Annotated in this window: 58 protein-coding genes, 1 tRNA gene, 1 pseudogene and 1 riboswitch (1 of these 61 only partly in view); of the genes and pseudogenes, 19 read left to right on the forward strand and 41 right to left on the reverse strand. The window is 57.3% G+C overall.

The features are described 5' to 3' along the window. A partial coding sequence (locus tag KGZ89_00545) for a cell wall-binding repeat-containing protein (GenBank protein MBS3973349.1) occupies positions 1–1,042 on the forward strand: 1,042 nt, incomplete at its 5' end. A 51-nt stretch (positions 1,043–1,093) separates the two neighbouring features. Here the strand turns inward: KGZ89_00545 and KGZ89_00550 are convergent. Beyond that, a complete protein-coding gene (locus KGZ89_00550; GenBank protein MBS3973350.1) occupies positions 1,094–1,963 on the reverse strand; it encodes a DMT family transporter in 870 nt (289 codons plus the stop codon). Between the two features lie 53 nt (positions 1,964–2,016). Then, positions 2,017–2,661, reverse strand: coding sequence for a sugar transferase (locus KGZ89_00555; protein MBS3973351.1), 645 nt, complete (start codon positions 2,659–2,661; stop codon positions 2,017–2,019). A 170-nt stretch (positions 2,662–2,831) separates the two neighbouring features. Between KGZ89_00555 and KGZ89_00560 the strand changes: the two genes are divergently transcribed. The 8 genes from KGZ89_00560 (at position 2,832) to KGZ89_00595 (ending at position 9,876) form a co-directional block, all read left to right on the forward strand. After that, the gene (locus KGZ89_00560) at positions 2,832–3,998 is read left to right on the forward strand and encodes a DegT/DnrJ/EryC1/StrS aminotransferase family protein (protein MBS3973352.1); all 1,167 of its coding nucleotides are present in this window, start codon (positions 2,832–2,834) and stop codon (positions 3,996–3,998) included. 29 nt (positions 3,999–4,027) lie between these two features. Further along, a riboswitch (TPP riboswitch) is annotated at positions 4,028–4,156 on the forward strand. Between the two features lie 74 nt (positions 4,157–4,230). After that, on the forward strand, positions 4,231–5,037 hold the full coding sequence (gene thiF / locus KGZ89_00565) for a sulfur carrier protein ThiS adenylyltransferase ThiF (protein ID MBS3973353.1): 807 nt from the start codon (positions 4,231–4,233) through the stop codon (positions 5,035–5,037). Positions 5,038–5,051: 14 nt separating this feature from the next. After that, positions 5,052–5,252 carry a sulfur carrier protein ThiS gene (gene thiS / locus KGZ89_00570; GenBank protein MBS3973354.1) on the forward strand — a complete coding sequence of 67 codons (201 nt, stop codon included), beginning with the start codon at positions 5,052–5,054 and terminating at the stop codon, positions 5,250–5,252. Between the two features lie 5 nt (positions 5,253–5,257). After that, complete coding sequence (locus KGZ89_00575; GenBank protein ID MBS3973355.1) at positions 5,258–6,049, forward strand: thiazole synthase; 792 nt, start codon at positions 5,258–5,260, stop codon at positions 6,047–6,049. Next, on the forward strand, positions 6,046–7,173 hold the full coding sequence (thiH, locus tag KGZ89_00580) for a 2-iminoacetate synthase ThiH (protein ID MBS3973356.1): 1,128 nt from the start codon (positions 6,046–6,048) through the stop codon (positions 7,171–7,173). Before KGZ89_00575 ends, thiH begins: the two co-directional genes overlap by 4 nt. Then, positions 7,170–7,808: a thiamine phosphate synthase gene (thiE, locus tag KGZ89_00585; protein MBS3973357.1), complete on the forward strand. Its 639-nt coding sequence runs from the start codon at positions 7,170–7,172 to the stop codon at positions 7,806–7,808. The genes thiH and thiE overlap by 4 nt, the downstream gene beginning before the upstream one ends. Further along, positions 7,808–9,091 carry a phosphomethylpyrimidine synthase ThiC gene (thiC, locus tag KGZ89_00590; protein MBS3973358.1) on the forward strand — a complete coding sequence of 428 codons (1,284 nt, stop codon included), beginning with the start codon at positions 7,808–7,810 and terminating at the stop codon, positions 9,089–9,091. Before thiE ends, thiC begins: the two co-directional genes overlap by 1 nt. Next, positions 9,088–9,876 (forward strand): hydroxymethylpyrimidine/phosphomethylpyrimidine kinase, encoded by a 789-nt coding sequence (locus tag KGZ89_00595; GenBank protein MBS3973359.1) that lies wholly within the window; start codon positions 9,088–9,090, stop codon positions 9,874–9,876. Before thiC ends, KGZ89_00595 begins: the two co-directional genes overlap by 4 nt. On the opposite strand, the gene KGZ89_00600 is transcribed toward KGZ89_00595, so the two are convergent. From KGZ89_00600 to KGZ89_00730, 27 genes and pseudogenes are all read right to left on the reverse strand, one after another. Then, entirely contained in the window at positions 9,820–12,159 is a 2,340-nt protein-coding gene (locus KGZ89_00600) for a fused MFS/spermidine synthase (protein ID MBS3973360.1), read from the reverse strand. The two genes, KGZ89_00595 and KGZ89_00600, sit on opposite strands and share 57 nt — an antisense overlap. Next, positions 12,156–13,310 carry an AmmeMemoRadiSam system radical SAM enzyme gene (amrS, locus tag KGZ89_00605; protein ID MBS3973361.1) on the reverse strand — a complete coding sequence of 385 codons (1,155 nt, stop codon included), beginning with the start codon at positions 13,308–13,310 and terminating at the stop codon, positions 12,156–12,158. The genes KGZ89_00600 and amrS overlap by 4 nt, the downstream gene beginning before the upstream one ends. Before the next feature lie 188 nt (positions 13,311–13,498). After that, the gene (cysK, locus tag KGZ89_00610) at positions 13,499–14,461 is read right to left on the reverse strand and encodes a cysteine synthase A (protein ID MBS3973362.1); all 963 of its coding nucleotides are present in this window, start codon (positions 14,459–14,461) and stop codon (positions 13,499–13,501) included. A 12-nt stretch (positions 14,462–14,473) separates the two neighbouring features. Next, positions 14,474–15,346: an ABC transporter ATP-binding protein gene (locus KGZ89_00615; GenBank protein MBS3973363.1), complete on the reverse strand. Its 873-nt coding sequence runs from the start codon at positions 15,344–15,346 to the stop codon at positions 14,474–14,476. Between the two features lie 4 nt (positions 15,347–15,350). After that, positions 15,351–16,193, reverse strand: a complete 843-nt coding sequence (locus KGZ89_00620; GenBank protein ID MBS3973364.1) for an ABC transporter permease — start codon at positions 16,191–16,193, stop codon at positions 15,351–15,353. Beyond that, complete coding sequence (locus tag KGZ89_00625; protein MBS3973365.1) at positions 16,190–17,065, reverse strand: hypothetical protein; 876 nt, start codon at positions 17,063–17,065, stop codon at positions 16,190–16,192. Before KGZ89_00625 ends, KGZ89_00620 begins: the two co-directional genes overlap by 4 nt. Continuing rightward, positions 17,053–18,030, reverse strand: a complete 978-nt coding sequence (locus KGZ89_00630; protein MBS3973366.1) for an ABC transporter substrate-binding protein — start codon at positions 18,028–18,030, stop codon at positions 17,053–17,055. The genes KGZ89_00625 and KGZ89_00630 overlap by 13 nt, the downstream gene beginning before the upstream one ends. 129 nt (positions 18,031–18,159) lie before the next feature. Next, positions 18,160–19,536 carry a hypothetical protein gene (locus tag KGZ89_00635; GenBank protein ID MBS3973367.1) on the reverse strand — a complete coding sequence of 459 codons (1,377 nt, stop codon included), beginning with the start codon at positions 19,534–19,536 and terminating at the stop codon, positions 18,160–18,162. Continuing rightward, on the reverse strand, positions 19,533–20,030 hold the full coding sequence (locus KGZ89_00640; GenBank protein ID MBS3973368.1) for a transcriptional repressor: 498 nt from the start codon (positions 20,028–20,030) through the stop codon (positions 19,533–19,535). The genes KGZ89_00635 and KGZ89_00640 overlap by 4 nt, the downstream gene beginning before the upstream one ends. A gap of 112 nt (positions 20,031–20,142) precedes the next feature. Then, complete coding sequence (locus KGZ89_00645; protein MBS3973369.1) at positions 20,143–20,451, reverse strand: hypothetical protein; 309 nt, start codon at positions 20,449–20,451, stop codon at positions 20,143–20,145. Further along, positions 20,426–20,770 (reverse strand): hypothetical protein, encoded by a 345-nt coding sequence (locus KGZ89_00650; protein MBS3973370.1) that lies wholly within the window; start codon positions 20,768–20,770, stop codon positions 20,426–20,428. The genes KGZ89_00645 and KGZ89_00650 overlap by 26 nt, the downstream gene beginning before the upstream one ends. Before the next feature lie 15 nt (positions 20,771–20,785). Next, positions 20,786–21,383 (reverse strand): annotated as a pseudogene (locus tag KGZ89_00655) (HupE/UreJ family protein). 226 nt (positions 21,384–21,609) lie between these two features. Continuing rightward, complete coding sequence (locus KGZ89_00660; GenBank protein MBS3973371.1) at positions 21,610–22,896, reverse strand: adenylosuccinate synthase; 1,287 nt, start codon at positions 22,894–22,896, stop codon at positions 21,610–21,612. 191 nt (positions 22,897–23,087) lie between these two features. Continuing rightward, positions 23,088–24,467, reverse strand: coding sequence for an FAD-binding protein (locus tag KGZ89_00665; protein ID MBS3973372.1), 1,380 nt, complete (start codon positions 24,465–24,467; stop codon positions 23,088–23,090). 27 nt (positions 24,468–24,494) lie between these two features. Further along, positions 24,495–25,883, reverse strand: a complete 1,389-nt coding sequence (dnaB, locus tag KGZ89_00670; protein ID MBS3973373.1) for a replicative DNA helicase — start codon at positions 25,881–25,883, stop codon at positions 24,495–24,497. A gap of 35 nt (positions 25,884–25,918) precedes the next feature. Continuing rightward, positions 25,919–26,443 (reverse strand): 50S ribosomal protein L9, encoded by a 525-nt coding sequence (rplI, locus tag KGZ89_00675; protein MBS3973374.1) that lies wholly within the window; start codon positions 26,441–26,443, stop codon positions 25,919–25,921. Positions 26,444–26,495: 52 nt separating this feature from the next. After that, positions 26,496–27,254, reverse strand: coding sequence for a DUF2232 domain-containing protein (locus KGZ89_00680; protein ID MBS3973375.1), 759 nt, complete (start codon positions 27,252–27,254; stop codon positions 26,496–26,498). 108 nt (positions 27,255–27,362) lie between these two features. Continuing rightward, on the reverse strand, positions 27,363–27,626 hold the full coding sequence (rpsR, locus tag KGZ89_00685; GenBank protein ID MBS3973376.1) for a 30S ribosomal protein S18: 264 nt from the start codon (positions 27,624–27,626) through the stop codon (positions 27,363–27,365). Positions 27,627–27,708: 82 nt separating this feature from the next. Continuing rightward, entirely contained in the window at positions 27,709–28,125 is a 417-nt protein-coding gene (gene ssb, locus KGZ89_00690; protein ID MBS3973377.1) for a single-stranded DNA-binding protein, read from the reverse strand. A 27-nt stretch (positions 28,126–28,152) separates the two neighbouring features. After that, on the reverse strand, positions 28,153–28,476 hold the full coding sequence (locus tag KGZ89_00695; GenBank protein MBS3973378.1) for a 30S ribosomal protein S6: 324 nt from the start codon (positions 28,474–28,476) through the stop codon (positions 28,153–28,155). A gap of 81 nt (positions 28,477–28,557) precedes the next feature. Then, positions 28,558–29,616, reverse strand: a complete 1,059-nt coding sequence (locus tag KGZ89_00700) for a M23 family metallopeptidase (GenBank protein ID MBS3973379.1) — start codon at positions 29,614–29,616, stop codon at positions 28,558–28,560. 168 nt (positions 29,617–29,784) lie between these two features. After that, a tRNA-Gly gene (locus tag KGZ89_00705) sits at positions 29,785–29,860 on the reverse strand. A 65-nt stretch (positions 29,861–29,925) separates the two neighbouring features. Then, the gene (locus tag KGZ89_00710) at positions 29,926–30,594 is read right to left on the reverse strand and encodes a TrkA family potassium uptake protein (protein MBS3973380.1); all 669 of its coding nucleotides are present in this window, start codon (positions 30,592–30,594) and stop codon (positions 29,926–29,928) included. Next, positions 30,594–31,238 (reverse strand): TrkA family potassium uptake protein, encoded by a 645-nt coding sequence (locus KGZ89_00715; GenBank protein ID MBS3973381.1) that lies wholly within the window; start codon positions 31,236–31,238, stop codon positions 30,594–30,596. The genes KGZ89_00710 and KGZ89_00715 overlap by 1 nt, the downstream gene beginning before the upstream one ends. A gap of 108 nt (positions 31,239–31,346) precedes the next feature. Continuing rightward, the gene (locus KGZ89_00720) at positions 31,347–31,496 is read right to left on the reverse strand and encodes a hypothetical protein (GenBank protein ID MBS3973382.1); all 150 of its coding nucleotides are present in this window, start codon (positions 31,494–31,496) and stop codon (positions 31,347–31,349) included. A gap of 111 nt (positions 31,497–31,607) precedes the next feature. Next, positions 31,608–32,294, reverse strand: coding sequence for a DUF1461 domain-containing protein (locus tag KGZ89_00725; GenBank protein MBS3973383.1), 687 nt, complete (start codon positions 32,292–32,294; stop codon positions 31,608–31,610). Further along, positions 32,291–33,508 carry a GGDEF domain-containing protein gene (locus KGZ89_00730; protein MBS3973384.1) on the reverse strand — a complete coding sequence of 406 codons (1,218 nt, stop codon included), beginning with the start codon at positions 33,506–33,508 and terminating at the stop codon, positions 32,291–32,293. Before KGZ89_00730 ends, KGZ89_00725 begins: the two co-directional genes overlap by 4 nt. Positions 33,509–33,672: 164 nt before the next feature. Between KGZ89_00730 and ccsA the strand changes: the two genes are divergently transcribed. Both ccsA and KGZ89_00740 read left to right on the forward strand, forming a co-directional pair. Next, a complete protein-coding gene (gene ccsA, locus KGZ89_00735; GenBank protein MBS3973385.1) occupies positions 33,673–34,674 on the forward strand; it encodes a cytochrome c biogenesis protein CcsA in 1,002 nt (333 codons plus the stop codon). Next, positions 34,671–35,306: a hypothetical protein gene (locus KGZ89_00740; protein ID MBS3973386.1), complete on the forward strand. Its 636-nt coding sequence runs from the start codon at positions 34,671–34,673 to the stop codon at positions 35,304–35,306. The genes ccsA and KGZ89_00740 overlap by 4 nt, the downstream gene beginning before the upstream one ends. A gap of 60 nt (positions 35,307–35,366) precedes the next feature. Here the strand turns inward: KGZ89_00740 and KGZ89_00745 are convergent, their stop codons facing one another. Further along, the gene (locus KGZ89_00745; protein ID MBS3973387.1) at positions 35,367–36,932 is read right to left on the reverse strand and encodes a M28 family peptidase; all 1,566 of its coding nucleotides are present in this window, start codon (positions 36,930–36,932) and stop codon (positions 35,367–35,369) included. 145 nt (positions 36,933–37,077) lie between these two features. Here KGZ89_00745 and KGZ89_00750 point away from each other — a divergent pair, with 145 nt between their 5' ends. Beyond that, positions 37,078–38,358, forward strand: a complete 1,281-nt coding sequence (locus KGZ89_00750) for an MFS transporter (GenBank protein ID MBS3973388.1) — start codon at positions 37,078–37,080, stop codon at positions 38,356–38,358. Here the strand turns inward: KGZ89_00750 and hcp are convergent. Next, entirely contained in the window at positions 38,355–39,962 is a 1,608-nt protein-coding gene (gene hcp, locus KGZ89_00755) for a hydroxylamine reductase (GenBank protein MBS3973389.1), read from the reverse strand. The genes KGZ89_00750 and hcp overlap by 4 nt on opposite strands. Positions 39,963–40,018: 56 nt before the next feature. After that, a complete protein-coding gene (locus KGZ89_00760; protein MBS3973390.1) occupies positions 40,019–40,405 on the reverse strand; it encodes a ferredoxin in 387 nt (128 codons plus the stop codon). Positions 40,406–40,538: 133 nt separating this feature from the next. Between KGZ89_00760 and KGZ89_00765 the strand changes: the two genes are divergently transcribed. Further along, positions 40,539–41,246 (forward strand): Crp/Fnr family transcriptional regulator, encoded by a 708-nt coding sequence (locus KGZ89_00765; GenBank protein ID MBS3973391.1) that lies wholly within the window; start codon positions 40,539–40,541, stop codon positions 41,244–41,246. A 5-nt stretch (positions 41,247–41,251) separates the two neighbouring features. On the opposite strand, the gene KGZ89_00770 is transcribed toward KGZ89_00765, so the two are convergent. Further along, positions 41,252–42,169 carry a hypothetical protein gene (locus KGZ89_00770; protein MBS3973392.1) on the reverse strand — a complete coding sequence of 306 codons (918 nt, stop codon included), beginning with the start codon at positions 42,167–42,169 and terminating at the stop codon, positions 41,252–41,254. 279 nt (positions 42,170–42,448) lie between these two features. Here KGZ89_00770 and KGZ89_00775 point away from each other — a divergent pair, with 279 nt between their 5' ends. After that, positions 42,449–43,429 (forward strand): WYL domain-containing protein, encoded by a 981-nt coding sequence (locus KGZ89_00775; GenBank protein ID MBS3973393.1) that lies wholly within the window; start codon positions 42,449–42,451, stop codon positions 43,427–43,429. Next, positions 43,429–44,391: a WYL domain-containing protein gene (locus KGZ89_00780; protein MBS3973394.1), complete on the forward strand. Its 963-nt coding sequence runs from the start codon at positions 43,429–43,431 to the stop codon at positions 44,389–44,391. The genes KGZ89_00775 and KGZ89_00780 overlap by 1 nt, the downstream gene beginning before the upstream one ends. Here the strand turns inward: KGZ89_00780 and KGZ89_00785 are convergent. From KGZ89_00785 to KGZ89_00795, 3 genes are all read right to left on the reverse strand, one after another. Continuing rightward, complete coding sequence (locus tag KGZ89_00785) at positions 44,308–47,253, reverse strand: DNA polymerase III subunit epsilon (GenBank protein ID MBS3973395.1); 2,946 nt, start codon at positions 47,251–47,253, stop codon at positions 44,308–44,310. The two genes, KGZ89_00780 and KGZ89_00785, sit on opposite strands and share 84 nt — an antisense overlap. Before the next feature lie 204 nt (positions 47,254–47,457). Continuing rightward, complete coding sequence (feoB, locus tag KGZ89_00790) at positions 47,458–49,329, reverse strand: ferrous iron transport protein B (GenBank protein ID MBS3973396.1); 1,872 nt, start codon at positions 49,327–49,329, stop codon at positions 47,458–47,460. Then, a complete protein-coding gene (locus KGZ89_00795) occupies positions 49,286–49,609 on the reverse strand; it encodes a ferrous iron transport protein A (protein ID MBS3973397.1) in 324 nt (107 codons plus the stop codon). Before KGZ89_00795 ends, feoB begins: the two co-directional genes overlap by 44 nt. A 205-nt stretch (positions 49,610–49,814) precedes the next feature. Between KGZ89_00795 and KGZ89_00800 the strand changes: the two genes are divergently transcribed. Continuing rightward, complete coding sequence (locus tag KGZ89_00800; GenBank protein MBS3973398.1) at positions 49,815–51,314, forward strand: PAS domain S-box protein; 1,500 nt, start codon at positions 49,815–49,817, stop codon at positions 51,312–51,314. Positions 51,315–51,337: 23 nt separating this feature from the next. On the opposite strand, the gene KGZ89_00805 is transcribed toward KGZ89_00800, so the two are convergent. After that, entirely contained in the window at positions 51,338–52,267 is a 930-nt protein-coding gene (locus KGZ89_00805; protein MBS3973399.1) for a D-alanine--D-alanine ligase, read from the reverse strand. Positions 52,268–52,321: 54 nt separating this feature from the next. Beyond that, positions 52,322–52,783, reverse strand: a complete 462-nt coding sequence (locus KGZ89_00810) for a hypothetical protein (GenBank protein MBS3973400.1) — start codon at positions 52,781–52,783, stop codon at positions 52,322–52,324. Positions 52,784–52,905: 122 nt separating this feature from the next. Between KGZ89_00810 and KGZ89_00815 the strand changes: the two genes are divergently transcribed. Genes KGZ89_00815 through rlmN form a run of 3 tightly spaced genes read left to right on the forward strand, consistent with a single transcriptional unit; the run spans position 52,906 to position 55,766 of the window. Then, the gene (locus KGZ89_00815; protein ID MBS3973401.1) at positions 52,906–54,126 is read left to right on the forward strand and encodes a trypsin-like peptidase domain-containing protein; all 1,221 of its coding nucleotides are present in this window, start codon (positions 52,906–52,908) and stop codon (positions 54,124–54,126) included. 59 nt (positions 54,127–54,185) lie between these two features. Next, entirely contained in the window at positions 54,186–54,695 is a 510-nt protein-coding gene (locus tag KGZ89_00820; protein ID MBS3973402.1) for a rubrerythrin, read from the forward strand. Beyond that, entirely contained in the window at positions 54,696–55,766 is a 1,071-nt protein-coding gene (rlmN, locus tag KGZ89_00825; protein MBS3973403.1) for a 23S rRNA (adenine(2503)-C(2))-methyltransferase RlmN, read from the forward strand. A gap of 34 nt (positions 55,767–55,800) precedes the next feature. Here the strand turns inward: rlmN and KGZ89_00830 are convergent, their stop codons facing one another. The 3 genes in view from KGZ89_00830 to KGZ89_00840 are tightly spaced (each overlapping or abutting the next) and all read right to left on the reverse strand, a layout consistent with a single transcriptional unit that may run on beyond the window. Continuing rightward, complete coding sequence (locus tag KGZ89_00830; GenBank protein ID MBS3973404.1) at positions 55,801–56,091, reverse strand: YtxH domain-containing protein; 291 nt, start codon at positions 56,089–56,091, stop codon at positions 55,801–55,803. Further along, on the reverse strand, positions 56,092–56,964 hold the full coding sequence (locus KGZ89_00835) for a ParB/RepB/Spo0J family partition protein (GenBank protein ID MBS3973405.1): 873 nt from the start codon (positions 56,962–56,964) through the stop codon (positions 56,092–56,094). Then, positions 56,954–57,054: the 3' end of a ParA family protein gene (locus KGZ89_00840; GenBank protein MBS3973406.1), read on the reverse strand. It continues 664 nt past the right edge of the window; the window shows 101 of its 765 coding nt (coding positions 665–765); the start codon falls outside the window, past its right edge; it ends in the stop codon at positions 56,954–56,956. The genes KGZ89_00835 and KGZ89_00840 overlap by 11 nt, the downstream gene beginning before the upstream one ends.

Raw genomic sequence — 57,054 nt, forward strand, 5'->3', positions numbered from 1 at the left:
CGGCCGTATCGCGACAGGCCAGCTGCGCCGAACTCCCGCCGCCGAGGACCGAGCCGGCATAATCGCGATATACGGGCCGGCGGCCGCTTCCACCCCTTCGGTCACTAGGATCTGGGGGGCGGACAGGTACCGGACCGCGACAAACATCTCGAAGGAAACTTTCGCCGCGGGCTCCGCCTCAACAGTCGTTCTTGCCACTGGACGCACGTTCCCTGACGCCCTGTCGGCATCCGGGCTGGCAGGTACGGTGCGAGGCCCGTTGCTGCTGACCGCTGGAACCGGGATCTCCGTCGAGCCGTTCGTGCTCGATGAGGTAAGGAGGGTCGGGGCTTCTCGCGTCATCATCGTCGGCGGATCGGGTGCTGTCAGCGAGGAGATCGAGCGCTCGCTAGGAAACAGCGGGCTGGAGGTGCGGCGAATCCAGGGACCCGACCGGTACGCCACCTCCGCTGCGGTAGCCAGAGAGATCTCGGCAAGCCTTGGGGCCAACTTCGGCCGGCAAGCGATCATCGCGCGTGGTGATGACTTCGCCGACGCGCTCGCAGCCGGGCCGATCGCCTATTCGCAAAGAATGCCCTTGCTGCTGACCCGCCCGGGTGAGCTGCCAACAGCCACGTCGCAGGCGATCATCGATCTGCGTGTTTCCTCGGCGATCGTCATCGGCGGAACCGGAGCCGTGAGCCCGAGCGTCACACAAAGCCTCGGCGCCGCGAATGTCGCATGGAACCGAATCAGCGGAGCCTGCCGATTCACGACTGCCGAGGAAGTCGCGCGTGAGTCCATCAGGCGCGGTTGGTCGACCGGCCAGATCGCCGGGATAGCGACGGGGCAGGACTTCCCGGACGCACTCGCCGGAGGAGCCGCAACAGGAGCGCGAGGCGGAATCATGCTGCTCACCAGAAGCACGCTGCTACCAGTCAATACGGCTTCTTTCCTGCATGAGAGCACAGACAGCCTGTCGGAAATCAAAGTCTACGGCGGCACCGGCGCGATATGCAACACAGTTCGCACCTCCGTACACAACCTCTGGGGTCTGCCGTAGGCCAGGTCCAACTTTGCCGCTGATTGCAGCTTTGCCGGCTTACCCGGATACTTAAGTAAGCCTTGTTTCCTTCCCGTTGACTCCCCGCATCGCAACCACGACAACGCCGACAAGGGAGATGGCACCGCCGAGAAGCGCCAATGCCGAGGGCACCTCGCCAAGCCAAAGCCACGCGATCCACACGGCGTTTATCGGCTGAAAGTACAGGAAGGTGGAGAGCAGGCTAGCCGGCATCACGGAAAGCGCCCTGTTCCACAGCACATACGCTATGGCTCCCGGGAAAATGCCAAGAAATATCCCAGACCACGTGGCCTGACCGCTCGCCAGCGGCAGCTGGCTGATTAGCCCCGGCGCGAAGACCAGAAGCGGCAGCGTACCGGCCCAGATCGCGTAAGTCGTGAACTCGAGCGCCGAGTACCGCTGTAGCGGACGCTTGGCCACGACAAAATACAGGGCCGTAGCAGCGGCTGCAACAAGTATGACAAGCGCGTTGGGATCGAGGGCGATGCCTCCCTCTCCGCCCAGCGCAATCATCGCGACACCGCCGGCCGAGACGCCAAGCCCCGTCCACCCCCAGATAGTGAAACGCTCCTTCAAAAGCAGCATTGAAAGCACAGCGGTAAATATCGGACTTGTGGAGATAAGCAGCGCGGCCGCTCCCGCAGTCACGGTCTGCTCGCCGATGTTCAGCGCAAGATGGTACGTCGTGATGCCGAGAAGTCCCGCCGCAAAGATGACAGGCAAATCCTGAACGGACGGCAACCGCATCCGGGCAACCAGCGCATACAAAAGCAACGCCACCGATGCGGTGCCGAAGCGCAGCAATGCGAGCTCTCCGGGTCCGTAGGATTGAAGCCCCGCGCGTATGCCCGCAAACGCCCATGCCCACAACAAGAGGGCCACGGCGATCGCGATCCACATCCCGCGGTCATGTCTCCACGCATCTGGCTTGCCGGCAAAAGCGTCGGGACGCGTCATGATTCTCCTCTGGAGTCACTTTCGATTGTGTCGTCTACGGTCGAGCTGTTTCCGCCGGCGCCAAACCGCTCAACGGTGGCACGGTCTTGCGGGGTGATCCCTTCTCGGCGGAGCACTTTTCCGATGGTCATCAGGATAATCTTGAAATCGAGTAGCGTTGATTGGTTGTCCACATACCATACGTCGAGATCGAACTTTTCCTCCCATGAAAGGGCGTTGCGACCGTTTACCTGCGCCCATCCGGTTATTCCCGGCCTGACCTCATGGCGCCTCGCCTGCCGAGGAGTGTACAGCGGCAGATACTCCGGCAACAGCGGACGTGGACCCACCAGGCTCATATCGCCCTTGAGAACATTGAACAGCCCGGGAAGCTCATCTAAGCTCCAGCGCCGGAGGGACGCTCCTAGCTTTGTGATTCGCGATTCCTCCGACACCGCCTCGGCTAAGTCGGATGGGGCTTGGCTCATAGTTCGGAACTTGTAGATGCGAAATATCTTGCCGCCAAGCCCCGGGCGGGGCTGACAAAAGATGACGCCCGGACCCATTGTGACTCTGATCGCGATCGCAATGCCTACAAGCAGTGGCGACAAGAAGATAAGGCCCAGAGCCGCAAGGGCGAAGTCAATAGAGCGCTTTGTCACGTAAAATGTCCTGCCTTCGATGGCTTTGGTATAGTGGCTGACGATAGGTATTGCGTTTTTGCGCACGCTTTTCTGGCCGTAACCACACTATTTTACCTGGAGAGCAAGTGGAATCCGAGAACTTTTCTCCTCTGGCGATCAACGGAGGAGCTCCCGTTCGCGCCAAACCAATGCCCCCGTGGCCATATTTCGATGACGATGAAATCCAGGCCGTTTCAGAGGTACTGCGCTCCGGTCGCGTTAACTACTGGACCGGCGATGAGGGGGTAGCTTTCGAGACGGAGTTCGCCGCGGCTAGTGGAGCGCCTCACGCGATCGCTCTTGCCAATGGCACGCTCTCCTTGGAAGCCGCGTTAGCCGCACTTGGAATTGAACCCGGCGACGAGGTGATAGTACCTGCTCGCACATTCATCGCGACTGCTAGCGCGGCCGTGATGAGAGGAGCGATTCCTGTGATCGCCGATGTCGATCCAGAAAGCCAGAACATCACAGCCGCATCGATCAAGGCTGTCATCTCGGAAAAGACCCGTGCTGTAATCGTGGTGCATCTGGCAGGCTGGCCTTGCGACATGGATTCGATACTCGAAATCGCTGAGGCCGCAAAAATCCCTGTCATCGAAGATTGCGCCCAGGCTCTCGGCGCGAAGTACAAGGGCCAGCCGGTTGGAACGATGGGCGCTTTCGGGTCCTTTTCATTTTGTCAGGACAAAATCATGACTACCGGCGGCGAAGGCGGAATGCTGCTGACCTCCGACAGCACCTTGTTCGAGCGTGCATGGTCCCTCAAAGACCACGGGAAATCCTATACGCTCACCCGCGGCGGTTTTCTCGGCAAGAGTCACGCGTTTAGATGGCTTCACGATACTTTCGGGACCAACTGGCGAATGAGCGAAATGCAGGCGGTGCTGGGGCGTATCGGGATGAAGAAGCTCCCTTTGTGGATCGATCGTCGGAGGCGCTCTGCCGATATGCTCAACGAGGGCCTAGCCGATCTGGACGCGCTTCGTCTAACCATTCCCGACACAAACTCTTACCACGCGTACTACAAGTATTACGCTTTCGTGCGGCACGAGCGTCTCCGTGAAGGGTGGGACCGTGACAGGATTGCGGAGGCCATCAGCGCGGAGGGGGTTCCGTGTTATTCGGGAACATGCCCCGAGATATACCGGGAGCGTGCGTTTGTCGATGCCGGGCTGGCGCCCGAGAGAAGATCCCCGGTCGCCAGGGAGCTGGGAGAGTCGTCGCTTATGCTTCTTGTGCATCCAACGCTTGAGGACACCGACATTCACGACACGGTAGCGGCGATACGCAAAGTGATGGCTGTCGCGACAAGATAGTTTCCCTGCTATAATGATTGGACAAACTGAATATCGATCGCGGGAGCTGCTGAAAGCGGCTGAGAGGGAAGGTGCAACCTTCCTACCGTTTGAACCTGAAAGGCGCGCGAAAGCGTGTTCCGGGTAATGCCGGCGCAGGGAGAAGAAAACCACTTCGAATCAAGCGCCGCTCTTACACAGAGCGGTTTTCTTTTCTCGGCAGCCTCGCGATCCAGACCAAGCGAGGCAGGCCGTGCAAATTCATGTCAACGAAAAGTGTGTCCGCGTCAAGCAAGGCGCACGCCTGAACTTTGTGCGAAGCCAGTTCAAGCCGGACGCCGATATCGTCATCGTAAACGGCTTTCCCGCCACAAACGATCAGGAACTCGCCGAGAATGATCGCGTCACGCTTATACGCCGAGGCGAAATCCCCTCTGAAGAGGAGTTCGAGGCGCTGCTGGTGGCTCGACACTCTCCGGGTGTTCACGAGCGGGTGCGCTCCGCTTGTATCGGCATCGCCGGAGTCGGTGGCTTGGGGTCGTTTATCGCTCTTGCTCTTGCCCGTACCGGAATCGGCCGCCTGATCCTCGTCGATCACGATGTGGTCGAGCCTTCCAACCTAAACAGGCAGCAGTACTTCGTGGACCAGATCGGTCAGCCGAAAGTCGATGCGCTTTCCGACACCATCTCTCGCGTGAACCCGCATGTCGCAGTATCAGCACATCGAGCGCGAGTTGCGCCCTCGAATGTCGCAAGGCTGTTTGAAGGCGTCACCGTCATGGTCGAGGCGTTCGATGACGCCCGCGAGAAAGCGATGCTGGCCGAGTCTTTCAGGCTGGCGTATCCGGATGTGCCGCTGGTAGCCGCCTCGGGCCTGGCTGGCTTCGGTCCCAGCAACGAGATCACCACTACCCGCCGAGGAAAGAGCCTGTTCCTCGTAGGCGACGAACTCTCGGCGGCCGAGCCGGGACAGGGCCTGATGGCGCCCAGGGTCGGTGTGGCCGCGCACCATCAAGCCAATGCCGTCTTGCGCCTGTTGTTGGATGAAAGCCCAGTGTGAAGAAGGAGCACGCCATGAATCTCACGGTAAACGGAGTATGTCAGGAGTTTTCGGAGCCATTGACGGCAGCGGGGATGCTGGAAGCGCTTGGCGTCGATGCCGCCCGCGCGGTTATCGAACGCAACGGGGCGGTGTTGTCGCGCGAGAGCCTCGCCGTCACCGCGCTTGCCGATGGTGACGTGATCGAGATAGTCCACTTCGTATCGGGAGGGTGAAAAACATGCCCGTGAAAACACAAGACCCCCTGGTCATCGCAGGGCGAACTTTCAGTTCCCGGCTGTTGATGGGAACCGGCAAGTTCAGCTCGCCAGAGACGATGCGCGCGGCGCTCGAGTCCTCGGGGGCCGAAATCGTCACGGTGGCGCTAAGGCGAGTCGACCTCTCCGATCCCGCTGACAACATGCTCGCCCATATCGACCCCGCGCGCTATCTGCTGCTACCGAACACAAGCGGCGCCAAAGACGCCCAGGAGGCTGTGCGCCTGGCGAGGCTGGCGCGTGCGGCTGGCTGTGAGCCGTGGGTAAAAGTCGAGGTTACCCCCGACCCGCACTACCTGTTGCCAGATCCGATTGAGACCCTTCGCGCCACCGAAATCCTGGCCGCCGAGGGCTTCGTCGTCCTGCCATACATGGGCGCGGACCCCGTGTTGGCCAAGCGGCTCGAAGAGGCCGGCGCGGCCGCGGTCATGCCGTTGGGGGCCCCGATCGGCACAAACAAGGGACTGCGTACACGCGATGCCGTCGGCATCATCGTCGAGCAGGCCACACTGCCCGTAATCGTCGACGCGGGTCTGGGCGCCCCTTCCCATGCGGCTGAAGCGCTCGAAATGGGTGTGGACGCCGTGCTCGTGAACACAGCGATCGCGGTAGCCGGCGATCCACCCGCGATGGCCCGGGCGTTTGCCACCGCGGTTGTCGCCGGGCGCGAGGCGTTCCTCGCCGGTCTTGCCACCGAAGGCCGCTTCGCCGAAGCCTCCAGTCCACTCGAAGGCTTACTAGGGAGTCTGAAATGAGCTTCGCCGAGGAAATGAGCCGCTTCGATGGCTCGCGCGTGTCCGAGCTGATTCACTCGATGAGCTCAGCCGATGTTCGGCGTGCTCTCGGCACGCAGCGCAAAACTTTCCGGGACCTGGCGGCACTGCTCTCGCCTGCCGCCGAAGAAATGCTCGACGAGATCGCCGCACAAGCCCAAGCCGACACTTTGCGGCACTTCGGCAGAGCGGTACAGCTCTACTCGCCCTTGTATCTCTCGAACGAATGCGACAACGACTGCGCCTACTGCGGATTCAGCGCCGCCAATAGCGCCCTCCGCTCGACGTTGAGCGATGAGGAGATCGTGACCGAGGCCCGGGCGCTTCGGGCGAAGGGGTTCCACCACATTTTGCTGCTTACAGGCGAGGCGCCGCGGGCAATCGACAAGGACAGGCTCGCCGAGGTGGTCCGGCTGTTGCGCCCACTGTTCGCCTCGATCTCCATTGAGGTTTTCCCCATGGACGAAAACGGCTACAAGACTATGGTTGCCAGCGGTGTCGACGGGCTCGTAATCTACCAGGAAACCTACGACAAAAATACCTACCTGGAGTTGCACCGAAGCGGGCGCAAGCGAGATTACGCATTCCGACTGGACGCGCCTGAAGCCGGAGCCGCCGCCGGAATGCGACGTGTGGGCATCGGATGCTTGCTTGGACTATCCGATTTCAGGCGCGATATGTTTTTTACCGCGCTTCACGCCGCCTATCTGACGCGAAATTTCTGGCGCACGCAAGTAACGATCTCGTTTCCTCGGCTTCGCCAGGCAAGAAGCGACTACTCCCCAAAATACCCGGTCTCCGATCGCCAACTGGCGCTTTCGATCTGCGCGATGAGGCTTTTCCTGCCGAGAGCAGGCCTTCTGCTTTCAACACGCGAAAATCCTCGACTCCGCGACGCCCTGCTGCCTATCGGAATCACCCAGATGAGTGCGGGCTCGTGCACTCAGCCGGGGGGCTACGCCAGCGCCAAAGACAACGCAAGCCAGTCCCAGTTCGAGGTAAACGACGACCGAAGCGCCGAGGAAGTCTTCGCCGCGATCAGGTCTTTGGGGTACGACCCCGCCTGGAAAGACTGGGACGCCGAGCTTAGCGGAGGTGCGCGATGAGCACAGGTGCTCCGATAAGCGGTCTTTACGTCGTGACCTCCGAGTATCCGCACCTGAAGCGCTCCCACGTCGGCGTTGCCAGAGCCGCGCTTGAAGCGGGCGCCAAGGTCATTCAATACCGCGACAAGACGCGCAAAGGCTCTGATCTGCTCGCTGTCGCCAGTGAGCTTAGGGCTCTGTGCCGCGCGGCCGGAGTCGCGTTCGTCATGAACGATCACGCCGAGGTCGCGATGAAGGTGCGCGCCGACGGCCTGCACCTCGGCCAGGGCGACCTGGCCGAGCTTTCCGGATGGCGACCGCGGTGGAGCGCGTTTCTCGGCATTTCGGCGTGGAGTGTGGAGCTTGCCGAGAAGGCCCGCTCGCTCGGCGCGGACTATGTGGGCTCGGGGCCTGTCCGGCCGACGGTGTCCAAACCGATGACCCGCGAGCCCCTCGGGCTAGATGGCCTACGCGCGATCTGCGAAACCGGCGTGCCGGTAGCGGCCATCGGGGGCCTTGGGGCCGATGACGTCAGGAGCGTGTTTGCCGCGGGTGCATCCGCGATCTGCGTGATGGGAGGCATCGGTGCGGCCGATGATCCTTTGGGTGTGGCGCGCGAAATCGTATCGCGCGTCGAAGAGACAGGAGCATACTGATGGCTTTCTTCGATGATCTGCAAAACGGCCGCCTCGATGAGACGCTGGCGACCCTGGCAAGGAATGAGAGTGTCGATGTCAACGAGCTTGTCGAGGGTATTCGCCGAGGACACATCGCTGTGCTCGCAAGCCGCGCCAGACGCAACCACATCCGGCCCTCGGCGGTAGGCGAAGGGCTAAGGGTGAAGGTCAACGCCAATATCGGCACCTCGGAGGCGGCCTCCAGTATCGAGCAGGAACTCGCGAAGCTGGACGCCGCGCTTTCGGCTGGCACCGATGCGGTCATGGACCTTTCGACGGGAGGGGATCTTCGCGAGGTGCGCTTCCGAATACTCGAGCGCTGCGATGTGCCGCTTGGCACCGTTCCCGTCTACGAGGCCGCGGTAAATTCGATGCGCCGCGACGCTGGAGTGACCGGAATGTCGGCAAACGAGATGCTGGCCGCGGTCAGAACTCACGCCGAGGACGGCGTGGACTTCATGACCGTGCACGCTGGCCTGACGCGCGAACAAGCGGCGGCGGCTTCCAGCAGGGCCGCCGGCATCGTCTCCCGCGGAGGTGCGTTTCTCGCATGCTGGATGGAGGCCAACGACGCCGAGAACCCCTACTACGAGCGCTTCGACGAGGTGCTCGATATCTGCAGGCGCCACGACGTTGTTCTGAGCCTTGGTGACTCGCTGCGCCCAGGGTGCATCGCCGACGCCGGCGACGAGGCACAACTCGGTGAGCTTCGGATACTCGGCGACCTGGTGCTTCGGGCCCGCGCCGCCGGCGTGCAGGTGATAGTCGAAGGCCCGGGACACGTGCCCATCTCGGAGATCGTCGAACAGATGCGAATCGCCAAAGAGCTATGCCACAGAGCGCCGCTTTACGTGCTCGGCCCGATCGTTACCGACGTAGCGCCAGGTTACGACCACGTGACCTCCGCTATCGGCGGAGCGCTGGCTGCATCGGCGGGCGCCGACTTCCTGTGTTATGTGACGCGCGCCGAGCACGTGTGTCTGCCCGATGCCGACGACGTGCATGAGGGCGTCGTCTGCGCCCGAATAGCCGCTCACGCTGGGGACATCGCCCGAAACCTGCCCGCGGCACGCGAATGGGACGCGCAGATGACCTCGGCGCGCAAGAATCTCGACTGGAAGCGGCAGTTCGCGATCGCGATCGACAGACAGCGCCCGGAAACCATGCGACAGATGCGGGGCGGCGGCTCCGACAAGCAGTGCTCCATGTGCGGCTCCTTGTGTGCAATGCGGCTGGTAAACGAGCTGGAAGCCAGCGCATGAGGCGGGCGTTGCTCATCGGCGGAGTCGACCCATCGGCGGGAGCGGGGCTTCTCGTGGACGCTTTCGTGGCGTCGCGCCTGGGCTTTTCGCCGATGTGCGCCGCGACCGTCATCACCGCGCAAAACTCGCACCGCTTCTACGCTTCCGAGCCTGTAGCGTCAAAGATGCTGCACGATCAGCTTCAGGCGATAAGCGAGGACGGCCCGATAGCATGCACCAAAATAGGCGCTATGGGGTCTTATGAAAACGCCGAGACCACCCGGCGCTTCCTGCAAGAACACGAAACCGGGCCCGTGGTGCTCGACCCGGTTCTGGCTAGCTCATCGGGAGGTTCGCTTTTGAGCTGCACGTTAGAGAAGTTGCGGCCGCTCATGGGCGCTTGCGACCTGATCACCCCCAACGCCTTCGAGGCCGCAACCTTGTCCTCGCGCGAAATTATCACATTGCGTGATGCCGAGAACGCCGCCTTGGAACTCTCGGCACGATACGGCACGAGCGTCCTTGTTACCGGCGTGAGCCAGGGCGACTGCGCCTCGGACGTCCTTGCCACCCAGGGCCGTGTCGAAGTCCTGTTGCACCCCCTGATAAAAGAGGCCGGTGATCCCAGGGGAACGGGGTGCGCGTTTTCGACAGCCATCGCGATAAACCTCTGCCTGTCAGGCGATCTCACCGTCGCCATTCGCTCGGCTCAAAGCCTCTTGCTTGAGCTTGTCTCCCAAGCCGCCGCTTTAGGACGAGGCCGCCGGCAATTCGATTTCACCGCCGGTCAGTCCGAGCCTAGCTGAGGTCATCAGCATGCTGAGGCTGCTCGCTTTGATCATCACCACCACCAGCGAGGTTCCCACCAGTCCCAGAACAGGCAACAGCAGCACTGCAGCGATGATTCCTCCGACCCACCCGCCCATAAGATCAGCACTATAAAGCAGACCGGCTGTCCGACTTAAATCAGGAGAGCGGGCTAAATATATTTTATTTGCTAGTGGGAATTTAAGGCCGACGAGGGCGCCGGCGATAAGTGAGAGCAGAAGAAAGAGTAGTTGCGCAAGAACAAACACAGTGACGTTCCCTAAGTGGGGGGCAGTTACAAGAATGACCAGCGGCAGCAAAAGGGCAAAGATGCCCACCGCCATCTCCAATTTAATAAATAGGGCGCGGTCGTCTTTAATGCGCGGCAAGAGTGCGGTCATTGCAAAGGCGCCCCCACCAACACCAAACATAAACGCTGCCACGAGCAGCCCCAACCAGTGGAGAGCAAATCCAAAAAGTGCCTGAAAGGCGAAGATGAGGAGCAGGTCAAAAACCATGCCTGCAAAGCCGGTCGTAGCAATGGAGTAAGGAACGCTCATTCGGCGCAGGCGGGCAGTTCCCTGCTTGAGTGCCAAAAGAATAGCGGTGCCGGCGACAATGGCCAGCGCAAAGAATGACAGTCTAAGCCCCTCCAGCCAGACGAAGAAATCGCGCAGATAGGGAGAGAACATCGCGTTCCAATAGGCAAGGCTATAAAAAAAGCCCTTGGGCCGAAAATCATGATTTACCTCCTCGGTTGCCCCTTCCATGGATTCCAAAAACCAGTCCATCCAGCGCGGATCCAACCGCAGCTCGAGATGAGCTTGACTGATAAGCTGCAAATCCAGCTGACGCTCTTGTAGCCTGTCATGGAGCTGGCTGGAGTCGAATGCTGTGACCTCCTTTGTCATAGAAGCCAGAATGATGTTGTTATCTCCGGGGATGATGCGCAGATACGGAAAGGCGCTTTCCAGCGTATTGATGATAACGCCGTTCAAGTTCCGGAGCTCGTGGCATAAGTAAGTGAGTGAACCAGGCAGGCTAACAACCAGTATCCCGCCCTCCTTGAGCCTTTCTCGCGCCAACAAAGCAAACTCGAGAGTAAAAAGGCGGTTCACCTGCAAGTTAGTCGGATCGGAAACCCCTACAAAGATCAAATCGTACTGACGTGGCGTCAATTTAAGAAAACGCCGGCCATCAACATGTAGCGTATGCACAAGTGCAGAACCAAGCTCTGCTTCGGTCAGAGGCGTGGGGAATTCTCGCACCAGATCGATCAACAAAGGATTGATCTCTGCATAGTCAACCCGCTTTACTGTGGGATGCTCAAGGACTTCGCTGATCACTCCGCCAGCCCCTCCGCCGAGTATAGCCACACTCTCTGGCCGCGGATGAGCCAGCATCGGAAAGTGAACGAACTCCTCCACGCGCACAATATCAGGTGTCGGAGCGGTCAAAGCCGGGATGCCGTCGGTCAGGAAGGTGTACTCTCCCTCGCGCTCAATCACCGCTACATTGCCGTAGGGTGAGTGTTGGTAGTGAACCACCTCCTGGCCCGGCCATTGCCGAGCAAGCGCATTGTGATGAAGCCGCTCATCGCCATCGGAAGCGAGTAGATAGACAAATACCACCAACACAGCCGTGAGCAGTGCGATGGCTTTTTGCTTCCCTCCATTGTCTTGCAAAGTAGCCAGGGCCACCGAGGCTATGAGAACCAAAACGCACATGGCAAAGACGATGGCAAAGGAGTGGAAAAAATTGATGAGGAAAAAAACAAATGCGACTGCTCCGACGATATGGCCGATCGTCTCCAAAACATATACCCGGCCGATTGAAGACGCGCCTTTGTGAGGCTCGCCCTCCTGCTCCTTAAACTGAGCGCAAAGCTTACATGTAAAAACAAACAGCGCGCCATGCAGAAGACTGGGCAAAAAGAGAACGAGGAAAGAGGAGTAGAAGATAGGAAGCACTCCCATCCCTACCCAGGGCATCACGCCGACGATATCCCGCACTATCCGCGCCAGATAGAGGGCAAGCGGTGCAGAGAGAACGAACAGGAGCGAGACCGCGAGAAACCAGCGTATCCTTTTTTTTGCTCGCTCGATCCGCTTCCCGATGAAAAACGCACCAAAGGCTTCGACAATAAGCCAGTTGGCCAAGACAATCCCTATGGCCAGCTCATTGCCGTGAAAGACCACCAGCAGCTCCCGCAGTAGGAGCAGCTGTATCACCATGCCACTGAAACCGGTTATCAGTGCGGCAAAAAGTAGCCGCTTGCTCATTCCCAAATCCCCGGCACGGGGCGGCCAGAAAATGGCGATTTGCCATCAACGATTTTGTTATACACCACCGAAAAATGAGTGCGGTGAACAAGCCGCTCGCCGGTGTCCGGGCAAAACGTGGAGTTGTATTTGTGGCCGGGGACATTGCCGATGGTGACGAAGTTTATTCCCTGCCCTCTGGCTATGGTATGCGCTTTTTCCAACGTCTCTATCGGTGTTGGCGGAAGGTGCGTCAGTTGGAAGCTGGGGAAAAATCGGCTGAAATGAAGCGGTACGTCCGGGCCTAGGTATTCCACAATCCACTTGCTCATTTCCATGATTTCGTCCATAGAATCGTTTATCGTGGGGATGACGAGATTGACGATCTCCAGCCATACTCCTTTTTCCTTGATAATCCTAAGCGTTCTCAGGACAGCGGGAAGATCGCCGCTGAAAGTCTCACGATAGATATCCTCACAGAACCCCTTGAGATCAATAGTTACCGCAGTGGTATATGGAAGCAGTTTGCGCAGCGGCGCTTCCCCAATCGCGCCATTTGAGTGCCAGATGAGACCCACTCCCGCCTCTTTCGCCAAAACTGCGGTGTCGTAAACATACTCAAAGAGGACGATGGGATCATTATAGGTAAACGAAATAGCGGTGACGCCTCGTTCCTGGGCTTGCTTCACCAGCTGCGCGGGGGGCAAATCATGGACGCGCCGGTCGGTAGGGCTGGCCTGCGACAGACTCCAGTTATGACATTGCATGCAGCGGAAGTTGCATCCCACCGTCCCGACGCAAAGGATGTCTGTTCCCGGGCGATGGTGGAGCTGAGGCTCTTTCTCGATGGGATCAATCATCACCGCCGAGGGACGCGAATGAACCAGGCTGTATAAGCTGCCCGCAATATTTTCCCGTACCCGGCAGGCCCCACGAGTCCCCGCAGAAATAATACAGCGGCGGAAGCAAAGCTCGCAGTGGACCCCGCCGCCCTCAATCGCCTGCCAGAACATCGCCTCGCGCAAGCCAGCAGCGAGCTCTTCCCCCACAGGCTTAGCCGCTTCCGTCTGTAATCGTTCCAGCCAGGCCGATCCCCGCACTCCGGCCACAGTAGCAACAACCAGACCTCCAATAACAGCGCCAACTTGCAAAAAGCGCCGCCTATCCATCATGACTACATCCCTCCTTCTCTTGTCCAGATGTCAGGGGTCGCCCTGATCTCGCGAGCATCGATGGAGGTGTTCTTTCGCTTATTTCTCGATAGAATTCCTCGTTGTCATAAGATTTACCCTTTCGACATCCATATACTTAATAAACATACACGTCGACTCCGGACCGATAAAGCCATCGGTGACGTCTTTCAGCTCTCTGACTCGGAAAGCTGAGTTGTTATGTAGCGCTCTCCGGAGTCCGGCAATATGACACAGATCAGCTTCCCCGAATTTTCCGGCCTGTTTGCCACTTTCAGGGCCGCCCACACAGCGGCTCCCGAAGAGATCCCGCAGAGGACTCCCTCCGAAAGCGCCACCTGCCTGGCCGTCTCAAAAGCGTCGTCGTTGGTGACCTGTATGACCTCGTCGATTATTTTGCGGTTGAGTATCGATGGGACGAAGCCCGAACCGATGCCCTGTATACGGTGAGGTCCGGGCTTCCCGCCGGAGAGAACAGGGGATGCCTCGGGCTCTACGGCTATCGATCGGAACGACGGCTTGCGACTCTTTATGACCTCGGAAACGCCCGTGATGGTTCCGCCGGTCCCAACTCCCGCAACCAGAATGTCGACTTGCCCGGAGGTGTCCGCCCATATTTCTTCGGCGGTGGTCCTTCGATGCACTTCGACGTTGGCGGGGTTGTCGAATTGCATCGGCATATAGCAGCCGCGGATGTGGCGCATGATCTCCTTGGCTTTGTTGACAGCGCCGATCATGCCCTCGGGTCCGGGTGTGAGTACCAGCTCCGCCCCGAGCATCTGCATCAACTTGCGCCGCTCGATCGACATCGTTTCAGGCATGGTGAGGATAAGCGGATATCCCTTGACCCTGCATACCCAGGCCAATCCGACTCCGGTATTGCCCGATGTGGGCTCGACGACTGTGGTGCCCGGCTTCAATCTCCCGTCCCGCTCGGCCGCCTCTATCATCGCAAGCGCTATACGGCACTTGACGCTATTGAGCGGGTTGAACGATTCAAGTTTGGCGACAACCTCTGCGTGAGCCCCCTTAGTCAACCGCCGCACCCTGACCAAAGGGGTCTGACCGACGGCACCGGTGACGTCTTCATAGATCGTGTTGCGAAAAGTGCCTGTTATTTGCTCATGGGTCATCTTGTTTCTCCCTTAGATTACGTAGTCCGCTTCGTGAACGGTGTCGAATTCGTGAATGGCCATCAAGCGCTCTTTAATCCACCGAAGCTCAGGCGAATTGCGCCTTCTGGGCCGTGGGAGATCGATCTTGATCGTATTTCGGATAGAGCCCGGTAATGGCGAGAAAACCACGACCTCATCGGAGAGGTAAGCCGCCTCGTCGACGTCGTGAGTGACGAGAACGATGGTCTTTGAGGTCTCTTCCCACAGCCGCAACAGATCTTCTTGCAGCCTCTCGCGCGTCAACGCGTCAACGGCCGCAAAGGGTTCGTCCATCAATATGATCCGAGGCTCTACAGAGAGCGCCCGTGCCAAAGCAAGACGTTGCCTCATCCCGCCGGACAGCTGGGAGGGGTACTTGTGATCGGAGTCGAGGAGCCCGACCTTGCGCAGATAGTATGTGGCCGCCGCGTCTCTTTCCCTCTTCGGCACCTTGCGAATTTTCAATGCGAAGAGAACATTTTGGCGTGCGGTCATCCACGGAAAGACCGCGTAGTCCTGAAAGATCATGGCGATATCGTGTTTCGGGTTGTCATGAAAAAGGCTGTTAGCGATCGGAGAGAGCAGCCGGTACTTCTTGCGGTAGATCTCCGCCTCCTTGCGCGTAGAGGGCAGCGGCTCGAGCACCAGTTTGTTATCTATCCACACCTCTCCGTCACTTGGAGCCTGAAGTCCAGCCAATATCTCCAGGAAGGTTGATTTTCCGCAACCGCTGGGGCCCAACAATGAAACAAACTTGCCCTCCTCGATATGTAACGATATCGAGTTCAAAGCGGTGAATCCCTCGGCGGTTCCGTCCTCCTTGATAACCGAAAAAAACTTGCTCACTCCTTTAGTTTCGATCATTTTTCTACCTGCCGATCCGCCACAGCGCGAGCTTGGACTCCACATACTTCATGACCTCTATCAGAAACCAGCCGATAAACCCGAGAAGCATCATGCAAACGACCATACGATCTATCTGGAAGAACTCCTTCGCTTCCAGCAAGAGAAATCCGATGCCGCTACGGCCACCGTACATTTCGGAGATCACCATCATGACAAGCCCGGTCGCGATTCCGATCTTGAGCCCCATAACCACAGAGCCAAGCGCGTTCCAGATGTAGACCTTCGTAAGCAGCGTAAATTCGCTTGCCCCAAATACCCGCGCGGAAGCTAAATACCGGGGGTCTGTCTCCTTGATGCCCTGATAGGTATTGAAAAGGATCGGATAAAAAGCGCCGAGGAAGATGAGAAACACCTGCATCGGAAGACCGATGCCCAAAAGGATAATGGTGATCGGCACCCACGCCGGTGGTGGCACCGGGGCGAGCAGCTGGAAGAGCGGTAAGGTATGACTGCGGATGAAGGAGTTCCACCCCATGAGCACGCCCAAAGGCAAGGCTACGGCGGCCGCCAGCAACAACCCGGCGCCAAACCGCAGCATACTCGCACCGATATGCTCGGCCATGTTCAAGTTGGTAAAGACGTCCCAAAAAGCGACCGCGACAACGGATGGAGCTGGAACCAGCGCCTCGGGCACAAGTCCCAATCTTGGAACGGCCTCCCAAACAATCAGTAGAGGTATAAGCACGGTCATAAATTCGCGGGAAAAGATGTTGCCCAGTGCAAATTTGGTAAACGCCTTGATTTCCTTGAGAAACACGCCAAGGAAGTGCCCGCGGCGCCTAGTCAGGCTATTTCGGCGAATCATCGAATCGTCAAGCATCTGTCTTCTCCAAAAAGTTCACGTTGCGCGTCAGTCAAAGGCGTAAAGACCGCAACCGGATGATTCTCCAATAGGCCGACCGGGGTGCCTGTCGCCGACGCTATGGCCGATCTGAGCTCCTCGACCGGCGCCTCACTTGCATTTAGCAGCGCCTCGGCAAGCCTGGATGCTGAGCTCGTATCCCTGGAGTCGACCAGAAGCAGGTATTCGGTCTGGAACACGGCAGGGGGGCAGCATTCGTCCTGGCCTTCCTCCACATCCCAGTTTTGATAGAGGATGCTGTGTCCTTGTTGCTCGGCCAGGGCTGCGTGAGCGCTCTTGACGAGAATCGCATCAACCAGTCCGGCCTCAAGCGCCGGCAGCATATCCGGAAAGGGCATGTTTTTGTAGTTGAGCGAAGCGAGGTCCAGGCCAAACCTGAGCGCATCGACCTCGAAGTGGCGGACGAGCGCGCACTGCGCCTGTACGGCGATTCTGGCCGATCCCAAGTCTCCCAGACGCATATCGAGACCTTCGCGCACCACTAATGTCGCGCCATATGGAAACTGCATGGTGCCGGCCACCATCAATCTCTCGCCACCTTGTGAGTCGAGGAGTTTTCTGGCTCGCGAGGTTTCGACAAAACCCGCATTCACCTCTCCCGCAATAAGCGCATAGCCCACATCCGAGCTGCTTCCTGACCTGACTAGCTCCCACGAGCGTGAGCCCTCGTCAGCCAGAAAAAGTGGAGCAAGTAAAGGATCATCGACATAGCCGACCCTATATACTCCGCGCTGGGAGGCATCGATGCCCTGGCATCCGGCAAGAACCGCGAGCGCCAGAACACCGGCAACGACCAGTGAGACTACTTGTCCCACGTGATGCCCCTGAGCTCCTCGGCAAAGAGTGCGTCGCCAGGGTTCTCTCGAATGTTTTGCAGCGACACCAGCTCATCCGCCAGAGCACTCAGGCCCTCTTCCTGTATTTCAGTTGTAAACTTCAGGCGCGCGTTGCCATGACGGATCGCCTCTTCAGGGGCTCCCGTATACTGCACCGCTATCTCCACAACCCGATCAGCCACAGGATCCGCTGCGATTATGGCATTCGCTTCGTCCACCGCCTCGATAAAACGCTTGACCGCTTCAGGATTGTCTTTCAGGAAAGCAGTCCGGGCATTGATTGTTCGGCAGGTAATTTGGGCGGCGGCCTCCGGTAAGACCACGTTGAATCCTTTGAGTTCGGCGATGCTGGTATGCGGTTCCTCCAGAATCGCGCCGTCTACCCTGCCCGCTTCAAGGGCGATGATCGCTGGACCACCGGCGAGCTTCTCCAGATTGAAGACCGCACCGACCTCGCGAGCCTTTTTCGAGTATGCAATGACCGCCTCGCAGGTGGGGGAGATACCGGCGATGCTTTTACCATCCAGATCAGCATAGTCGTCGATCCGCGAATCCGGACTCACGACCAGCACGGAGGTGCAGGGGGTCTTTACCTGCGCGATCATTTTGAGGGGAGCGCCATTGGCGATCGCGGCGATTGCCACAGTCGGGCAGGACCAGAAAATATCCGCCTGCCCGGAGACGACAGCGTCCCGGGAGGCAGCGAGATCCTCGGCCTTGATTATTTCGACCTCCAGCCCGCGCTTCTCAAAAAGCCCGAGCTCCTTGGCCACATACAGGTTCAAATGATGGGTGGTGCTCGCGTCAGCGACGATGATCCTCGTGGGCTTGGGTTGCGCGTCGACGTCACGCTGTTGTTCATCGGCTGGCGCGCAGCCAGTCACCGCCAACAACAAGGCAATACCGACGATCGGACTTATGATTCTAAGTATCCGACGCTTCATGACTCTCTCCTTTCTGTAGCATCGAAGCCAGCATACTACCGAAAGGAGCGATTTATGCGCACCTATTTCATGCGAATAGTGCGTATTGGTGTTTTACCTAACTGTGCTCGCCGCAACGAGTCCTAAAGATCACCCACTGCTAGCCTTGCGCGCTCGCATGATCCACCAGGCGGCGAGTGCTGCCACAACCAGCCCCAATCCGCCGAGAATCCACCACACAAACTGATCACCGACGCCACCCAAAGACTGGCTCTCAGCACGACCGGCCGCATCTTTAGCCTCGGCACTTGCATATATCACCTGCGTAGCATCGGCCATCAGGGTTATGGGATTTTCCCTTCCTGCGCTCTCTGCCAGCTTTTCGGAGATCGAGCGATACTGCAACCTGGCAACAACGCTCGCCGAATCAGCGCCTTCGGGAAGGGCTGCCGTAAAGGTGATCTCTACTGACTCCCTCGGCGGAATTCTGTCATCGGACTGAACGCCTGTTGCGTCCCATATCTGCGCGGGATAGTTGCCTTGGGCATCCTTGAACACAGTTCCAAAAGCGCGTCTGGCAAGCTCTGTCTCCCCACCGGAAGAATCGACGGAGACAACCTCAAGCCACATCTGGCGAACATCGGTAAGTCCGGTCGGAAGATAGTGTCCGGCTCCGACGTTAGTGATTCTGACAACACCCGATTGCTCACCAGAAACAATCTCTGGGACACTGAGCTCGAGTTCAGCGGAGTTTTGCAGCATCGCTCGGGCGGCTTCAGGGTTTCCCCTCTCGACATGCGCACCCCAGAAGGTCATGCGGTGAATCGCCTCTCGCTCGGGCCCCATGGCCGCCACCCTGCCTGGCGAAGGCCCGATCTTTCCGGGAGCCTCGCTCATATGGCAGTCCTGACAGGTAACTCCTTCATCCGCCCATGGACTGTTCAGCCACTCTGTATATGTAGCTTCCAGCGCCAACCCGTTTACCGGATGATTGACGTTGTGACAGCCGCCGCAAAACTCTGAGCCCCTGTGAAACTCCGAGAGCCTCGCCGGATGGGGCGCCTGTGCGTCTTCAAGACCCCCTCCGTACACCCCGTCCAGCTGCACCCTTTGCGAGAGGTTCGTTATTGGCTCGTCAGTGCCAACGACCTGATGGCAGAAAGAGCAGCCTATTGAGTCTGCGGCTGCACCCGTCATCTGCTCAGCAGGCAGGCCAAGCTCTCCGGTCATGTATGCGGCCGGCCCATGGCAGCTGCGACAAAACGTCTCGATCTGGGCTCTCGTCTCGGGCTCCGCCTCATCGAGCTTGGCCTCAAACGTTGGGTTGAACGATGCCTTGCTGTGCAGCGACTGTTCCCACTGGCCGATGAACTCTGCATGACAGCTGCAGCCTTCTACTGGAGTGAAGTCTGCGGAAACAGCAATTCCATCCTCAATCGGCTGTCCTGATGCAAGCACTTGAGCCGGTAAGCTCAAGCTCGCCAACGTCAGCGCCAACGCCGCAATCGCAACTGCCACTCTTCTCATGATCGACCTCTCTCTTTCTCTACAGCAAGGTCATCTCGCTGACAGCAATTCGAGGCCTGACAGCTCTTGCATGTGCCCCTGAAATAGACCTCGACTCTTTCCACAACCCCAACTTGTGAGGCGCAGTCAGAGGAGCGAAATGCATCACGTTCGGAACTAATCACATTAACCACAGCCCCACACTTTATGCACACAAAATGATGGTGGCGGGAAATATCCGGGTCGTATCTGGCCGAGCCCGTCGCAACCATCATCCGATTGACTGCTCCACACTCGTGCAGAACCGATAGCGTTCGATACACGGTATCGAGGGAAACGGCAGGGACTCTTCGCCTTACCATGCCGTAGATAGTTTCGACGTCAGGGTGCTCCTCCGTCGCGGCGATCTCCCGAATTATTTCCAGACGTTGCCGGGTAAGCCTCATACCGCACCCTCGAAGCTCACTTGTCATCGCGAGTATTCGATCTTCGATAGTTTTCGCCGAGATAGGCAATTCGGATCCTGTCTAGTAATAATTCTTAGCTACGAGTATACCCAACCCCGAACATTAATCCCGTCGGAGGTTGGGTAGTTTTTGGCCAATATATAGCTGCCAGGCACATGCCCTATTGGACTTGATAAACCTGCTCGTAAAATCCGGAGACGTTCAACCTGACCGTTACGGGAGCCTCTCCGCGGTTGCGCCAAAACCAGCCGTGGGTTCCTGTGATCGGAGCCACGAAGGTGCCGCTTGCGCCCATCTGCTGCATCTCCGCCCAGTAGCTGGTAAATTGATCCGCCTGACCCGGTGGTTCGCCGTGCATGTCGAAGTTCACGGGCCCGCCTTCGCTGATCCACTCAAATACGAAGCTCTCGCCCTCGAGCATCTCCACCTTAACCTCGATGCCCTCATCCGGCTGCAGCACGAACTCCATCGAGATGGTTAACCTCGATGCCCTCATCCGGCTGCAGCACGAACTCCATCGAGATGGCGGTCTCTTCTTCGCCAGAAACGGCCTGCGCCGCGACCTCCACCGCGGTAAAGCCCAGTGTCTCGCCGAGCCCAGTCGGATCTATCCCGTATTCGGCCGGCAATATGGCAACGACCAGGACAATCGCCGCAACCAATAAAGAAATCGCACCGGCGCGGGCAAGTGAGGCGAGCGGGACCGGCGGAACTTCAACCTCATGATGCCCTGACGCTGCCTGCCTGCCTTCATCCGAATTCGTTGCTCGAGTGTTTCGTCTACTCATCGTCTGAGTTCTCCTTTATGAGGTGAAAAATCCTGTTAGCTGATATCCAACCAAAATCAAACCGACGGTCATCACTGCCATGTTCGCGAAAAACGCCTGCCTCGGGAAAGAACGGAAGCGGCGCCAGAAGCTTATGATGATCAGCATCGGCACTAGTGCCAGCACCTGTCCTATCTCAACACCTAGGCTGAAAGAAAGAAGGTTCGGGATCAGTATCTCGGAGGGAATCTCGAGCTTTTGAAACTGCGTAGACAGTCCGAACCCGTGAATGAATCCGAAAAACACCACTGCGGCCTTCGTGTTAGGCCTAAATCCCAGCACCTGTTTGAACGCGCCTACGTTGTCGAGCGCCTTATAAACTACCGACAGACCGATCACGGCGTCGACAATATAGGAATTAAGCCCCAACCCAAATAGCGAGCCGAGCATCAGTGTGGACATGTGGGCAAGCGCGAACAGGGAAACGTAGTGCCAAACACATGTGCTTCGCCCCCAGATAGATAAAGGGAGCGACCTGAACGCCCAGGTTTTCCTGAATGAAAGCTCTGTCGTCTGCGGCAACATCATGAGCGACAGCTTCGCTGGCGAACAATCCTACAATCAGCGGCACCAGCCCGGCTACCCAATAAAAAGGTATCTGTGGCTAGGCAAGTTTGACTTTAACGACAGCCTGTTTTGCACAGGCATCCTTTGGTCGGTCTGAAATGGTCGGCCTACTTACCTCCGGCAACGACCCCTCGGGATATTAGCATGACGCCCTCTTCGTGAAGTGAAAATTCTGTGAATTTTTGTTGTTGCCCTAAAGCCCCAAACTCACAAGATTGCCCTGACGAAGCCGGCTAACGAGTCTCCCAGCGACGCATGATCGTCTGCTCGCGACTTGGTCCTACAGCGATCATCGCAACGGGAACATCGGCTAATTCTTCGATAAGCTCGATGTAGTCTTTCGCTTCCGTTGGCAGGTCATCAAAGTTGCGGCATCCGCTAATATCCGTTTTCCAGCCCGGCATCTCTTCATAGACCGGCTTAGCGTGATGGAAGACCGTCTGATGGGGGGGCAGGTCATGGTATCTGCGCCCCTCATACTCATAGGCCACACAGACCTTTATGGTCTCGAGGCCGGAGAGAACATCGAGCTTGGTGATGATGAGATCGGTCAGGCCATTGATCCTGGAGGCATACTTGACGATCACCGCATCGTACCAACCAGCGCGTCTTTCCCTGCCGGTTGTTGTGCCATATTCATGACCAATCTCAATGAGTTGCCGCCCTATCGAGTCTGATAGCTCCGTCGGAAATGGCCCTGAACCAACACGCGTGATGTACGCCTTGGCGATGCCTAGAATCCGATTTATCCGCCGAGGCCCAACTCCAGCTCCGATGCAAGCCCCTCCCGCTACAGGGCTTGAGCTTGTGACGAAAGGATAGGTGCCATGATCCAGATCCAGCAAGGTCCCTTGGGCGCCCTCAAACAAGACCCACTGATTAGCATCGAGCGCTTTGTTGATGACAAGCGAGGTGTCCTCGACATGTGGCCTGATGCGATCCGCATAAACGAGATACTCCTGCGCGATCTGGTCAACAGTGTAAGGCGCCATACCGTATAGCTTCACAAGAATGTCGTTCTTTTCGGGTAGGGCGGCCTCAACTTTCTTGCGAAAAATATGCTCGTCGGTCAGGTCCTGTACCCGCAATCCCATTCGGGACGCCTTGTCCATATATGCCGGGCCAATTCCACGCCGAGTAGTTCCAATCTCCTGAGATCCCAACCTGTGCTCACTCGCCATGTCAAGATCGCGGTGATATGGCATGATCAGGTGCGCGTTGGAGCTGATCAGGAGTTTTCGGGTAGAAAGACCATCTGCTTCAAGTCTATCCATCTCTTCCAGTAGTACCTTGGGATCGATGACACACCCGTTCCCTATAACCGGGGTTATGTTCGGGTACATGATGCCGCTAGGAATCAGATGGAGCTTGATTGTTCTTCCAGCGTGCACGATCGTATGCCCGGCATTGTTGCCGCCCTGAAATCGCACAACATAATCAAAGTCGTCGGCGATCAGATCTGTGATCTTGCCTTTTCCTTCATCTCCCCACTGGGCCCCTACCAACACTATTCCAGCCATATACTTGAGACTCCCTGATATTGTTCGGCCCCGCGGATCCCTTCGCCGCTCCCAGGCCGGGCATTCATCCATCGCCTGGCGAATGCACGAGGTCCGCCTAGAGTGATGCGGACACCGCGCTAAGTATGCCCGAGGAATCCTCGGATGACCAGCAGATGTACGTAGTCGATCTATCTTGCATTGGCTATTGCCTATTGCTGCAACCGGACGACCGCTCGAGCGGCAACGATCCCGCTGGCGCTTGATTGCACAAGCCCCCTTGTCACTCCCGCGCCATCGCCAATCGCAAAAAGACCCTTGGTCTTGGTCATGAGGTTGGAATCCAGCTGGAGTCGTGACGAGTAGAACTTCACCTCTACGCCATAAAGAAGGGTTGTTGGCGCCGCTACGCCTGGCGCCAGTGCATCGAGGGCCTGAATGAACTCCAGAATGTCGACTAGATGCCTATACGGAATAACCGAAGCCAGATCGCCCGGCGTCGCGGACGCTAAGGTGGGGGTGACGACGGATTCGCTCAATCGCTTGTGCGTCGAACGACGACCGGCCTTAAGGTCGCCGAGGCGCTGGACCAAAATGCCCTCGCCAAGAAGATTGGCCAGCTTGGCTATGGATCGCCCATAGGTTATCGGCTCGTGAAACGGCTGCGTGAAGCTCTGACTTACCAGCACCGCGAAGTTCGTATACGGGGTCTTCTCCTCGCTCAGTGAGTGTCCATTGACAGTTACAATGTCTCCGTAATGCTCGGTGGTAACAACGCCATACGGATTCATGCAAAAAGTGCGAACCTTGTCTCCAAAGGCCCTGGAATAGTATGTGAGTTTGGCCTCATATAAGTGGGTTGTCAGCGGTTCGAGCACTGGCGCGGGACACTCGACGCGAACCCCGATATCGACGGCATTGTTAGACACCGGAATACCAATAGCTCTTGCCTGTTGCAGCAACCACTCGGCTCCCTCGCGTCCTGGCGCGAGAATGACTGCATTTGCGCTTAGGTGTGTCCCATCGGCGAGCGTCACTCCACTGACTCGATCATCTTGGACAAGGACGCTCTTTGCCATGGTCTTTGTTCTGATCTCAACGCCTGCAGACTCAAGCCAAGCTCGCATTTCGGCGAGAACACCCGGGGAGCGATCGGAGCCGAGATGGCGTAGCCGCATCGGAATGAGACTCATTTCGGCGAGAACAGCAAGTCTGCTCAAGCGCGCCACACTGTCAGGATCCGGCTCGATGACACTGGTGTCGGCCCCAAACCGCAACCACTGAGCATCGACATCGTCGATGAGGCTGTCCAGGAGCGGTGCCCCAACATAATCGCCCAGCCAACCGCCTATCTCGCCAGTGAGAGTAAGTTTCCCGTCAGAAAAGGCACCTGCCCCTCCCCAGCCCGTCGTGATCAAGCAGACAGGGCAACTCCTGCACTGACCCACCCTTGCAGGGCAAACCCTTTTGTCGAGGTCGTGTCCTTTCTCCAAAAGGAGTACCCGTCCCGCCCCTGCCCGTGCGAGCTCCAGCGCCGAGAAGATGCCAGCCGGACCCGATCCCACGATGATGACGTCATAGTGTGCGGTCATTTCGACCCCCGAACAACGACCTTATGCTTACGGCATCCTGTCCGTGTAACTGCTGAATTTCGTATAGCTTTCGTTAAACACAAGTTTGACCATTCCCGTAGGTCCATTTCGGTGCTTCGCAACAATAATGTCCGCAATTCCGGGGGGCGGCCTGTCCTCGTCATCATCGGTCCCCGCGCGCGGATCAGTGTTTCGGTCGATGAAAATCACGACGTCCGCGTCCTGTTCGATGGCCCCGGATTCCCTAAGATCTGAGAGCTGTGGCCTTTTACCGGCCCTCTGCTCGACTGCACGTGACAGCTGAGACAGCGCGATTATTGGAACCTTGAGCTCCTTTGCCAGTATCTTCAGGCCACGGCTGATTTCAGCAATTTCTGTCTGGCGGTTCTCGGAGCGACGGCTTTGCGGCTGCATTAGCTGAAGATAGTCGACGATTATCAGTCCTTCTTGCTTATCGCGCAGAAGGCGTCGGGCCTTGGCTCTGACCTCCAGAATAGAAGTAGCCGCTGTGTCATCGACAAAGAGATCCAGCTCGGCAAGCTGCCCCATAGCTCGATGGATGTTGCCCCAATCCGGGTCTTTGATATGCCCTGTCCTCACATCCTGCGAGTTGATGCGAGCCTCCGAGCAAAGAACTCGCTGGATAAGTTGCTCTGCAGACATTTCCAAACTGAAGAGCGCTACCGTAACTTTTTCTTTGGCAGCGTTCACCGCGATATTTAGCGCAAGGGCTGTTTTTCCGACAGAGGGACGAGCAGCAAGAATAATCAGGTCACTTCTGTGCAAGCCCGCCAGCAAGTTATCCAAATCCTTGAAGCCCGTCGGCACCCCTGTTATGTGAGCTTTGCGCTCAAACAGCTCCTCTAGCTGCTTGAAAGAAAGTTCGAGAAGCTCTTCTACAGCGCGAAAATTTCCCGAGATACGCTTGTTCGTGATTTGAAAGATCAAACGCTCTGCCTCTTCGGCGACTTCGCGCAGGTCATCCGGGGCTTCGTATCCCAGATTGACAATCCGGGTCCCCGCCCCGATAAGGCCCCGAAGCATTGCCGTTCTAGCAACAATCTCGGCATACCTGCTGGCATTGGCCACTATAGGCACAACCTGGGTGATGTCGATCAGATACGACTTGCCGCCGACCTCATCAAGCTCACCTGTGGACTCCAGCCTGTCCGCCACACTGAGGTGGTCTACCGGTATACCAGCGTTTTGAAGATGCTCCGCCGCCCGAAATATTTTGCCATGCGCCGGGCGATAGAAGTCGTCTGCCGACAGCAGCAACAGTGCGCTCTCTATGGCTTCGCGCGAAAGAAACATTGAGCCCAGCACCGCCTGCTCGGCCTCCACGTTATGTGGAGGCACCAGACTGGGATGACCTCCCATGCCCGCATCACGCTTCTTGGCCACGCGCTCCGGCATCTGTCACCCTCCGCTAGACGTATTCAGGAACTGCTTTAAGAGAGTTCGGTATCCGCCGGGCTCTCGCTTGACGCCTCTTCATCAGCCTGAGCCTTCGGGGCGTCGACAGGGCTGCTTTCATCAACCACGCGAACGATCACTTCAGCCTTGGCCTCTTTGTGCACGCGGACAGCCACGCGATGCTCGCCGATCTCTTTGATGTGAGCAGGAGCATCCATCTTGCGCCTGTCAATTTCCACACCAAGCTGCTCAAGAATGGCCTCTTCGATCATCTGAGATGTAATCGAACCGTATAGACGGCCGGCCTCTCCTACCTTGATGGGGATCACGACCTCTTTCCCATCGATCGATGCGACAAAAGTGTTGGCCTCCGCGAGCCTGGCATCTTCGCGCTTGCGAATGTTGCGCATGCGCTGCTCAAGCTGCTTCAGGTTCCCGCTAGTAGCTTCTACCGCCATCTTGTTTGGAAACAAGTAGTTGACGGCGAATCCGCGAGCGACCTCGACAACATCCCCTTCGCCGCCTCTGCCCTTTACTTCCTGTGTAAGGATGACCTTCATCTTTGCTCCTTCTTCAGGGCCGAGCGCAAGCCCGGCCCAATCACTTTCCATCCTATAGACTATTATTCAATGCTTCCGATGACTGAGAGCCCGATGCATCTTCTCTATTCAGTTTGCGGAAGTTGAGCCAAAAATCAAGCAACCCTGCAATACTCACTATCCAAGTCGGCCCATCAATAATAAAGGCCATAACGCCAACAAAAAACAGTCCTCTGCGACCAATGTTCATAGGCCTCAAGAAGAAAGCCACCACAGCAAAACCCTGCAAAAACAGGATGACCTTGGTCGCAAGCAACAAACCAAATCCAAGATCAGTCAACATGCCGTCGCCGATATTCAAGATGCGCCCGGATGCTCCAAGCGCCAGCGCAAGAACGAGTGGCCACAGCATGTGAGGGCTAAAGTCCAGATTTGCTATCCCTGGGGACCCTTTTAGCTTAACGCCTGCCCTACGAGCCGCCCACAGAATTGCTAAAACAACGGGTATGGCCGCCACAAAAGCTTCAGCTGCAGCCGCCAGCGTCTCCCTGGCTAACTCGGTATAAACCTGCCCCGCCAGCCATGGAATCACCAAGTCCCGTGCCACAAAAGATACCGCCAGCACTGGGGCAAGGCAAACGATGACAGCATATGGGTCGTGTCGACGCAAAGCCACAATCGCAATCAAGATTGCCGTAATGGCCGGGATAATGGCTAGCAACTCTGTTGTAGTCAAAATTAACCCGACCACGGCAGACGACAGCACTGAAATAACTACTGCCGCTATCATCCGCTCCATATACACAAGCCCTGCAAACGCCGCCGCGATCATCGGTAGCCCGACTAAGGGAAGCGGGGCTGCGAGAATCGCCCCGCCCAAGCACGCCAACGAAAGCAGAATTGTGTCGCGCATTCGATACTGGCCCTGCATCGCCTGGGATTACCTGCGTCCTCTACTATCGACTCGCCCACTGATCACCGGAACCGCATATGGAATCAGCGCCATCTCTCTGGATCGCTTAACGGCGATCGACAACCTGTGCTGATGTTGTGCACAGTTGCCTGTAACCCGCCGCGGCTTGATTTTGCCTCGGTCGGTGATAAATTTACGAAGCAGCTGCACGTCCTTGTAGTCGATGTAATCGGCCTTGTCTTTACAAAAGACACAATACTTGCGTCTTGGCTTGCGTGCATAATCTGACATTTCTCTATCCTCCTTTCGCGCCTAAACCAGGCACCTTTCCTGACATTTGGGACAAAGACACCGGGCCGAAGTTTCATCGAGCCTAAAACGGTATCTCATCATCTGTTGAGCCTCCGGGGTGTGCAGGCGCAGAATCAACTTGGTCAGCCCTGTCTCCGGAACCGCTGTTCCGTGATGACAAAAACTCGACCTCATCGGCGACTACCTCTATCTTGGAGCGCTTCTCTCCCTGCGGGGTTTCCCACGACGACCAGCGAAGCTTTCCTTCAATGGCGACCTTCGACCCCTTCGACAGGAAACGAGTAAGGGCTTCAGCCCTAGCTCCAAAGACGGTCACGTCCACAAAGTTGGGCACGTCTTCCCACTCGCCGGTCTGCTGATTCTTGCGACGATCGTTGACTGCAATTCCCAACTTGAGAACCGCCATGCCGCTCGACGTCGACCTCAGCTCAGGGTCTCGGGTCAGGTTTCCCGTCAATACCACTCGATTGATGCTCATCTGTATCACCTTCTCGTTCGCACATTGTCACTGTTGTTCCAGTGGCGCTCCAGCAGGCAGCTGGTCCTTGTCTTCTCGACGCACCAGCATGTAGCGCACGACTGGGTCTGTAATGTGCAGCACGCGGTCGATCTCTGCGATAGCAGACGGTTCGGCCCTGAAGTTCACCACGACATAGTCGCCTTCGGTGAGTTTCTGAATCTCAAATGCAAGACGGCGCTTGCCCCAAGAATCAATGGAATCAACAGCGCCATTAGCAGAAACGAGTCCCTCTACCTTCTCAAGAAGGGCGGCGCGAGCCTCCTCCTCGAGAGCAGGATTGAGTAATAGCATAAGTTCGTAAGCCTTCATCATTCACCTCCTCTGGGCTTCGGCGGCTCCGGATCTGAAGGCTAATCATGTCCGGAGCAGGAAATGAGCTTGGGCAGTGTATCATCGGCAGACCGCGGCTGCAAGGTCATCGTCTCTTACCGACATCACTGCCTCGCCGGAATTAGTCGGCCGGCGACGCCAAAGTGGCCATAACCCCAAAGCGGCCATCCCTATCGATAAACCCGATAGCCGCCATGAGACAGGACTCCTTCTCTCTTTAGCCACGCCTGTCAACGTGAGGCATGGCTGGGCAGATTTATCCGCTGCAAGCTCTCGAAGATATGAGGACTGAGCGGTTCTCGACTCCTGCGCCTGAGCGGGCGAAACGGCAACCTGATCCTGCGCCTGTATGGGCGGAACGGTAGCCTGATCCAGCGTGTGAATCTCGATTGGCCTGCTCGAGGCCGTCTGCGCCAGCTCCCCTTGGGCGCCTTTGTTAATAGCTCCCTGTGCGATTTGCCCTGCCGGAACAGTTGAACCTATCGCGCTTGGACCTTTGACGGTATTAGTCACCGGGACAATCGGGGCTTGGGCCAAAACCTGTCCCTGAAATACGGGGGCCCGAAAAGTCGTGGGTATCTGCGTGTTTGAGGCGGCAGGCTCGACCAAATTCACCTCTGGAGCAACCTGAATGCTCGCGGATCCTGGCGATATGAGAAAAAGCATTGGATCCAGGTAGGTCCCCTCTCTGCGAACGCTGACATGCAGATGCGGGCGCGAGGTGGACTCGCCGGCGCTTTCACCCAAAACGCCAATCTTATCCCCGGCGCTAACCGTTTGACCCCTAGATACAACAATCCCTGTCAGCGGAAGAGAGGTAATTCTAAGTCCTCCGCCAAAATCAATGGTTACGGCCCCACGGGTACCCCCGCCCGGGGCTGGAACCCTGCCTGCGAACGAAACTACTCCATCCTGAGCCGCGAGAACTGTATCGCCCGGCTCGGCCAAAAGATCAACTCCGCTATGGGTGACGCTACGCCCGTCGCGAGTGTATGAGCTGCCATATTCCAGCAGTATCTCGGCGTGGCCAGCCAGCGGCCAGGATGCCATAGCTGTAGCTGGCGAAAACATCAGTCCTGCCAGCACTGTGGCCATTGCACGCGATAGTAGTCTTGTCATTTTCGCCCCCGACCGATCGGTTCACCGGGAGGGAGCGGCGAACAAAGTGGTGATGCCTACACGTACACATGTTCGCTTTGCGCTTAGGTATTCCTGCAGACATCTGACAAGCGGAACCCTGAAAGAGATGAGCGGGACCTGCCGAGACAAACGGCCGCCGGGGATAGTTGGAGCGGGCAACGGGTCTCGAACCCGCGACCTACAGCTTGGGAAGCTGTCGCTCTACCAACTGAGCTATGCCCGCACCCTGAAGCATTGTAGCCTTACGCACGAAGGCTTCGCAAACAGATCGCCAGGGTCCAGCTCTGGCTACTCGCCGGTAAGCGCTTTCTTCAGATCGCGCTCGCGCTCGACGTTGGTAAACGCGATAACCACATCTCCCGGCTGCAGTCTTGTGTCGCCACGAACCGTGATGACTTCATCTTCACCCCTGATGATCGCCATCAGAACGCAGTCGCCGGGCAGGTTCAGTGACGCGACCTCTTTGTCACAAACCACACACCTGTCGACCGGCAACTCAACCTCAACAATCGCCATCTTTCCTCGGCGAAGCGCGATCAAGGTCCGAATATCGCCGATAGTAGCTTCTTCCTCGATCATTCTGGAAATAATGGTGGTCGAAGAGATCGCCTCGATACCCAGGACGTTGAATATGCGTTCGTTCTTGGGGTTGTTCACTCTTGCCAGCACACGCGGAGTGCCAAAAGCAACCTTTACGAGCTGGCACGCGACGAGATTGTCATCGTCATCGCCAGTAGCCGCCACAAATACGTCCGCGCGCGCGGCGCCTGCGTCCTCCTGGTACTGTGCATCACACCCGTCACCTACCACGACAAGGGCGCCTTCGGGCAACTCGACTACCAGCTTCTCGGCAATGTTGGCGCGCTTCTCGATCAACGCGACCTGATGGCCAGAGTCAAGCATCGTCTTTGCAAGATACGAGCCGACCTTTCCGCCGCCATTTATCACGATATACACTATCGCCCCTCCATGTATTCACTGACCTGATGGAAGTACTCTTCCTTGATCGCAGCGAGCACAATGTCTCCGGCCCTCACAATCGTGTCCGCATCGGGCACATGCATCGAGTCGCCGCGCGCGATCGCCGCCACCCTGAACTGACCTTTTATCTCCAGGTCCTTCACGCTGCGACCATCCATCTTTGGGTTTGCCTTGAAACTGATTATCTCGACGTCCCCTAGGCTGGCAATATGGTGCTCGTGGCCTGCGTGGATCTTGTCAAGAAGAGTCTCGGCAACGAGGGTGGTTCCGCAGACGTAATCCAGATCCAGCTGAATATAGGTACGTTCGCGAAGCGGGTTGTAAAGACGAGCCACAACATGGGGGACATTAAATATCTTGCGGGCAACCTCAGCGGCCATCAGGTTTGTGTTGTCGAGGTTTGTGACGGCCGCAAAGGCGTCGCAACTCCCAATGCCCGCCTCTTCGAGTATCTCCGCATCGAAGCCGACACCCTTGATGGTGACCCCATTAAAGCTACTACCCAAGCGCTTGAATGCTTCTGGCTCCTTGTCGATCACGACTACGTTGTGCCCCTCGACTGACAGCAAAGTGGCCAGCTGTGAACCGACCCTGCCACATCCGACAACGATGACATTCATTTAGTCGCCTGCTCTCAGCTTAGCAATGCATAAACCAGGATAACGAGAGACGCCCGAGCCCCAAGGGGAGCCGGGCGTCTTCACCTTGAAGCCCTACACTCTTGCGAGCTAAGATTTGCCGATCTTGAATATCTTGGTTCCACATGACGGGCAGATCCCCTGCGTAGCCGGACGCCCGTTTTTCATCACAATGTCTTGCGCGTCCTTGATCTCACGCTTCTCCTTGCACTTTACACAGTAACCTTCCTTAGCTGCCATGCACGGCTCCTTTCTGATTCCTGCCACAAGTTAATATTCCCTGCCGGAATCCACTTCCGGCGTACAGCCGAAGCTAAGTCTACACCTCTTTGCGAGCTTTTCACACACTCATCACGCTGAAAGCCTGTTCCTGGGAGTCTCAATGCGCCTGGATATAACCCACAGACAGCCCGCAATCAGCATCGAGGTTCCCGCCCACAGCGCCCCTGCAAGCATCCAAAACCGCTCGGGAAATAACTGCACCAACAGCTCCTCGGCGGGAAAAAGCCAGGTTCCCTCGGCAAAAAGCGGCTTGTGGAAGTAAGCAAACAGGGTGTCAAAATCCATCACCGCGCCGATAAGTGCGAGCGCGAACAGCATAAATATCGTCGCACTCGCACACCTGCAGGCGAACGCCACGAGAGAGTGCTGTCGCTGCACCAGGCGCACGATCAGCCACACTGCAAATACCAGCCCTAAGGCGACGCTGGCCCACCTCGTTACTGCAAAAACCGCCCGAACATCGTCGAGATGGGCAACGGCTCGATGAGTGAACCCTTCGTGCAAAGCCCCTTCGCTGTCCTCGACAGTCGAGGGCAAGGGAGCAGGCGGGGCGATATCCGCCACATACGCTCGAACCTGCTCGGCAACGCTCAGCGCATCTTGCTGCGTCAAGCCTGTGATGTTCGCGCTGTCGGCGGCCTTCACGAGTGTGGCTGTCACCTGAGGGACCGTAAGCGCGAGGACCACGGCACTGGACAGGCAAAGCGCAAGGACCGCGCCGACAAACACCCCCTCCATCCTGGCGAGAGCTCTCATTGTGACCTGCCTGTGACGCAAACCTGATTCCCTCCCGCAGACAAAGCCTCTTGCACGGCGTTATCTGCGGCAGCAAGCAGGTCTTGCGCGATCCAACCTTCGAACTGGGTGGATGCCGCCCCTATACTTGCGGTCACGCCCGCATCCTCAACCCTCACGCTCTCGATGGCGCAGCGTACGGACTCGGCGACTCCAGCAACATACTCAAGCGTCGGCGGATTAGACAGCGAGTCTTGAGTCAGAATGACCGCGAACTCTTCGCCGCCGTACCGGGCAACGAGGTTCGTCTCTCTGCTCGAAGCTGCGCTGCACTCTTGAACTATCGCTCTGATGGCCTCCGAGATCGCGAGCAGTAAGCGGTCTCCGTGCGAAAAGCCAAGCGCCCTGTTGAAGCTCGCGAAGTCATCGAGGTCGATTAGCAACAAAGCCACATTACGAGAGTCTTTCTCGGCGCGAAAAAGCTCGCTGCCGAGGGCCTGGTTGAAATAGGCTCGATCGTGCAAACCCGTCTTGCTGTCGATGATAGAGCCCTTGGCCAGTCCCTCTTCCCGGACTCTCAAAGCCGACATCATCATCGTGCTAACCGATGCGGCACCAAAAAGTACCGTTGCTTGCCACAGATAGGTGACGAACACGAAAGTGAAGTCCCGGTGCAAATCAGCGAGGACAAAGGGCACACTGATATCGGGCAGGAGCTGGGCGTAGACTCCCCATATCACGATACCGTTAAGCGCAAGGCAAAACGCCGCCATCGCCCACGTCTGCCACCTTCTCGGCAGGATGAGCGCGGCCTCCAGCACAAACAGCATATACATCGCCCAGAACGCCGAGTGAGCTCCGCCGGAGTAGTAAACCAGCACCGCGACGACCATCGCATCGAACATCAGCTGCGCGTGATTGAGAATCGCGATGTTACCGAGCCTGCGATAGGTCAGCTGGTAGAAGGTGTTGTAGGCGAGCATAAAGACCATCGCGACCACAGGCGTGGCCAGATTATGCGCTATGTTTTCGAGAGGTGCCTGTCGCGTATAGGCCCAGGCGCCGAGCACCGAATATACGCCGAGAGCCGCAACGAGAAGCCACCTGACCTTGATAACCAGGCCTACCCGCTCGATATTGGCGTGAAGCGCCTCTATGTCATATCGCGAAGGGTCTTCCCTCCACGAAATTTTCAGTTGGCGCACAGCCCTTTTAAGGTACTTGGACAAGCTCATGGCATCAGCCTTCCAGGGTGCACACTTTGCCAATCAAGTCCCTGCCTGACCGGACGTCCGCGGGCGTCCTACAGTTTATCCATGAAATTAACACACTCGCAAACCTTAGTTTCGAATACTCCTACGTTATACTGTCTCGAAATACCCGATGCGAGGAGTGACTTGTGGACGTACAGGCCACCGCAACAGCAATAGGCGAGACGATCGAAACACTTGCTCGACTTGGCGGACCTATAGAAATCATCATGATAGCACTCTCCGTCGCAATGCTGGCCCTTGCCCTTGTGCCTACTCTAAGGCGGTGGCTGCGAGCTGGATTTGCCGTCACAGCTGCCGTGCTGCTCGTCGGCGAGGCGCTGTTGATCTGGTTTCACTGGCGACTATACCAGTTGTGCGTCGTAGTTAACCCCGAGACAGGCGAGATCGTTGGCCGTATGGCCGTTCCGCTATGGGTAGAATCCGAGAAACTCTATTTCTGGGCGCTTTTGCTCGCTGTCCTAGGTGCTGTGCTTGTAAGGCATCGCGCTGAGCTGCTACCTGGAGCTGCCATACTTACGAGTATCTTGATGTTCGCCGCCGCCACCTCGGGCAATCCTTTCACTGAGCCGTTGCCGCGCTTTTTCGGCCTGTATGGCGGGTACCTCCAGGCGATGGCTTCAGGAGTTCCCGCGATCGCCATGGACGGCTTCCAGCGAATAGAAGGATCTCGGCAGTTCTTCTATAACACCTGGTACATGTGGGTTCATCCGCCGATGCTCTTTTTGAGCTACGCCGCCTTCGCACTCGCATTCATCGCGACAATCCAGATGGTCCTAAAGCGCCACTCATCGTTCGAGACGACTGCGTATCGATGGACCCGATTTGGCTACCTCCAGCTGACCGCCGGATTGCTCGTAGGATTTCCCTGGGCTGTGATGGCTTGGGAGGGGGCGTCCTGGTGGTGGTCGGGCAAGGTCAACATGTCCATCATGATGTGGCTGCTGTACACGGCTGTGTTGCACGCGCGCCTCTATCTGCGTAAGCGCGGTATGTGGAAAACGGTTGCCGCGCTTGGACTTACCTCATTTATCGTCCTGGTGCTGACCTACCTGTCTTCCTACGTCGTTCCCGGCGCTCATGCGTATGTTGCCAGCCTGATGGTTCCGCTTATCGGAGGTAAAGCATGAAGCATCTGTTGCACAGTCGAAATTGGGACTACATGCTGATAGTTCTGACCGTAATGCTCCTCGTAGGCCTGGGGGTTCAATCGTTTATTGGAACCGCATACGTCTGGTGGGCGCATACCTACGTCCCGGGCTTTGGGGCCACAGGTTACCCTGAATACATCGAGGCCATGAATATCATCGCAGCCCCTATGATGGTACTGCTTGTCATCGCCATGGGTCTCTGCGTTCCAAAACGCCTGTTTTCCAGGACGGCACTAACGGCCGTCTCGATTGGAATGCTGATAGCGGGGATTGCCACGTGGGCGATTACGGGGTCGTTTGCCAACGGCGTCGCTGCCTACTTAGTGCTTGCCGGGCTGATACAAGCGGCCGTGGTTGCTACGACCATCATCGGAGGAAGAGCGCCTTCCTACTTTACCCAGGGACGAATAATCAAGATCGGCTCCGGCCTGCTGCATCTCGGCTTTATCATGTTCGCCGTAGTCACGGTCGCACTGCAGCAATCCGCGATCATGCTGCCTGTATTCTGGACATCCACCGCCTTGATGGTTATCGGATCGATCATGACCTTCTACTCCGAGAACCTGACGCCGAAACGAAAAGTGGAGGCCGAGGGCGAGGTCTCTTTCTAGGCAGACTCATCTGGCCTTTGGGCGCAACCCAGGCGCATGCGGGCGCTTGATATATCGCGCCTAGAGTTCGCGGATTATGCCGGTCACCAGCTTGACCGCTGATTCCACGTTTTCTGGTTGCACGTTTTCGCTAACATCGCTGTGCCAACGCCAGTTCAAAATACGCCCATTGATGTCAAACGCCATGATGCTTATGGCTTTAAGGCGTCTGGCCAGTGCAGGGGTCGCATCGGTCGAAACACCTCGGTACTCCCGACCTTTTGCAAGAATCTCTTCGTCGCGAGAAACCTTGCGCGCCAGTGAGATGAGGCGCCTATCGCTCGCGTAGCGGCTGGCCGCTCCCTCACGGGTGACCCAGTGCAAATTGCCAGCTCCTACGCTGTCGAGATTGATGATGTATGCGTCCCGCAAGTCATCACCATATTCGTCGAGGAACGCCCTCATTCCCCAAGCTCCCGACTCATGGGCCCCGGTCGCAACAAACCAAAGCTCCTTGTCCACAACACTTCGATCGATACGCTCGGTCACTCGCTGACGGATGCGTGCGGCCTCATTTGCGGGGAAGTCCGGATCCCCGATTGGATCATCGCCCGCCCATCCCCGCAATGTGCCGAACTCTTCGTCCTCGTCGTCATCCTCAAAGTTGTCCCAGTGCCCGATGTCTTTACCGGCCTTGCGGGCATCAAACTCAGGATCTACCCCCAGCCAGCCACTTACTGCCGCTTTACTCGGCGGCTCCGAGCCCTTTTTCCGGGGAGTCTCAACCCACTGAAAGTCATCCGGAAGCTCTTCCTCGTAACTTGCCTGCTCCGGCGCCGACTCCTGGCTCCCCTCCGAACCCCGATAATCGACCTGTAGGGGTCGAAGGGGCTGTGTCGGCATCTTAACTCCGCCATCGGGTTCAGGAACAAGGGCCTCAGCAAGGCCGAGAAGAGCCGCCACCCCGGATGCATTGTCGTTGGCCCCATCGGTCCCGCGCATCAGCAACTCACGATGGATGTTGATTGCCAAGGGGATAAGCAGACACGCTGCCACGACCAGCGTTGCGTACCACAGGTATGGATCCGCAATCCTCGTTGCAGCCAGGTTATCGACGAATATCATGACCGGCACCAGAAATGTGCACCCTTTCATGATCGCAATCAGTGCAGGGAAGCGCTTCGCCATCGACGGCGATGAGGCGAGCGACGCTCTTGCGGAGTCATAGTGAGCCACGAGCACAACTCGCTTGACCTTCTCGGCACGCCTGGTCTTTGGTATGTGTCTGGCGATGATATTCTGGCTTGGGCCTTTGGGCATGATGCCGGAGAGTCCGAAGCGCATGTCCAGATCGAGCCAGATGAAGACGGCTGCGATGGCGGCCGCACCGAAAAGAATCCATCGAAGCGGGTCCCAGACCTCGGCCCAGTAGAGCAACCCAACCGAGGCTATAGTCAGAAGATGATAGATGGAATACCCCCAGGAGGCGGTTCGCGGAGACTCAAACTCCTGGCGCGTCACTTCCAGCCCGCGGGAACGAAACACGTCCTCGATATAGTCTCCCGCCATAGCTTCAGCATCAGTGGTAGCCGGGCGGGGGCCGATACGATCGGCTAATTCCGTCACATGACGAGCAGCCTCAGACATTGGGTTCTCCATTACTCTTTGCGCTTTCCGTGACTTGCCAGACTCATACGCTCAACTCATATCCATATAACATATAATACTGCACACTAACCGGTCGTGCTGTTAAGCGCCGTCTCTCTGTATAAGCTGAATCAACAGGAGCCCTATGTTAAAACGCCTCCGCCGTTACAGGCCGATGCTCACGTTGGAGTGCGCCGTAATCGCTTCCGGCGCCGGGAACGGGATAGCAATTGTTGCAATTCCTTGGCTGGTGCTCGAGCGCACGGGTCAGCCAATGGCCGCGGGTATCGTGGGGGCTGCAACCGCACTGCCTTTGCTTCTCTCCAGCCTGCTGTCAGGGTCGCTGGTCGATATTTTCGGCAAGCGCCGAATCTCAATGCTCTCCGACATCATGTCGTCGCTCTCTGTAATATCGATTCCTCTCGTCGACCAATTTCTCGGCCTTGACCTGCCCCTAATCGTGACCTTGGTGGCCTTGGGCGCCATATTCGATCCGGCCGGGGCAACCGCGCGTGAGGCCATGGTCCCCGAAGCTGCCGAAAGCGCGGGCTGGACCCTTGAGCGCATGAACGGCTTTCACGAAGCGGCCTGGGGGCTAGCGTACATGATCGGCCCTGGGCTGGGCGGCCTGCTCATAGCGCTATTCGACGCTTCGACGACACTCTGGGCGACCTCACTGTGCTTCCTGGTCTCGACTGCGCTAATCAGTACGATAAAACTGCCGAATGTCGGCAAGCCGTCTCGTGCAGCTCGGCCGGAAAACGTATGGTCAGGGGCGCTCGATGGGATCAAGTTCGTCTGGAGTGACCGAACCTTACGCGCGATGCTGCTCGTCTCGATGGCGCTGGTCGCAATCTACATGCCGATGGAGGGAGTACTGCTTCCAGTTGTGTTCCAGGGCAAGGATGCTCCGCACTTGCTAGGCGGATTGATCATGGCGATAAGCGGCGGAGGAGTAGCGGGATCCTTGCTCTACGGAGCGATCGGGGCAAGGTTTTCGCGCTACCGCACTTTCGTTTTTTCTGTTGCGATGGCCAGTATCGGCGTATTCGGGATAGCCCTGCTGCCTAGCTACGCGCTGCTACTGCTTGCAGCGGTCTGCAGCGGCTTTTTCTGGGGTCCCGTTGGCCCGATGGTCAATATCGCGACACAAACCAGAACTCCACCTTCGCATCGGGGGAGAGTGCTTGGAGTCATGTTGTCGGGGCAATACGCGGCAGGTCCGATGGGCTATCTGCTCGCCGGACCTGCCATTCAGTGGCTCGGTATAAACCGCGCGTTCCTTCTCTTTGGCGCCTCGCTGCTTGTGGTCGCCGCAATCGTTCCTTTTCTCTCAGGGCTACGGCGGCTGGACCTACCCGGGCCTTACGAAGCCCAGATTGTAGCCACCGAACTGCGCCCGCCTGCCAGCGAAGGAATCGGCTAGCCGAGGATCTCGGCCAGATCGGCCTTCGCGCTCTCTCCAATCGGCCTGATGCCGAAGTTGTCGACGAGCACCTGCAGCACGTTGGGGGATATGAACGCAGGAAGTGTCGGCCCAAGACGAATGCCTGTAATGCCCAGATGCAGCAGGGTCAGCAGAATCGCCACCGCTTTTTGCTCATACCACGACAGAATCATCGAGAGCGGCAGGTCGTTGACTTCCATCTCAAACGCCTCGGCAAGCGCTACCGCGATCCGGATGGCGCTGTAGGCGTCGTTGCACTGGCCCACATCGAGGAGGCGCGGGATTCCGCCTATGTCGCCTAGCTGCTTGTCAAAGAACCTGAACTTGCCGCACGCCAACGTGAGGATAACCGTGTCCTTTGGGGCCTCTTCGACAAAGTCGGTATAGTAGTTTCTGCCCGGCTTGGCTCCATCGCACCCGCCAACGAGGAAGAAGTGCTTTATGGCACCATCCTTGACCGCCTGGATAACCGTTGGCGCAACTCCGAGCACGGTGTTTCTTCCGAACCCGACCATCACGCTTCCGCGATCCACATTCTCGGAAAACCCGGGCAACGATAGCGCCTTTTCCACAACCGCACCAAAATCCCCTTCGGCATGGGCCACTCCCGGAAAACGAACCGGCCCTGTCGTAAACAGACGATCCCGATAGGTGTCCTTTGGAGGCATCAGGCAGTTCGTCGTCATGAGGATCGACCCCGGGAAAGCCGCGAACTCACGATGCTGGTTTTGCCATGCGGTTCCGTAGTGTCCGAAGAAGTGCGGGTGCTTCTTGAGCTCAGGATAGGCGTGTGTGGGAAGCATCTCTCCATGGGTGTAGACGTCGACACCGGTCCCCGCCGTCTGCTCCAGGAGCAGCTCAAGATCGCGCAGATCGTGGCCGGAGATGAGTATGGCCTTGTTCGGCCGGTGACCAAGAGGCACCTGCGTCGGAACAGGATGGCCGTACTTTCCGGTGTTGCCTTCGTCCAGCAGCTCCATCGCTCGCAGGTTGACGGCTCCGCACTCAAGCGCCAGCGCAACCCATGCCTGCAGATCGAGTGAGCTGTCAGACAGCGCCGCAAGCACCTTGAACAGGTAGCTGTAGATCATCGAATCTTCCTGCCCCAGGCTAAGCGCATGATACGCGTAGGCGGCCACTCCCTTCGCGCCATAAAGAGTCGTCTGCTGCAGGGCTTGAACGTCCGCATCCCTGCCGATATCCCAAGGGCTTCCAAACTCGCCGCTTTGAGCAACCTTCCCTTCGATCGTTGGGGCCGGCGCGAAGCGCAGAAGCGCGCCCTCTTCCCCGGCCGGTACGCCGAGCGCATCTCTTAGCCTGACCGCCTCTTCTACCTGCCGAGCTATAGATTCCGCATCAAAATCAACATTGGTAAGCGTGGTGAACAGGGCACTCGCGACGAACCTGCCCTCCTCGGCAGTGTCAACGCCCCGGCCAGCCGCCGAAATCGCCGCCGAGGACAGGCCGCGCAATGCGTTGACAAGGAGATCCTGCAAGGCCGCAACCTCTCCGTTTTTGCCGCACACGCCAACGGTGCTGCACCCAATACTCCTTGCCGTCTGCTCACATTGATTACAAAACATCACATACCACCTTTCTTCTACCACGCCGATAACTGACTAAAACGAACTATCGAGGCCTAGCCGTGAATAAGTGCGGGTAGACATCTAGTACATACCCAAGTGGAATTTCCACCGGTCCTGACAGGCAACAACGGACGGTCGTCCTCGGAGGTGCCGCACGAAAAACAATGCTGGGCGATGTAGTTCGCCATCTTCTCGGCGATGATGACCTCCGCCGCGCTATGGTCGAAAGGCACGCTCTCCCTGGCCTCCAGCGTCAGGGCGCCCGTCGGGCAAACACCCAGGCAGAATCCGGCGCCATCACACAACTCCTCGCGCAGCACCTTCGCCTTGCCGTCGACGATCGCGATCGCCCCTTCGGCGCACGGCCCTACACACTGTCCGCACCCGTTACACAGGGCTTCGTCGATCTTTACTATCTGTCGTACAACCTTCTCGCCCATACCCGGTCCTTCCCGAGATCGTTTACTATTAGACGCACCGAGCATAGATTGCCGAGAAACCCCTTGTCTTTGACGCTGGTCAATTTCTGCGAATACCTTATGCCCCTGATGGTGCTCCGGGAGAGGAGTAGAAGTGTCTGAGGCTTTTCGCGCCGACGTGCGCGCAGCACTGCGGTCTTGCCGCCTGTGGCATGGAGCTAGCGACAGCGCCGTCGAGAGTCTGCTGCAAAGCGCAACCGTCAACGACCTCCCCCGTGGATCGACATTGGTCAGAGAAGGCGACCCCGCCAAAAGGTTCGGTGTTCTTGTTTCGGGTAAGGCTCGCGTTTACCACCTCTCGATCGATGGGAGACGCACCGACCTCGAGACAATAAGTTCCGGCCAGCCCATAGCCGCCCTCGCCGCCTTGGCCGGCGGCCGCTATCCGGCACATATCGAAACAACTACCCCCGCAAGCGTGGCGTGGCTACCCAGGGAGGCGCTCTTTGACCTCCTGGAAAGTGAGCCTCAGGCCGCCCGAACTATGGTGACCCACCTCGCCACGAGGCTAGTTCAAGTCACCTCTCTCATGCAGTCGCTATCCCTCGATGTCCCCTCGCGGCTGGCAAGTCACCTTTTCCATGAAGCGCTCTCGACCGGAAAGCCGTCCGCCCGAGGCCTCGAAATCAGCCTCGGGATGAGAAAAGGCGACCTTGCCTCGGCGCTAGGAACCGTGCCGGAGACGCTTTCTCGCGCTTTTTCGCGACTGAAAGAAGAGGGCATCATCGCCGTCGATGGCAGACTGATCACGATTCTGGACGTCCGTGCGCTGGCCGAGCGCGGCAGTGGTCTGCGCGGATGAAGCGGTTACCTCACAACCCTGTTTAGCGCCTCGTCCGCCCGTGTCGCCTCATCCCGCGCCTCAAAATATACGGCCGTGGCCGGCCCAGCCAAGCGCTCGTAGGCGCCGGCAATAGCAATTTCCGGCGTTTCCGGTAGCGCCTCGAGCTGTTTTATGACCTCTTTTTCATCGGCGTTGAACCTTGTCGATAGCGCGTTGGCTTCACGCGTTCTTCCGGCAAGGAACGCCACGTCCGCTTGCGCGGAGATGCCGACAAGGGCGATCTTACTCTCCGTATATTTCACAAATCCCGCGATCCCGGCGTCCGGAAACGCGCTTGCACCAGCCTGAAGATCAGCGAGCGCCAACTTGAGCCTCTCGCTTGCTTGGGCGTTGAGTCGCTGTGATTCGCCAACCGATGCCCGGGTCAACTTGTTGTACTCCTCTATTGCCCTGTCGGCGAGCTTTTCGCCCTCTAAGAGGTGATCCCAGCCAGCTCTGACATGCCTCAATGCTTCGGCGGCCAATACATTTACCGGCAAAATCTCGGCTGCCGCATCCAACATCTTGATCCTGGCCCTTGCAGAATCAGCAAGCGCCCTGGCCTCGGCGGCACTCTCTTCGGGCAGATCGGGAAGCGCCTGGTCGATAAGTTCCTGGGCTCGCTTTAAATCCGAAATCGCAACCGGAGCCGCTGACGCCGCTTCGCTTGCCGATACGCCCAGCTCCGGCGTGATTTCGCCTCTCACGACTTCGTCAACGTCGATGACAACGGCATCCGCTCTCCGAACCAGCTCGGTCGCCTCGGAAAGACGCTCAAGCGCCGTGGCTCTGCTGGTCATCTCCTGATATACATATATTCCAGCCAACACTGCCGCCACCACAGCAAATACGACTCCCGCGATGATCCACGTGGTTCGCTTCGCTCTTACTTTAGTCGCCATTGCCGCCTCCAGGTGATCTTTGGCCCGAGTTCATAAACAATCTGTACCATTAAATATACAAAAACTTCTTTCTTTTGTAGAAATATTGGCACGGCTGTTGCTAAACTATTTGTAGAGCATGGCGACCCGCCCTCTCCTCCCCCCCCTCAGGGGCGGATCCCGCCGGCTCCACTAGAACGAGGCGCGTTCCCCCACGCGCCTCGTTTAATTTTTAGGTAGCAGAAAAGTCGCACCACGCAGCTATCGGCTACAATCATGCCATGTCGAAAGGACCTTGTCTTGATCGGGCCCGTTGAACGGATAATCAACCTGGCTCTGCTTCTGGCCGAAACGAGCACTCCTGTGTCGGCCGAGCAGATTCGCGACCAAGTCAACGGCTATCCACCCGCCTCGGAACAGGACGACAGCGCATTCAAGCGAATGTTCGAGCGGGACAAAGAGCGGCTCGCGCAAATAGGCCTGGCCCTTGTTGCCGATGACAAAGGCCTCTACCACCTTGACCCGGCCACATTCGTATCCCCGGTATCGCTCGCCGAAGAGGAGCGCGTGCTCTTGCGCGACGTTCTGTTAGCGCTCTCCAAAGACTTCACATTCCCGTTCGCCGATGAGCTGCCATTTGCCCTCTCCAAAATCAACATGCGCGAGCCCGCGGAGGTTGCGCTATCGATTCAAACGGCCGAGGGCGCCGAGGACTCTCACTCACCAGCCGTGGGAAAACTGGTGGATGCCGCCTTCCGGAACAAGCGTATCTCTTTCGCCTACAGAAGTCCCGGTGGCACTACAGCCCGTCGCGAGGGCGAGCCCTACGGAGTGTTTGCCCTGCGGGGGCAGTGGTATCTGGTGGCTAACGACATCTCTCTGAAAGAGACTCGGACCTACCTGATCTCCAGAATGTCATCGCTTGCCGTCAACTCGACTCGCCCAAAGTCTCCTGATTTCTCAGTGCCCGATGGCTTCCGTGTCTCGGACCACATAAAGCATCCATTCCAGATCGGCGAAGAGAGCTTTGTGGCGAAGATTCTCTTTTCCGCGGCAAGAGCTTCGATGGTCGAATCGCTGACAGCCGGGACGGGCAAGTTGCAACGACGTCCGGACGGCGGCGCCTCGTGGCGCATTAGCGCGAGAAACTCCGAAGAGCTCACCCGGTGGGTGGTCGCAAATGGTCCCGGAGTCACGCTTGTTTCTCCGCCCGAATTGGCACGCACGCTCGAGGGCAAGGTGCGACGAATATCTCAAATGCACAGAGAGCCCGTCGGGTAATGCCCGAGAATATCGAAGAAAGAACGCGCCGCCTCCTGCTTTTGCTGCAGGCGATGAGGCCCAATACCAGAACTCCCCTCTCCGAGTTCGCGCGTCTGACCGGCACTCCCCGAGACGAGCTGGTAAGCGACTTGCAGCTGCTGTCGATGTGTGCGGCAGATCAGCGAGATCCAACCAGCTTCATTCCGGTGTTGATCGACAACGATCATGTGGAGGTCTTCGGCCACCTGCCCGCACTGGACAAGCCCGTTCGCTTTTCGATCTCCGAGGCGCGCGCGGTCATCGCCGCAATGAGGGTCGCCGGCGTACCGGCCGACAGCGAGCTGCATCGCAAGATCTCGCTGGCTGCAGGGAGTCCCGATGTTGCCCCGGAAGAAATCGAGCGGCGCCTGCACGCTTCGTCTTCGCTAGTCTCGGTCAGCCCATATCTCAGTTCACTGGCATTCGCCGCCAAGCATCGCCGAGTCGTGCACATGGCCTATCGCCGAGCCTCGAGCCTCTCCGCTACAAACAAAAACGTTGAGCCTCTCGCACTGATGCACGAAAAAGACGTTTGGTACGTTTTCGCCTACTGCCAAAGTTCGCTTGAGGTGAAAACGTATCGGCTGGATCGCATTGAGAGCCTGGAGGTTACAGAGGCGTCTTTTGAGCCCCGAGCCTTCGATCTGCCGAGTTCAGCCCTCCCCCTCGAAGAGCTTCCTGTCGCGCGCGTCCGTTTTGGCCCTGACGAAAAAATCGCCGAGCGGGAGTGGCCCGGCATTCGCGTCGGCACTACCGAGAAAGATGGATCACGCATCGCCGAGATTCCCTATGCGGGCAGCAGCTGGCTTGCACAGCAAATCGTGGCGTGTCTCGGCGGCGCTGAGGCGCTCTCGCCGTCAGAACTGCGGGAAGCGGTCGCTGATCTCGCCGGCGAGCTTATCGGCGGAGACGACCCTGGCTTCGCTGACGGGCAGCACTGAGAGAAACCCTCGTCCGTAGCTCTTGTGCAACACCCGAGTGTCCGCGATGACGAGACAGCCGATGTCCGTGCTCGATCGTATCAGACGGCCCGCCGCCTGTTTCAGCTCAATGACGGCATCGGGCAAATCGTACTTGCGCCAGGAGATGTTGCCCTCCCGACGGTTCCGCTCTGCGGCAAGTGGGCTGTCGGGCCTTGCAAACGGCAGCTTGGGCACGACTACGGCTCTCAGGGTGTCGCCCTTCGCATCGAAGCCCTCCCAGAAGGATTTGGTCGCGAAGAGAGACGATCGATTGTCAGCGATAAACTCATCTCTCAGGCGCTTCGTTGATGCTCCTCTGCTTTGGATGAGAAGTGGAAGCCCTTCGGCCTGAAGTCTGGGGGCTACCTCCTGGTAGAGGGATTCCATCTGTTTTCTGTTGGTAAAGAGAGTCAGAACGGACCCTCCCATCACGACATGAACTTCATAGAGCAGCTCCGAGAGTGCTTTCAGATATCCGGGCTCATTGGGCATCGGCATGTCTTTCGGGACGAAAACGGCCATCTGCTTTTCCAGATCATAGCCCGACTTCAGTTGCGTCTCGGTGTGCTTTTCACCTGATCCTCGATCAAGCCCGACTTTCTGCGCGAAGTGCGAGAAATCATCGCCAATGGCCAACGTTGCGCTAGTGAAGACCGCTGTCCTGACGCTGGGCAAGAAGTTCTCCGCAAGAACGTCTGCCACATTCAGCAGCGCAGCGCACAGCTTCTCGGCCACCACCTTACGTCTGTGATCAAACTCCATGTAGTAGACGTATTCATCGTTATCAGCATTCAGAACCATCTCAAGAGTCTGGGCCTGAGAGGCCAGGCGCATAAGCAATCCGGCCAGATCAGCAACGGCGTCGGTGTGACTCATCTCAGTCTCTTCGAGCAGTCTGATCAGAAAGCGCCCTCGCTCAACGATCTCCGCGAGGCGCTTATGTAAAGCAAAGCCCCTCTCCGAGATGGCTCGCCACCTCTCGCCAGCGCGGAATCCCTCATCGAGCCATATCTCGCGCCTGTTGTAAGTGGTGTCAGCGCTACCCGCTTCAACCTCCTTGAAGAGGCCGAAAAACATCTCCGCCGCCTCGGTCCCAACTCTGACCTTCTCCTCTATAACTGCCAGCTCGGCGAGTATTTTAACCGCGTCCTCCGGGTCGCCAGAGCGCGTCTTGCGTCGAACGCCTCCCAGCACGCCTCCTCCCGCCGAGGTATGCAGAGCCGTCAAAATCCCATTGACCTCGGCGTGTGAGGCCTCGAAGGTAAACTGCCGCCTGGCCTCTGATTCAACGGAGTGGGCTTCGTCTATGATCCAGTGTCTGAGCGGAGGCAGTATTCCTCCGGAAGCCGCCGTGTCACGGAAGAGTAGCGCGTGGTTGGTCACAACTATATGCGCCGAGAAAGCTCGCCGGCGCGCCCCATGAAGGTAGCAACCGGAAAAGTGGCGACAGTTTTTTCGCGTGCACTCGCTCAACGAGGCAGCAAACTCTGTTCTGCCTGCGCGAGGCCAGTGCAGATTGATTCCATCCAGATCCCCCGCGGCGCTTTGCACAACCCAGGCGATCAGCGCAGCCTGTCTGACCAAATCCTGCTCTGTCTTTTCCCGAGAGCTCGCCAAGGCGATCTCGAGCTTACGCAAGCAAAGGTAGTGATCGTATCCCTTGAGCGACGCGAAGCGGAATCCCTCCCCCAGGCCTCGATTCAACCTGGGCAGCTCGTTATAGATGAGCTGGTTGAGAAGGGAGTTTGTCTTGGTCGCCACGCCGACTCCAACGCCATTTAGCATGGCAAAGTGCGCCGCGGGGATGAGATACGCCAGGGACTTTCCAACGCCGGTGCCCGCCTCTATAAGAGCGTGCCGTTCCGAGGCAAACGCATCGAGCACCGCTGTTGCCATGTCGACCTGCTCCGCACGATACTCAAAGCACTCGAAAGTCCTTCCTGCCAACCCCTCGAGCTCGAATTCCGCACAAACTGCTTCGGCGGACGGCGCCCGGCACTCAAGCTCCTCGGCGTCGACGAGCGCCTTCGCCTTATACGCCAGCGCTCGCCTCTGACGCTCGAGCTTCAAGTCGAAATGGGCTGCTTGTTGGTCGAACGCAACCTGGGAAATCACCGAGCGAAGCGGCCACTCAACCGAGGGATCCATCTGCGCTATCTTTTGACTTACCGCTCTCGGCAGGGCATCGATCGCGCAGAGCATGATTCGCCACAAGTACGCGAGGGCTTCGACATCATCGGTGGCGCGATGATTTGGCCTGGGAGCGTCGAAGCACTCCGCCAGATCGCCCAGGCGATGACTTCGAAGCCTTGGCAGCGCGATCTGGGCGAGCTGGACGGAGTCAATCCAGGCTCCCTTGAAGGCGTTTTTCTCGGCAACGCGGAGCAGAAAGTCGCGATCGAAAGCGACGTTGTGCGCAACGATGTCCCTGCCGGCGACAAAGCTGGCAAGCTCGCGAACAGCGGTTGCTGGATCAGGGGCGCCCTTTAGTTGCGACGACTCGATTCCTGTCAGTGCCGTGATTTCAGGGGGTACCAAAACTCCCGGATCGACCAGCGTGTGAAAACTGCCGAGAACCTCGGTCCCCCTGGTCGCCAAGGCGGCGATTTCGATGAGGCGGTCCTTCTGTGGCTCGACACCGGTCGTTTCAACATCGACGAACACCAGCTCGGCCTCGAACCCAAACACCGACTCGCGGGCGGTGTTCGACAGCTGGGCATAGAGCTCCGCGATGTCCGCGTCAGTGCCTGGCACCAGCCACCTGGAGATGCTATCGGCCAACGCCGAAGCCTCGGCGTCTACACCCGCGCCGCGCTCATCTTTAGGTGTTTCATCAGCCAAGGACTGGTCTCCTCCAGTGAAGACGTCGACCTGGTGATGTTATACCTTTTGCGTCGGTCTTTGGAAGGGAGTCTCGTGTCGGGACTTACACGACGCACAAGAACCACTGCACCCTTTGACCGCAACCTTGTTGCATCGGGGGCAGCGAAGCGCGCCTGCCGATAGGGGCATCTTGCACGCCTCGCACTGTGGGTAAGTGGACATCTACAAAACCCCGATCACCCTGGCCACAAGGCCACCTACAAGAAACGCGATTCCCACGGAGCCCACGAACAAACCTGCCATATATGCGACTCCCCGCTCCTTGAGAATCACCATCGCGCTGGCGATGCATGGAACAAACAAGGTAATGGTGATCATCGATACGAGAAGTTGGGCCGGTGACAGCTCCATCATGAAGAACCCCGCGGCACCAAAGTCGCGACGCACAAATCCCATGACGAAGGCGGTCGCCGCTTCCGCCGGCAGCCCGAGCCATCCGACCGTCAACGGAGTTGCGGCCTGCTTGATCCAGGTAAGGGCGTTAGTGACATAAAGTACCGATATTGCCAGCGCGCCGATCACAAAAAAGAGCGTAACCTCTTTCATGAAGTGCCAAACTTTTGTGACCGTCTTGCGCAGTACGTTGTCAATCCGGGGCAGCCTGAGCGAGGGAATATCGATAAGAAGGTCAGTAGTCACCCCCGGAGTCAATCGGGCAAGGATGGTTCCTACCCCCACAAAGATCGCAAGCAGCACCGCGAAGTAGGCTGCCGCGTAAACCGGCCCGGTTCCGGCCATCAACGCTGCGATCACCGCAATCTGCGCAGAGCACGGTATGGCAATCGCCATGAGGGCGGTAGCTATGAACCGCTCCCGCTTGGATCCTAGTATGCGTGTAGTCAAAGTCCCCATCGTCACGCACCCAAAGCCGAGAATGATGGGGATGACCGCGCGCCCATTGAGGCCAAGACTTGAAAGTGATCTGTCGGCCAAGGCCGCTATCCTCGGCAGGTAACCAGAGTCCTCCAGAAGTCCAAGAAGCAGGTAGAAACCTGTGACAAGCGGAAAAATCACCCCTATGAGATACGTTGGGGTCATGGTGAGAACGCCGAATTCGCCGGCCAGAATCGTATAGGCTACGGATCCCTCGGCGAATACAGAGCCTGTGGCTCCTCGCACAAGCGGCTCAAAGTGAGCGATCATCAGCTCCTCTTCGAGCACACCGACGATTCCACCTGCCACCCATTCGCCGAGGACTTTATACATGCCCCACAGCAGCAGCAGCAATATCGGTATGCCTGTCGCGGGGTGCATCATCGCACGCGAAAGGTAGGCGGCGACCGATCGTTTTTCGCCCGTTTCCGTTCTCACGTGTCCGACGATATCGTTGACGCGCTGACGCCTGCGCAAGTAGAAATCATCACGGCGATCGGAAGGATCCACACCATGCCGAGCAGCGACAGCCTCATCGCCCTCAAGCACGAGGAGCGCCTCGGCCTGTGACCCAACGCGCGAAATCATAAGCACGGCATGCTCCTCAATGTGAGGATCGGCATGGCCGATTCGCGCCTGCCCAACAGCGGCTTTCAACTCCTCTATCCCCTTGCCCTCGACGGCCACCGTTTCTATTACCGGCACGCCGAGAAGGTCTTCCAGCAAGTCCCTGTCGAGCACGACGCCTCGCGAACGAGCCTCGTCCGTCATGTTGAGGGCGACGACCATGCGCTTGCCCATATCTATAAGGTGCAGCGTCAGGAAGAGATCCCGCTCCGGATGGACGGCGTCAACGACGTTGATGACGATATCCGCGTCCATGATGATGTCTCGCGCCACGCGTTCTTCGTCGTTGAAACTGGATACCCCGTACACTCCCGGCGTGTCGATGAGATCCCGCTCTCCAAAGACTCCACGAGTGAGCTCGACGGTCGTGCCGGGATAATTCGAAACATCGACATACGTGCCGGTTAAGGCATTAAAAACCACCGACTTGCCAACATTTGGATTACCGGCCAATACAACGGTTTCTACCCCTTCGCGAACAACGGGAGAGTTATGAGGATGCCCGTGAGTCAACTTTGATCTCCCTCCCGCCATTTATCGGGTGCTTCCTGATGCTGATTTTTTTTGCAAGAGCACGCCCGAGTGCAATCTCTTGAAGTCCATGCCTCAAAACGATTGGGCCGGCAGGAATCCTGGTGACACAACTTACCATCGCACCTCCGCAAATGCCCAGGCGCATAGTCTGAGTCCTGACGTCACGGTCATTAACCTCAACCACCTCCGCCAGCTCCCCTGAGCAAAGTTGATCCAGGGTAACTACGGTAGAGCTGCCTTGTCCGTCAGGCGCTTCGTTCCCGGTGCTGTTCTTGGCCATCGAGTGTCCCCTCCAGAACATAATTAGTACCTACTAATTTCACTACAATGGGTATACTACTCCTCTATAATTTACTGTGTCAAGGGGCTATCTTTTCTCCTCTCGGCTCACCGCTTGTCCTGAAGCGTATTGACCAAATGTTTCAAGACGCCGATATTTGCATAAGCCCTCCTTCAAAGGAGTCGCCCTGAAAAAACGAATGGACATGCGCTCGATTTACTACAGGCTCCTGCCGAAGTCTTTGGCCTCACGGCTGACGTTATCTGTTCTGGTTACCGTCTTGGCCATACTCGTCATCACCGTCGGTGCCTATCGCGTTGCCGCCTTACTACACCTCACGCCCTCACTCAAACTACTTGGATACGGCCCCCTTCTCGCGGGAACATCCGAGTTGGCATTTTTGTTCACCCTGTTTGTCACGGTATCGCTCAGCACCATAGCGGGACTGTTCATCGCAAAGGAGATCGGCCGATCGATAGCGGCTGTTTCCGGAAAAATGCGGGAACAGGCCGCCTCGGCCTCATCTGGCATTTCTTTTACTCCGCTACCGGCTTCCGAGCACCTTCCATTTGAGCTTCGCGAGATCGTCGGGGCTTTCAATCTTATGATGTCCTCCATCGAATCACGCGACAGGAGACTCAACGACGCGCTTCTTCAAGCAACTGAGGCCAAGGCAGCGCTAGAGAAGGCCTTCGCCCACTCCCTGGATGGCACTATCTTGCTGCACGAAGGCCGCATCCGGCTCGTAAACCCAAGCGCGATAGCCCACTTTGCGCTATCGACAAAGGACTTGCTGGGCAGCAACTTGCGAGACGCCCTGACCCACGCCTCCTTTACTAACGAACACCAACAGCCCATTTCGCTTGACGACATGTTTTCAGGGGCAACAAAAACCGAGTCGCTCATCGGCGTCTCCACACCCGAAAGATCAATTCGTTGGCTCAAGGTAACTGCTCTTGAGGGCGAACCAGGAGGTGACCTCTTTTTCCTTGGCTCGCATGACGTAACCGAGTCTCACCGCCTTGCCAGCCTGCGCTCGAAGACAATATCCATCGTCTCGCACGATATGAAAGCTCCGCTTACAACTATCGCTGGATATCTTGATATCTTGTCCAAGGAGTGCACATCTTCTAACTCGATTAAGGCGATCGAATCTTCAAAGAACTCGATATCGGTCATGACGCGCCTTGCCGAGGACATTCTGTCAACCACCCTCGTAAAAGACACGCTCGCTCCTGCCGAGATGCTTCCGGTTGATCTATCGCTTCTTCTAAAAGATGTCTGCCTTTCACTGAACCACCCCCCTTCTCACGCGATTACATGCGAGGCTCCTCCTGGCGCCGTGGTCCTGGGAGATAGCCTCCGGCTACGCCAGGCGATTACAAACCTGATCATCAACGCCAAGAAATATTCGCCAGAGGGAAGTCTGGTAACAGCGACGGCCACGTGTGCTGATGGAATGCTGCACGTTGATGTAGAGGACGAGGGGCCTGGCGTGCCCGAAGAGGACCGCGACGTCATCTTCCAAAGATTTATACGACTGGTCGATGGGGATACGGCAGGGCAAGGCATAGGGCTCGGTCTTTATATCGCTCGCACAATAATAGAAGCCCATGGCGGAACGCTCATTGCAAGCGCAGGATCCCGCGCCGGAGGATCGCTCTTCCGCATTTCGTTACCGGAAGTACTGGGCTGCCAGGATTAAACTTTCTCAACTTCGGGCGCGGGCTAGTCTTCCTTGCCCTCAAGCGCGAGCTCAATCAAGTTTGCGCACAGTTGCGGAAATTCGATCCCCGCGGCACGAGCTGCGTCTGGGTAAAGACTCGTGGAGGTCATTCCGGGGATCGTGTTGGTCTCAAGTACAAATACCTGTCCTTCAGTCGTAACGATCATGTCTGCCCTGGACATTCCCTTGCAGCCAAACAGCCGATGAACCTCGATGGCCAACCTCTGACACTCGGCATCTGCCTCGCTGCTGATCCTGGCAGGAACAATATGTCGACTTAGTCCGGGGACGTACTTGGACTCATAATCAAAAAATTCATGTTCGGACACTATCTCAAGCGTAGGCAAGGCTTTTGGCTCGTCGTTTCCGAGCACCCCCACTGTCACTTCCGTACCGGACACAAATCCCTCAACGAGAACACGGTCGTCAAAAAGAAAGGCCCGCTCAACAGCTGCAGAGAGTTCGTCCGGCTCGTGCGAGATGGTTATCCCAATGGCCGAGCCCTCGTTAGCCGGCTTTACCACAGTCTTTACGCCCAAGGCTTCGGATATGGCAACGACATCAACTGGCTCGTCTCGCCGCAGGGCCAAAAAATCAGCCGTCGGGATGTTTGCTTGCTTCAGTAGCTGCTTGGAAATCACCTTGTCCATAGCCAGCGCACTGGCAAGGACACCAGATCCCACATACGGCACCCCAAGCAACTCCAGAAGTCCTTGGACTGTGCCGTCCTCGCCAAATCTACCGTGCAAGCAAATGAAAACGACATCAGGAGCTTCCGAGAGAATCTGGTCGATGAAATCTCGATCCGCCGCATCTATCTCGGCAACCCGAAATCCCGCAGCAGCCAGGCCCGCAGCAACCTGGGCGCCAGTATTTAGCGACACCTCTCTTTCGGCGGAAAGACCGCCCTTTAGCACCGCTACTTTCGGCATGTCTCTGCTCTCTGGTGGTTCACAGCCTTCATCTCGACCCCTTATCGGAACTCCCTACGCCAAACTCAACTTCCAGATGTCTATCAATAGCAAAGCGGCAAACCAGATAGCCGTGCCAACAGCGGTAATCGTGGCAGACTTCAGCAGCGACAAGAAAAATGAGCTGCGTCTGCTCTCTGAAGAGCTTTTGCGTGATAGCACCCAGGCCAGCAGTGTGGCCACCGGTGTAATCGCCACAAGAGCCAGCCCCGAGGCAATAATGACAGGGTATTGCTCATCGTGTATCGAGGGAACCCCCGGATTCCTGGTTAGCACCCATGTTGTCACGCCAACAAAGATCAGCCAAAAAAGTAATTGGATAAGGAAGACCCATGACGAAACGCTTTCCCTCTGGCCGCTGCCCTGAGGCTGCGTCTCTGGTGATAGCTGTTCGTTGCCTTGAGGCTGCGCTTCCGGCGGTGCCTGAGCACTGCCCTGAGGCTGCGTCTCTGGTGATAGCTGTTCGTTGCTGCTCATTGCGCTCCTGTTGTGCAAGCTGGATCCGTTGATAGATTTTGTCAAGTTCACACCACTAACACAATTAGCCTTTATGATGGGTAAAGTCATTATAAACAGCACGCTACCGCTGAGGTGACCAAATGCAAGATAATTCCAACGCTGGAGTTGACGTTCCGCCCCTTAGCCCGGATATTTTGAGCCAAGAACCAAAGCCGCCCGGCAGCCCTAAGTCTGTCAAAACCATTGTTCTCATATCCTTGGCCGTTGGCCTTCTCGCCGGCAGCATAACCGGAGTCGCAACCGGAGCAGCTAGTGCTTGGTCCTATTTGCAATACGCAGAGGACAGGGCCGCCGAGAAGCCAATTGAGCCCCTATCAACTCCTACTGAGCCTGTGGTTCAGGCTGCAGCCAAAGCCGTCAACAGCGTAGTGAACATTGATGTCTCCGGCTCGGCAGAGGGTTCTGCAGAAAATCTGCCCGAAGGGCACCCTCTTACTCCACGAAGAGGCACCGGCTCCGGAGTAGCTTTCAGGAGCGGCTCCGAAGGTGGCACTCTAATACTGACAAACGCACATGTAATCGGTGAGGCTGATCGGATCGTTGTCACCGATATAGAACGCAAGCGCCATGAGGGAGAGCTCATTGGCGCCGATCCGGAAACCGACATTGCGGTGATATGGATTCCGGCGGACCTGTCGCCCATCGAAATTGCCGGCCCGGAGGCTCTGGACGTGGGACAGCTTGTTGTCGCAATCGGCTCTCCTTTCGGCCTGACTCACTCGGTTAGCTCTGGTGTGATTTCCGCAATCGGCCGCTCCATCATCGAGCCGGTTTCAGGAAGCCCGAGTACGTATCCCCTGGTCGATGTGATCCAAACCGATGCTGCAATCAATCCTGGAAACTCGGGGGGGGCGCTTGTTGATCGGCGCGGACGCCTCATCGGGATCAACACTGCGATATTCACCGAGTCCGGAGCAAACGATGGTATCGGCTTTGCCATTCCCGTTTCTAATGCGATTCGCATAGCCGATCAACTCATCGAAACCGGCACGGTGCAACACCCCTTCCTCGGCATCGTTGGCCAAAGTGTGGATGAAGATTTAGCGGCTGCCGAAGATCTCCCCGCAAAAGAGGGCGCCCTGATAGTGGAAGTGACAGAGGGTAGCTCTGCCGAAAAGGCCGGCCTTAGGCCAGACGACTTGGTCGTAAGCCTAAACGACGACCCCGTTCTGTCCATGGACGATCTTATACTGCTAGTTCGGCGTCATAGCGTTGGAGATGAGGTTACCCTTGGGCTTTACAGAAATGGGCGGATGATCGAGGTGCCCATGGAAGTGGGCATTAAGCCAGCAGACCTGTAATTTGGTTACTTTGTCCATCTTGAGCATTGCCTCAAGATCCTGCGAAGGGAGAGTTGATTATGGTTGAAACCACACGATGTAAAGGCTGCGGATACTTTCATGTCGGCCCTGTTCCCGATGCGTGCCCTGTTTGTGGAGCACCTGCTTCTTTGTTTGCCGAATACAGCGGACCAGGCGATCTTACGGGAACCAAAACGCTCGCGAATCTCGAAGCGGCATTTGCCGGTGAGTCTCAAGCGAACAGGATGTACTCCCTCTTCCATAGGATTGCTGAACTCGAAGAGGCTCCCGCCTCTGCTCTTGATGCCTTCGCAAGGGCCATGAGAGAAGAGACAGCCCACGCCCTTGGACACCTGGCCTACATGGGTAAGTTTGGTAGCACTCGGGATAACCTGAAAACCGCTGCTGCTGGCGAGGATTATGAGTGCCAAGACATGTACCCTGGGTTTGCCGAGATCGCCGAGGCCGAAGGCTTCCCTGATATTGCCTTTTACTTCCGCTCAGTAGGCCGCTACGAAAAAGAGCACCGCGATGAGTACAAAAATGCTCTGGAGGAGCTAGGCGCATAGATGACTCCGAGTGCGGAAGAAAGTGGAATCAAGGCGCTTGACCTTGATGGGCTCAAGCGCCTTGTTCGTGCCGCGAAGCACGAAGATTATCGATCGCAGCAGCTGACCGAGTGGCTCTACCAACATGCGGTCAGCTCCTATGATGAAATGGGCAATCTGCCAAAGTCCCTTCGCGAGTTTCTGAAAGCGCACGCCCCTTTGAGCGCCCCGAAGCTCATTTCCCGCCAAATTTCCTCGGCAGACGGTACGAGAAAGTACCTCTTTGCCCTGGGAGCTGGTGCTTTTGTTGAAAGCGTTGGCCTGCCGAGCAAAGACCGGCTGACTGTCTGCTTCTCCACTCAGATTGGCTGCCGTTTGGGCTGCACTTTTTGTGCGACTGGCCTGCACGGCTTTGTCCGCGATCTTCTGCCCGGAGAGATGGTGGATCAGGTAAATCTCGTCGCTCGCGACTTCAGGTCGAGAGCGACAAACGCCGTGGCGATGGGCCAAGGCGAGCCTTTCGCCAACTATGCTCACACTATGGCCGCTCTTCGCATTCTGAACAGCCCTGCCGGCCCTGGCATCGGCGCAAGACACATTACGGTCTCAACGTGCGGGCTACTTGAGGGAATACGTAAGTTTGCCAAAGAGCCTGAGCAGTTTACGCTAGCCGTGTCGCTGCACTCTGCGGTTCAAAGCACAAGGAACCGGCTGATGCCTGGAGTCAGAAATCAGCCCCTCCTCGCACTTCGCTCTGAACTAACAAACTATATAGCGGTATCCGGAAGGCGCCCCACTCTTGAGTTTGCGCTCCTTCAAGGAGTCAACGATACTACTTATGAACTTGAGTCCCTGATAGACTTCTCTACCGAACTGGCGTGTCACATAAACCTCATTCCGGCCAATCCGGTACCTGGCGGCCCCTATCGTCCGAGTCCAGGCAATAGAGTTTCTGCTATCGAAAGTGCCCTCAAAAAAGCCGGCATCCAAGTATCCGTGCGCACTGAAAGGGGTGCTGATATCGATGCAGCTTGCGGCCAGCTAAAAGGGCAACACGAAACTCGACCTCACCACCGAAGGCTTCCCGAGTAGTTTGATAGCGCCGTGGGCATTCCGTTTAGGCAGGCTAGCGCTCAACCTGGAAGCGACTCAGGCCTTCGCGCAGTTCACGAATCTTCTCCCAGGCAACTTCTTCCTCCCTGCCTAGAAAATGCTCCATCCGCCTGCCCACCACTTCAGCGATATTTTCTGCCTGGGCAGCTAAGATGCGCGCCCTCTCAATAGTGTAGGCCGCCTCATCGGCAATTTTCTTTCTGGCAATTGCGCCACTGACTGGCGCCAAAAGCAGTCCTGCAACAAAGCCGACTACCAAACCTGTAGCGGCTCCCGCAATAAAAAAATCGCTTCTTCGAGACATCTAAGCCTCCCTTTGCGTATGTCCCTCTAGGTCGCTGTTGATAATGTGAAATATGCGCTCGAGATCTTCCTCCCCGTGAAACTCTATTTCAAGCCTACTACGACCCGAACTCTGCTTTATACGAACACCTGTTCCCAGAACTCTTCTCAGTCTTCGCGCTACAACCTTGTAAAGTTTTGGCATGACGGGCCTGGTGGACTTCTCCCCCCTCCCCGCAGCATAAAGCCTTGCGAGGTTCTCTGTCTCTCTAACCGAAAGCCCCTCGGCTAACACCTTTTCCGCCAATCTGATTCTAAGTTGCTCGTCAGGAATGGACAGTATTGCCCGGGCGTGTCCTGCCGACACCTTGCCTGCATATACCAGCTCTTGAACCTCTTCGGGTAAGTCGAGCAGCCTTAGAGCATTTGTGACAGCCGATCGCGACTTGCTAACTTTATTTGCTAGCTCCGCCTGGGTCATTTGATGCTCTGTCAGCAGCCTTCGGTAGCCCCTGGCCTCCTCGATCGCATTTAGATCTTCCCTCTGCAAGTTCTCAATAAGCGCAATTTCAAGAGATTCGCCATCACTGACGCCAAGGACTCGAACCGGAACTTTTTCCAATTCAGCCGCACGAGCCGCACGCCAGCGCCTTTCACCGGCGACTATCTGATAGCCCTCACCGAACGGGCGAACGATTATGGGCTGCAGCACACCGACCTTTTTGATCGAATCTGTAAGCTCAAGAAGGCTTTCCTCGTCGATTTCAGTGCGAGGTTGATCCGGATTTCTATAAATCTGAGAGATCGGCACTAGATGCTCTTCCTGTGAAGGTTCTTGAGCGATGCTGGGAATTATTGCCGAAAGACCGCGGCCCAATCCTCGCCTATTCGACACGAGACACCACCTCCTTAGCTAGAGATCTGTACGCTTCGGCGCCCTTACCCGACGGGTCATATTGTGTAATCGGCAGGCCAAAACTCGGGG

This window comes from Actinomycetota bacterium (assembly GCA_018334075.1).
Lineage (GTDB): Bacteria > Actinomycetota > Coriobacteriia > Anaerosomatales > UBA912 > JAGXSC01.

Bases quoted from the DNA above. Each gene is read 5' to 3' on its own strand.
- KGZ89_00550 (MBS3973350.1), bottom strand. From the start codon at position 1,963: ATGTGGATCGCGATCGCCGTGGCCCTCTTGTTGTGGGCATGGGCGTTT.
- KGZ89_00560 (MBS3973352.1), top strand. From the start codon at position 2,832: ATGCCCCCGTGGCCATATTTCGATGACGATGAAATCCAGGCCGTTTCA.
- thiS (MBS3973354.1), top strand. From the start codon at position 5,052: ATGAATCTCACGGTAAACGGAGTATGTCAGGAGTTTTCGGAGCCATTG.
- KGZ89_00575 (MBS3973355.1), top strand. From the start codon at position 5,258: ATGCCCGTGAAAACACAAGACCCCCTGGTCATCGCAGGGCGAACTTTC.
- thiH (MBS3973356.1), top strand. From the start codon at position 6,046: ATGAGCTTCGCCGAGGAAATGAGCCGCTTCGATGGCTCGCGCGTGTCC.
- thiE (MBS3973357.1), top strand. From the start codon at position 7,170: ATGAGCACAGGTGCTCCGATAAGCGGTCTTTACGTCGTGACCTCCGAG.
- thiC (MBS3973358.1), top strand. From the start codon at position 7,808: ATGGCTTTCTTCGATGATCTGCAAAACGGCCGCCTCGATGAGACGCTG.
- KGZ89_00595 (MBS3973359.1), top strand. From the start codon at position 9,088: ATGAGGCGGGCGTTGCTCATCGGCGGAGTCGACCCATCGGCGGGAGCG.
- KGZ89_00600 (MBS3973360.1), bottom strand. From the start codon at position 12,159: ATGAGCAAGCGGCTACTTTTTGCCGCACTGATAACCGGTTTCAGTGGC.
- amrS (MBS3973361.1), bottom strand. From the start codon at position 13,310: ATGATGGATAGGCGGCGCTTTTTGCAAGTTGGCGCTGTTATTGGAGGT.
- cysK (MBS3973362.1), bottom strand. From the start codon at position 14,461: ATGACCCATGAGCAAATAACAGGCACTTTTCGCAACACGATCTATGAA.
- KGZ89_00615 (MBS3973363.1), bottom strand. From the start codon at position 15,346: ATGATCGAAACTAAAGGAGTGAGCAAGTTTTTTTCGGTTATCAAGGAG.
- KGZ89_00620 (MBS3973364.1), bottom strand. From the start codon at position 16,193: ATGATTCGCCGAAATAGCCTGACTAGGCGCCGCGGGCACTTCCTTGGC.
- KGZ89_00630 (MBS3973366.1), bottom strand. From the start codon at position 18,030: ATGAAGCGTCGGATACTTAGAATCATAAGTCCGATCGTCGGTATTGCC.
- KGZ89_00635 (MBS3973367.1), bottom strand. From the start codon at position 19,536: ATGAGAAGAGTGGCAGTTGCGATTGCGGCGTTGGCGCTGACGTTGGCG.
- KGZ89_00645 (MBS3973369.1), bottom strand. From the start codon at position 20,451: ATGGAGTTCGTGCTGCAGCCGGATGAGGGCATCGAGGTTAAGGTGGAG.
- KGZ89_00650 (MBS3973370.1), bottom strand. From the start codon at position 20,770: ATGAGTAGACGAAACACTCGAGCAACGAATTCGGATGAAGGCAGGCAG.
- KGZ89_00660 (MBS3973371.1), bottom strand. From the start codon at position 22,896: ATGGCTGGAATAGTGTTGGTAGGGGCCCAGTGGGGAGATGAAGGAAAA.
- KGZ89_00665 (MBS3973372.1), bottom strand. From the start codon at position 24,467: ATGACCGCACACTATGACGTCATCATCGTGGGATCGGGTCCGGCTGGC.
- dnaB (MBS3973373.1), bottom strand. From the start codon at position 25,883: ATGCCGGAGCGCGTGGCCAAGAAGCGTGATGCGGGCATGGGAGGTCAT.
- rplI (MBS3973374.1), bottom strand. From the start codon at position 26,443: ATGAAGGTCATCCTTACACAGGAAGTAAAGGGCAGAGGCGGCGAAGGG.
- KGZ89_00680 (MBS3973375.1), bottom strand. From the start codon at position 27,254: ATGATCGCGGCGGCGTTTGCAGGGCTTGTGTATATGGAGCGGATGATA.
- rpsR (MBS3973376.1), bottom strand. From the start codon at position 27,626: ATGTCAGATTATGCACGCAAGCCAAGACGCAAGTATTGTGTCTTTTGT.
- ssb (MBS3973377.1), bottom strand. From the start codon at position 28,125: ATGAGCATCAATCGAGTGGTATTGACGGGAAACCTGACCCGAGACCCT.
- KGZ89_00695 (MBS3973378.1), bottom strand. From the start codon at position 28,476: ATGAAGGCTTACGAACTTATGCTATTACTCAATCCTGCTCTCGAGGAG.
- KGZ89_00700 (MBS3973379.1), bottom strand. From the start codon at position 29,616: ATGACAAGACTACTATCGCGTGCAATGGCCACAGTGCTGGCAGGACTG.
- KGZ89_00715 (MBS3973381.1), bottom strand. From the start codon at position 31,238: ATGAATGTCATCGTTGTCGGATGTGGCAGGGTCGGTTCACAGCTGGCC.
- KGZ89_00720 (MBS3973382.1), bottom strand. From the start codon at position 31,496: ATGGCAGCTAAGGAAGGTTACTGTGTAAAGTGCAAGGAGAAGCGTGAG.
- KGZ89_00725 (MBS3973383.1), bottom strand. From the start codon at position 32,294: ATGAGAGCTCTCGCCAGGATGGAGGGGGTGTTTGTCGGCGCGGTCCTT.
- KGZ89_00730 (MBS3973384.1), bottom strand. From the start codon at position 33,508: ATGAGCTTGTCCAAGTACCTTAAAAGGGCTGTGCGCCAACTGAAAATT.
- KGZ89_00740 (MBS3973386.1), top strand. From the start codon at position 34,671: ATGAAGCATCTGTTGCACAGTCGAAATTGGGACTACATGCTGATAGTT.
- KGZ89_00745 (MBS3973387.1), bottom strand. From the start codon at position 36,932: ATGTCTGAGGCTGCTCGTCATGTGACGGAATTAGCCGATCGTATCGGC.
- KGZ89_00750 (MBS3973388.1), top strand. From the start codon at position 37,078: ATGTTAAAACGCCTCCGCCGTTACAGGCCGATGCTCACGTTGGAGTGC.
- hcp (MBS3973389.1), bottom strand. From the start codon at position 39,962: ATGTTTTGTAATCAATGTGAGCAGACGGCAAGGAGTATTGGGTGCAGC.
- KGZ89_00760 (MBS3973390.1), bottom strand. From the start codon at position 40,405: ATGGGCGAGAAGGTTGTACGACAGATAGTAAAGATCGACGAAGCCCTG.
- KGZ89_00770 (MBS3973392.1), bottom strand. From the start codon at position 42,169: ATGGCGACTAAAGTAAGAGCGAAGCGAACCACGTGGATCATCGCGGGA.
- KGZ89_00780 (MBS3973394.1), top strand. From the start codon at position 43,429: ATGCCCGAGAATATCGAAGAAAGAACGCGCCGCCTCCTGCTTTTGCTG.
- feoB (MBS3973396.1), bottom strand. From the start codon at position 49,329: ATGGCGGGAGGGAGATCAAAGTTGACTCACGGGCATCCTCATAACTCT.
- KGZ89_00795 (MBS3973397.1), bottom strand. From the start codon at position 49,609: ATGGCCAAGAACAGCACCGGGAACGAAGCGCCTGACGGACAAGGCAGC.
- KGZ89_00800 (MBS3973398.1), top strand. From the start codon at position 49,815: ATGCGCTCGATTTACTACAGGCTCCTGCCGAAGTCTTTGGCCTCACGG.
- KGZ89_00805 (MBS3973399.1), bottom strand. From the start codon at position 52,267: ATGCCGAAAGTAGCGGTGCTAAAGGGCGGTCTTTCCGCCGAAAGAGAG.
- KGZ89_00810 (MBS3973400.1), bottom strand. From the start codon at position 52,783: ATGAGCAGCAACGAACAGCTATCACCAGAGACGCAGCCTCAGGGCAGT.
- KGZ89_00815 (MBS3973401.1), top strand. From the start codon at position 52,906: ATGCAAGATAATTCCAACGCTGGAGTTGACGTTCCGCCCCTTAGCCCG.
- KGZ89_00820 (MBS3973402.1), top strand. From the start codon at position 54,186: ATGGTTGAAACCACACGATGTAAAGGCTGCGGATACTTTCATGTCGGC.
- rlmN (MBS3973403.1), top strand. From the start codon at position 54,696: ATGACTCCGAGTGCGGAAGAAAGTGGAATCAAGGCGCTTGACCTTGAT.
- KGZ89_00830 (MBS3973404.1), bottom strand. From the start codon at position 56,091: ATGTCTCGAAGAAGCGATTTTTTTATTGCGGGAGCCGCTACAGGTTTG.